The sequence below is a fragment of the Rhodobacter ferrooxidans genome (assembly GCF_000176015.1).
GTDB lineage: Bacteria > Pseudomonadota > Alphaproteobacteria > Rhodobacterales > Rhodobacteraceae > Pseudorhodobacter_B > Pseudorhodobacter_B ferrooxidans.
Genome location: NZ_ACYY01000017.1, coordinates 1 through 57,144 on the forward strand (window position 1 = coordinate 1; position 57,144 = coordinate 57,144).

50 protein-coding genes (1 of these 50 only partly in view) are annotated in these 57,144 nt (G+C 63.6%); 31 read left to right on the plus strand and 19 right to left on the minus strand.

The window, feature by feature from the left end:
- The 5 genes from RSW2DRAFT_RS12370 to RSW2DRAFT_RS18320 all read left to right on the plus strand — a co-directional run.
- Positions 1–2,669: molybdopterin-dependent oxidoreductase (locus RSW2DRAFT_RS12370; RefSeq protein ID WP_008031467.1), on the plus strand; the 2,669-nt coding region annotated here is incomplete at its 5' end.
- A 73-nt stretch (positions 2,670–2,742) separates the two neighbouring features.
- Positions 2,743–3,480: a 4Fe-4S dicluster domain-containing protein gene (locus RSW2DRAFT_RS12375; RefSeq protein WP_008031469.1), complete on the plus strand. Its 738-nt coding sequence runs from the start codon at positions 2,743–2,745 to the stop codon at positions 3,478–3,480.
- 1 nt (position 3,481) lies between these two features.
- Positions 3,482–4,357, plus strand: coding sequence for a dimethyl sulfoxide reductase anchor subunit family protein (locus RSW2DRAFT_RS12380; protein WP_008031471.1), 876 nt, complete (start codon positions 3,482–3,484; stop codon positions 4,355–4,357).
- Positions 4,358–4,629: 272 nt separating this feature from the next.
- Positions 4,630–5,901, plus strand: a complete 1,272-nt coding sequence (locus RSW2DRAFT_RS12385) for an OmpP1/FadL family transporter (RefSeq protein WP_008031472.1) — start codon at positions 4,630–4,632, stop codon at positions 5,899–5,901.
- A gap of 124 nt (positions 5,902–6,025) precedes the next feature.
- Entirely contained in the window at positions 6,026–6,190 is a 165-nt protein-coding gene (locus RSW2DRAFT_RS18320) for a hypothetical protein (protein WP_198008103.1), read from the plus strand.
- A 4-nt stretch (positions 6,191–6,194) separates the two neighbouring features.
- On the opposite strand, the gene RSW2DRAFT_RS12390 is transcribed toward RSW2DRAFT_RS18320, so the two are convergent.
- A complete protein-coding gene (locus tag RSW2DRAFT_RS12390) occupies positions 6,195–6,434 on the minus strand; it encodes a hypothetical protein (RefSeq protein ID WP_008031473.1) in 240 nt (79 codons plus the stop codon).
- Between the two features lie 135 nt (positions 6,435–6,569).
- Between RSW2DRAFT_RS12390 and RSW2DRAFT_RS12395 the strand changes: the two genes are divergently transcribed.
- Together RSW2DRAFT_RS12395 and RSW2DRAFT_RS12400 are read left to right on the plus strand one after the other, a co-directional pair.
- Positions 6,570–6,827 carry a DUF6455 family protein gene (locus RSW2DRAFT_RS12395; RefSeq protein ID WP_008031475.1) on the plus strand — a complete coding sequence of 86 codons (258 nt, stop codon included), beginning with the start codon at positions 6,570–6,572 and terminating at the stop codon, positions 6,825–6,827.
- A gap of 98 nt (positions 6,828–6,925) precedes the next feature.
- The gene (locus RSW2DRAFT_RS12400; RefSeq protein WP_008031476.1) at positions 6,926–7,288 is read left to right on the plus strand and encodes a diacylglycerol kinase; all 363 of its coding nucleotides are present in this window, start codon (positions 6,926–6,928) and stop codon (positions 7,286–7,288) included.
- Between the two features lie 33 nt (positions 7,289–7,321).
- Here the strand turns inward: RSW2DRAFT_RS12400 and RSW2DRAFT_RS12405 are convergent, their stop codons facing one another.
- The 4 genes from RSW2DRAFT_RS12405 to RSW2DRAFT_RS12420 all read right to left on the minus strand — a co-directional run bounded on the left by RSW2DRAFT_RS12405 (position 7,322) and on the right by RSW2DRAFT_RS12420 (position 11,129).
- Positions 7,322–8,233, minus strand: a complete 912-nt coding sequence (locus tag RSW2DRAFT_RS12405; protein WP_008031478.1) for a pirin family protein — start codon at positions 8,231–8,233, stop codon at positions 7,322–7,324.
- 201 nt (positions 8,234–8,434) lie between these two features.
- Positions 8,435–8,986 (minus strand): TadE/TadG family type IV pilus assembly protein, encoded by a 552-nt coding sequence (locus tag RSW2DRAFT_RS12410; protein ID WP_008031479.1) that lies wholly within the window; start codon positions 8,984–8,986, stop codon positions 8,435–8,437.
- 14 nt (positions 8,987–9,000) lie between these two features.
- Positions 9,001–9,543, minus strand: a complete 543-nt coding sequence (locus RSW2DRAFT_RS12415) for a TadE/TadG family type IV pilus assembly protein (RefSeq protein ID WP_008031480.1) — start codon at positions 9,541–9,543, stop codon at positions 9,001–9,003.
- A complete protein-coding gene (locus RSW2DRAFT_RS12420; RefSeq protein ID WP_008031482.1) occupies positions 9,540–11,129 on the minus strand; it encodes a pilus assembly protein TadG-related protein in 1,590 nt (529 codons plus the stop codon). Before RSW2DRAFT_RS12420 ends, RSW2DRAFT_RS12415 begins: the two co-directional genes overlap by 4 nt.
- 382 nt (positions 11,130–11,511) lie before the next feature.
- Here RSW2DRAFT_RS12420 and RSW2DRAFT_RS12425 point away from each other — a divergent pair, with 382 nt between their 5' ends.
- Complete coding sequence (locus RSW2DRAFT_RS12425) at positions 11,512–12,942, plus strand: Glu/Leu/Phe/Val family dehydrogenase (RefSeq protein WP_008031484.1); 1,431 nt, start codon at positions 11,512–11,514, stop codon at positions 12,940–12,942.
- Positions 12,943–12,966: 24 nt separating this feature from the next.
- Here the strand turns inward: RSW2DRAFT_RS12425 and RSW2DRAFT_RS12430 are convergent, their stop codons facing one another.
- Positions 12,967–14,094 (minus strand): NAD(P)/FAD-dependent oxidoreductase, encoded by a 1,128-nt coding sequence (locus tag RSW2DRAFT_RS12430; protein ID WP_040672163.1) that lies wholly within the window; start codon positions 14,092–14,094, stop codon positions 12,967–12,969.
- A gap of 218 nt (positions 14,095–14,312) precedes the next feature.
- On the opposite strand from RSW2DRAFT_RS12430, the gene RSW2DRAFT_RS12435 reads away from it, so the two are divergent.
- The 6 genes from RSW2DRAFT_RS12435 to rpoD all read left to right on the plus strand — a co-directional run bounded on the left by RSW2DRAFT_RS12435 (position 14,313) and on the right by rpoD (position 23,503).
- Positions 14,313–15,563, plus strand: a complete 1,251-nt coding sequence (locus tag RSW2DRAFT_RS12435) for a sarcosine oxidase subunit beta family protein (RefSeq protein ID WP_008031489.1) — start codon at positions 14,313–14,315, stop codon at positions 15,561–15,563.
- 9 nt (positions 15,564–15,572) lie between these two features.
- Positions 15,573–15,836: a sarcosine oxidase subunit delta gene (locus RSW2DRAFT_RS12440; protein WP_008031491.1), complete on the plus strand. Its 264-nt coding sequence runs from the start codon at positions 15,573–15,575 to the stop codon at positions 15,834–15,836.
- The gene (locus tag RSW2DRAFT_RS12445; protein ID WP_008031493.1) at positions 15,833–18,760 is read left to right on the plus strand and encodes a sarcosine oxidase subunit alpha family protein; all 2,928 of its coding nucleotides are present in this window, start codon (positions 15,833–15,835) and stop codon (positions 18,758–18,760) included. Before RSW2DRAFT_RS12440 ends, RSW2DRAFT_RS12445 begins: the two co-directional genes overlap by 4 nt.
- Positions 18,753–19,289: a sarcosine oxidase subunit gamma gene (locus RSW2DRAFT_RS12450; RefSeq protein ID WP_008031495.1), complete on the plus strand. Its 537-nt coding sequence runs from the start codon at positions 18,753–18,755 to the stop codon at positions 19,287–19,289. The genes RSW2DRAFT_RS12445 and RSW2DRAFT_RS12450 overlap by 8 nt, the downstream gene beginning before the upstream one ends.
- A 93-nt stretch (positions 19,290–19,382) precedes the next feature.
- Entirely contained in the window at positions 19,383–21,335 is a 1,953-nt protein-coding gene (gene dnaG, locus RSW2DRAFT_RS12455; RefSeq protein WP_008031497.1) for a DNA primase, read from the plus strand.
- Positions 21,336–21,496: 161 nt separating this feature from the next.
- Positions 21,497–23,503, plus strand: coding sequence for an RNA polymerase sigma factor RpoD (gene rpoD, locus RSW2DRAFT_RS12460; RefSeq protein WP_008031499.1), 2,007 nt, complete (start codon positions 21,497–21,499; stop codon positions 23,501–23,503).
- Here rpoD and RSW2DRAFT_RS17980 read toward each other — a convergent pair.
- On the minus strand, positions 23,471–24,205 hold the full coding sequence (locus RSW2DRAFT_RS17980) for a hypothetical protein (protein WP_008031500.1): 735 nt from the start codon (positions 24,203–24,205) through the stop codon (positions 23,471–23,473). The genes rpoD and RSW2DRAFT_RS17980 overlap by 33 nt on opposite strands.
- 355 nt (positions 24,206–24,560) lie before the next feature.
- Between RSW2DRAFT_RS17980 and RSW2DRAFT_RS12465 the strand changes: the two genes are divergently transcribed.
- The 3 genes from RSW2DRAFT_RS12465 (at position 24,561) to RSW2DRAFT_RS12475 (ending at position 27,311) form a co-directional block, all read left to right on the plus strand.
- Positions 24,561–24,953 (plus strand): GFA family protein, encoded by a 393-nt coding sequence (locus RSW2DRAFT_RS12465; RefSeq protein WP_008031502.1) that lies wholly within the window; start codon positions 24,561–24,563, stop codon positions 24,951–24,953.
- A gap of 168 nt (positions 24,954–25,121) precedes the next feature.
- Complete coding sequence (locus tag RSW2DRAFT_RS12470) at positions 25,122–26,786, plus strand: putative transporter (RefSeq protein ID WP_008031504.1); 1,665 nt, start codon at positions 25,122–25,124, stop codon at positions 26,784–26,786.
- Positions 26,787–26,990: 204 nt separating this feature from the next.
- Positions 26,991–27,311 carry a lipid-A-disaccharide synthase N-terminal domain-containing protein gene (locus RSW2DRAFT_RS12475; RefSeq protein ID WP_008031506.1) on the plus strand — a complete coding sequence of 107 codons (321 nt, stop codon included), beginning with the start codon at positions 26,991–26,993 and terminating at the stop codon, positions 27,309–27,311.
- On the opposite strand, the gene RSW2DRAFT_RS12480 is transcribed toward RSW2DRAFT_RS12475, so the two are convergent.
- Positions 27,289–28,911, minus strand: coding sequence for an ArnT family glycosyltransferase (locus RSW2DRAFT_RS12480; RefSeq protein WP_008031508.1), 1,623 nt, complete (start codon positions 28,909–28,911; stop codon positions 27,289–27,291). The genes RSW2DRAFT_RS12475 and RSW2DRAFT_RS12480 overlap by 23 nt on opposite strands.
- On the minus strand, positions 28,908–29,969 hold the full coding sequence (locus RSW2DRAFT_RS12485) for a glycosyltransferase family 2 protein (protein ID WP_198008104.1): 1,062 nt from the start codon (positions 29,967–29,969) through the stop codon (positions 28,908–28,910). Before RSW2DRAFT_RS12485 ends, RSW2DRAFT_RS12480 begins: the two co-directional genes overlap by 4 nt.
- 71 nt (positions 29,970–30,040) lie before the next feature.
- Between RSW2DRAFT_RS12485 and RSW2DRAFT_RS12490 the strand changes: the two genes are divergently transcribed.
- The 12 genes from RSW2DRAFT_RS12490 to rfbA all read left to right on the plus strand — a co-directional run bounded on the left by RSW2DRAFT_RS12490 (position 30,041) and on the right by rfbA (position 41,901).
- The gene (locus RSW2DRAFT_RS12490) at positions 30,041–30,241 is read left to right on the plus strand and encodes a hypothetical protein (RefSeq protein ID WP_040672157.1); all 201 of its coding nucleotides are present in this window, start codon (positions 30,041–30,043) and stop codon (positions 30,239–30,241) included.
- A 168-nt stretch (positions 30,242–30,409) separates the two neighbouring features.
- Positions 30,410–31,711 carry a lipopolysaccharide biosynthesis protein gene (locus RSW2DRAFT_RS12495; protein WP_040672158.1) on the plus strand — a complete coding sequence of 434 codons (1,302 nt, stop codon included), beginning with the start codon at positions 30,410–30,412 and terminating at the stop codon, positions 31,709–31,711.
- 63 nt (positions 31,712–31,774) lie between these two features.
- Positions 31,775–32,842 carry a glycosyltransferase family 4 protein gene (locus RSW2DRAFT_RS17195; protein ID WP_008031512.1) on the plus strand — a complete coding sequence of 356 codons (1,068 nt, stop codon included), beginning with the start codon at positions 31,775–31,777 and terminating at the stop codon, positions 32,840–32,842.
- 8 nt (positions 32,843–32,850) lie between these two features.
- Positions 32,851–34,221, plus strand: a complete 1,371-nt coding sequence (locus RSW2DRAFT_RS12505; protein ID WP_008031513.1) for a hypothetical protein — start codon at positions 32,851–32,853, stop codon at positions 34,219–34,221.
- Between the two features lie 55 nt (positions 34,222–34,276).
- Positions 34,277–35,437, plus strand: a complete 1,161-nt coding sequence (locus tag RSW2DRAFT_RS12510) for a glycosyltransferase (RefSeq protein WP_008031514.1) — start codon at positions 34,277–34,279, stop codon at positions 35,435–35,437.
- The gene (locus RSW2DRAFT_RS12515; RefSeq protein WP_008031515.1) at positions 35,434–36,354 is read left to right on the plus strand and encodes an NAD-dependent epimerase/dehydratase family protein; all 921 of its coding nucleotides are present in this window, start codon (positions 35,434–35,436) and stop codon (positions 36,352–36,354) included. Before RSW2DRAFT_RS12510 ends, RSW2DRAFT_RS12515 begins: the two co-directional genes overlap by 4 nt.
- Positions 36,355–36,396: 42 nt before the next feature.
- On the plus strand, positions 36,397–37,404 hold the full coding sequence (locus RSW2DRAFT_RS12520) for a sulfotransferase family protein (protein ID WP_008031516.1): 1,008 nt from the start codon (positions 36,397–36,399) through the stop codon (positions 37,402–37,404).
- Entirely contained in the window at positions 37,401–38,489 is a 1,089-nt protein-coding gene (locus tag RSW2DRAFT_RS12525; protein ID WP_008031518.1) for a DUF1972 domain-containing protein, read from the plus strand. Before RSW2DRAFT_RS12520 ends, RSW2DRAFT_RS12525 begins: the two co-directional genes overlap by 4 nt.
- Positions 38,490–38,575: 86 nt before the next feature.
- A complete protein-coding gene (rfbC, locus tag RSW2DRAFT_RS12530; RefSeq protein WP_008031520.1) occupies positions 38,576–39,133 on the plus strand; it encodes a dTDP-4-dehydrorhamnose 3,5-epimerase in 558 nt (185 codons plus the stop codon).
- Positions 39,134–39,137: 4 nt separating this feature from the next.
- Entirely contained in the window at positions 39,138–40,178 is a 1,041-nt protein-coding gene (gene rfbB, locus RSW2DRAFT_RS12535; RefSeq protein WP_008031522.1) for a dTDP-glucose 4,6-dehydratase, read from the plus strand.
- A complete protein-coding gene (gene rfbD, locus RSW2DRAFT_RS12540; RefSeq protein WP_008031525.1) occupies positions 40,175–41,029 on the plus strand; it encodes a dTDP-4-dehydrorhamnose reductase in 855 nt (284 codons plus the stop codon). Before rfbB ends, rfbD begins: the two co-directional genes overlap by 4 nt.
- Positions 41,026–41,901 (plus strand): glucose-1-phosphate thymidylyltransferase RfbA, encoded by an 876-nt coding sequence (gene rfbA, locus RSW2DRAFT_RS12545; RefSeq protein WP_008031527.1) that lies wholly within the window; start codon positions 41,026–41,028, stop codon positions 41,899–41,901. Before rfbD ends, rfbA begins: the two co-directional genes overlap by 4 nt.
- A 36-nt stretch (positions 41,902–41,937) precedes the next feature.
- On the opposite strand, the gene RSW2DRAFT_RS12550 is transcribed toward rfbA, so the two are convergent.
- From RSW2DRAFT_RS12550 to RSW2DRAFT_RS12565, 4 genes are all read right to left on the minus strand, one after another.
- Positions 41,938–44,130, minus strand: a complete 2,193-nt coding sequence (locus RSW2DRAFT_RS12550; protein ID WP_008031529.1) for a Wzz/FepE/Etk N-terminal domain-containing protein — start codon at positions 44,128–44,130, stop codon at positions 41,938–41,940.
- A gap of 126 nt (positions 44,131–44,256) precedes the next feature.
- Positions 44,257–45,072: a metallophosphoesterase gene (locus RSW2DRAFT_RS12555; RefSeq protein WP_008031532.1), complete on the minus strand. Its 816-nt coding sequence runs from the start codon at positions 45,070–45,072 to the stop codon at positions 44,257–44,259.
- Positions 45,069–46,568: an O-antigen ligase family protein gene (locus RSW2DRAFT_RS12560; RefSeq protein WP_008031533.1), complete on the minus strand. Its 1,500-nt coding sequence runs from the start codon at positions 46,566–46,568 to the stop codon at positions 45,069–45,071. The genes RSW2DRAFT_RS12555 and RSW2DRAFT_RS12560 overlap by 4 nt, the downstream gene beginning before the upstream one ends.
- 1 nt (position 46,569) lies before the next feature.
- Complete coding sequence (locus RSW2DRAFT_RS12565; protein ID WP_156790710.1) at positions 46,570–47,307, minus strand: hypothetical protein; 738 nt, start codon at positions 47,305–47,307, stop codon at positions 46,570–46,572.
- A 252-nt stretch (positions 47,308–47,559) separates the two neighbouring features.
- Between RSW2DRAFT_RS12565 and RSW2DRAFT_RS12570 the strand changes: the two genes are divergently transcribed.
- Complete coding sequence (locus RSW2DRAFT_RS12570; RefSeq protein WP_008031537.1) at positions 47,560–47,979, plus strand: hypothetical protein; 420 nt, start codon at positions 47,560–47,562, stop codon at positions 47,977–47,979.
- A gap of 90 nt (positions 47,980–48,069) precedes the next feature.
- Here RSW2DRAFT_RS12570 and RSW2DRAFT_RS12575 read toward each other — a convergent pair whose 3' ends face one another.
- Both RSW2DRAFT_RS12575 and RSW2DRAFT_RS12580 read right to left on the minus strand, forming a co-directional pair.
- Positions 48,070–48,630: a hypothetical protein gene (locus RSW2DRAFT_RS12575; RefSeq protein WP_008031540.1), complete on the minus strand. Its 561-nt coding sequence runs from the start codon at positions 48,628–48,630 to the stop codon at positions 48,070–48,072.
- A 219-nt stretch (positions 48,631–48,849) separates the two neighbouring features.
- Complete coding sequence (locus tag RSW2DRAFT_RS12580) at positions 48,850–49,959, minus strand: MraY family glycosyltransferase (protein ID WP_008031542.1); 1,110 nt, start codon at positions 49,957–49,959, stop codon at positions 48,850–48,852.
- Between the two features lie 518 nt (positions 49,960–50,477).
- On the opposite strand from RSW2DRAFT_RS12580, the gene RSW2DRAFT_RS12585 reads away from it, so the two are divergent.
- Positions 50,478–51,731, plus strand: a complete 1,254-nt coding sequence (locus tag RSW2DRAFT_RS12585; RefSeq protein ID WP_008031543.1) for a PAS domain-containing protein — start codon at positions 50,478–50,480, stop codon at positions 51,729–51,731.
- A 165-nt stretch (positions 51,732–51,896) separates the two neighbouring features.
- Here the strand turns inward: RSW2DRAFT_RS12585 and carB are convergent, their stop codons facing one another.
- The 4 genes from carB to RSW2DRAFT_RS12605 all read right to left on the minus strand — a co-directional run.
- A complete protein-coding gene (carB, locus tag RSW2DRAFT_RS12590; RefSeq protein WP_008031544.1) occupies positions 51,897–55,226 on the minus strand; it encodes a carbamoyl-phosphate synthase large subunit in 3,330 nt (1,109 codons plus the stop codon).
- Between the two features lie 166 nt (positions 55,227–55,392).
- On the minus strand, positions 55,393–55,866 hold the full coding sequence (locus RSW2DRAFT_RS12595; protein WP_008031545.1) for a diheme cytochrome c: 474 nt from the start codon (positions 55,864–55,866) through the stop codon (positions 55,393–55,395).
- Between the two features lie 25 nt (positions 55,867–55,891).
- Positions 55,892–56,242, minus strand: coding sequence for a DUF1924 domain-containing protein (locus RSW2DRAFT_RS12600; protein ID WP_008031546.1), 351 nt, complete (start codon positions 56,240–56,242; stop codon positions 55,892–55,894).
- Between the two features lie 24 nt (positions 56,243–56,266).
- Positions 56,267–57,144 carry the 3' portion of a cytochrome b/b6 domain-containing protein gene (locus RSW2DRAFT_RS12605; RefSeq protein ID WP_008031547.1) on the minus strand. The gene runs 271 nt beyond the window's last position, so only the last 878 of its 1,149 coding nucleotides appear in the window; its start codon lies beyond the right edge, outside the window; it ends in the stop codon at positions 56,267–56,269.

The window sequence follows — 57,144 nt, forward strand, 5'->3', positions numbered from 1 at the left end:
TGCGCTCGGGCAAGGTCAGCTACATCGAGGGCAACCGCGACCATCCGGTGAACAAGGGGGTTCTCTGCGCCAAGGGCGCCAGCGGCATCATGCAGGTCACCGCGCCCTCGCGGCTGCGCAGCCCGCTGAAACGGGTGGGGCCGCGCGGCTCGGGGGCGTTCGAGGCGATCAGTTGGGACGAGGCGCTGGCGCTGGCGGTCAGTTGGCTGAAGCCGCTGCGCGAAACCGCGCCGGAAAAGCTGGCCTTCTTCACCGGCCGCGACCAAAGCCAAAGCCTGACCGGATGGTGGGCGCAGGCCTATGGAACGCCGAACTATGCCGCGCATGGCGGGTTCTGCTCGGTGAACATGGCGGCGGCAGGCATCTACACCATGGGCGGCGCCTTCTGGGAGTTCGGCCAGCCGGACTGGGCGCACACCAAGCTGTTCGTGCTGTTCGGCGTGGCCGAAGACCATGACAGCAACCCGATCAAGATCGGCATCGGCAAGCTGAAGGGCCGCGGGGGCCGGGTGGTGGCGGTGAACCCGATCCGCACCGGCTATAACGCCGTGGCTGACGACTGGCTGGGCATCACGCCGGGCACCGATGGCCTGCTGATCCTGAGCCTGATCCATTGCCTGCTGGCGGCGGGCAAGATTGATCTGGACTATCTGGCACAGTTCACCAATGCGCCGCTGCTGGTGGTGGAAACCGGCCCCGACAAGGGCATGATCGCGCGCAATGCCGAAAGCCAGCCCTTCGTGATCGACCGCCGCACCGGCAAGCCTGCCCCCTGGGATGGCAAGGGCGTGCAGCCCGATCTGGGCGCCAGCTTCCAGGGCAACCGCACGGTGTTCCAGCACATGGCCGAACGCTATCTGGCCCCGGAATTTGCGCCGGAGGCGGTGGCAGAGCGTTGCGGCATCGCTGCCGACCGCATCCGCGGCCTGGCCGCCGACCTTGCGCGCGTGGCATTTGACGAGGCGATCGACATCGCCCAGCCCTGGACCGATTTCCGCGGCAACCATCATGCGTCAATGCCCGGCCGCCCGGTGTCGTTCCACGCCATGCGCGGCATCTCGGCCCATTCCAACGGTTTCCAGACCGCCCGCGCCTTGCACCTTTTGCAGATCGTGCTGGGCACGGTCGAGGTGCCCGGCGGTTACCGCTTCAAACCGCCTTACCCCAAGCCGGTCGAGGCGCATCCCACCCCGCATTTCGGCGTCACCCCCGGCAAGCCGCTGAACGGCCCGCATCTGGGCTATGTGCGCGGGCCGGATCAGTTGGGCCTGCACCCCGATGGCAGCGCCGTGCGCATCGACAAGGCCTTCACCTGGGAAAACCCGCTGTCGGCGCATGGCTTGATGCACATGCTGATCCCCAACGCCCATGCCGGCGACCCCTACAGGATCGACACGCTGTTTCTGTATATGGCCAACATGGCCTGGAACTCGTCGATGAACACCGCCGAGGTGATGGCGATGCTGACCGACCGCGGGCCGGACGGCGAATACATCATCCCGCACATCATCTATTCCGACGCCTATGCCTCGGAAACCGTGGCCTATGCCGACCTGATCCTGCCCGATACCACCTATCTGGAACGGCACGATTGCATCAGCCTGCTGGACCGCCCGATCTCCGAACCCGATGCCGCGGGCGACAGCATCCGCTGGCCGGTGATCGAGCCGGATCGTGACGTGCGCGGTTTCCAGTCGGTGCTGCTGGACCTGGGCGCCCGGCTGGGCCTGCCCGGCATGGTGGCCGAGGATGGCAGCCCGAAGTTCCGCGACTATGCCGATTACATCACCCACCACATCCGCCGCCCCGGCGTCGGGCCGCTGATCGGCTGGCGTGGCGAGGACGGCGACAAGGAAGGGCGCGGCGAGGCCAATCCCGCGCAACTGGACCGCTATATCGAGAACGGCGGCTTCTATCAGGCGCATATCCCGGACGAGGCGCTGTTCTACAAGCCGTGGAACGCCGCCTATCAGGACTGGGCGGTGAAGACCTCGCTTTACGAGACGCCACAGCCCTATCTGTTCTCGATCTGGTCGGAACCGATGCGGCGGTTCCAGGCGGCGGCGGAAGGCCTTGGCCCGATCCAGCCACCCGAGGCGCTGCGGGCGCGGCTGAAGCTGGCGATGGACCCGCTGCCGGTCTGGTATCCGCCGCATGGCGAGGATCAGGCGGCAGAATACCCGCTGCACGCGCTGACCCAGCGGCCGATGGACATGTATCATAGCTGGGGCAGCCAGAACGCCTGGCTGCGCCAGATCCGCGGCAAGAACGCGCTGTATCTGCCGACGAAGGTGTGGAACGCGCAGGGTTTTGCCGAGGGCGATTACGCCCGCGTCACCTCGCCCACCGGCAGCATCGTGGTGCCGGTGGCGCATATGGCGGCGCTGAACGAACACACGGTCTGGACCTGGAACGCCATCGGCAAACGCAAGGCCGCCTGGGCGCTGGACGAGGACGCGCCCGAGGCCACCGCGGGGTTCCTGTTGAACCACCTGATCCCGGAATGTCTGCCGGGACCGGGGCGGCTGTCGAACTCCGATCCGGTCACCGGGCAAGCCGCCTGGTTCGACCTGCGGGTGAAGATCGAAAAGGTCGGTCCGCGTGACCATTCGGAACCCGCCTTCCCGCCGCTCCCGCGGGTGGTGCCGCAGGGGAGGGGCCGGGCATGAGAAACCAAATTCCTTCGAAGGAATTTGCAAATCCTTTCCAAAGGATTTGCCGCCCCGCGCCGGAGGGTCGCGCATGACCATGCTTCCCGCCAGCACCGAACGCCAGCTTGGGCTGGCGATTGATCTGGATACCTGCGTCGGCTGCCAGGCTTGCGTTACCGCCTGCAAGGGCTGGAACGATCAGGGGCAGGGCGGGCCGCTGTCGGATCAGGACCCCTATGGCGCCGACCCTTCCGGCACCTTCCTGAACCGCGTGCACAGCTATCAGGTGCAACCCGCCGAGGGCACGGCGAAGATCATCAACTTCCCCCGCTCGTGCCTGCATTGCCAGGACGCCCCCTGCGTTCCGGTTTGCCCCACCGGTGCCAGCTACAAGCGGGCCGAGGATGGCATCGTGCTGGTCAATGCCGCCGCCTGCATCGGTTGTGGATTATGCGCCTGGGCCTGCCCTTACGGCGCGCGCGAGCTGGATGCCGCCGCCGGGGTGATGAAGAAATGCACACTCTGCGTTGACCGCATCTACAACGAAAACCTGCCCGAGATCGACCGCGAACCCGCCTGCGTGCGCACCTGCCCCACCGGCGCGCGGCATTTCGGTGACTTTTCCGACCCCGACAGCAAGGTCAGCCGCCTGTCGGCCGACCGCGGCGGCTATGCGCTGATGCCGGAAATGGCCACCCGGCCCACCAACCGCTATCTGCCGCCGCGCGCGAAAGATGCAGCGTCCACCGCCAGCCCGCTGGCGCCGCTGCTGGATATTCAGGCCAGCGGCTTTGCCGGTTGGCTCGACAAGGTTCTGGGGAAAATCTGACATGCATCCGGCACCTTCCGTCATTCTGTTCACCGTGCTGTCGGGCCTTGGCTTCGGCTTTCTGGCGTTTCTGGGCGCGGGGCTTGTGCTGCCGCAGCCGGGGCTGAACGCGCTGCTGCTTTGGGGGCTGGGCTATGGCCTGGCGGTGGGCGGCCTGATGGCCTCGACCTTCCATCTTGGCAATCCGCGGCGGGCCTGGCGGGCGTTCAGCCAATGGCAGTCCAGTTGGCTGTCGCGTGAAGCCTGGGCGTCGCTGGCGGCGCTGCTGGCGCTGGCCCCGGTAGCGCTGTCGGACCTGCTGGGTCTGGGCTGGCCGCGCGGGTTCGGGCTGGTTGGCACGGGTCTGGCGCTGATCACGGTGGCCACCACCTCGATGATCTATACGCAACTGAAAACCATCCCGCGCTGGAACCATTGGACCACGCCCCTGATGTTTGTGACCTTCGCGCTGGCGGGTGGGGCAATTCTGGCGGGGCAGACCGGAATTGCCTTGCCGTTGCTTGTGGTCTTGGCGCTGGCGCTGCTGGCGCATTGGCAGTTTGGCGACCGCCGCTTTGCCGAAGTGGGTGCCAGTCTTGCCACAGCCACCGGCCTGGGCCATATCGGCGCGCTGTCGGTGTTCGAGCCCGCCCATACCGCCGACAACTATCTGCTGCGCGAGATGATTTATGTGGTGGGTCGCAAACATGTACAAAAGCTGCGGGTAATTGCGCTGATCTGCACCGTGATGCTGCCCGCCGTTTTACTGAGCCTTGGCCAAGGCTTGCCGTTCGTCGCCCTGGCACTGCTGTGCCACCTTGCCGGCGCTTTCGCCGCACGCTGGCTGTTCTTTGCCCAGGCCGAACATGTCGTCGGGTTGTATTACGGCAAGCGCTGAGGCGCATTTGGCGACGGGCTGAGATTCTTGACCGGATGGATCGGAATGATCGCGCCTTAAAAGCCGCATGCTGTCGGGGCGCGCTGGTATTTCGGCCGACGCATCCGGAATCTTCGACATTTTTAGGCACACGCTAATAATAAAGCTTTACAGGCTAATTTATTGATATTTGATGGTGCGAGGGCAACGGCAGGGCCATGAAAATGCGCCTGCGCAAAGACGGGGAACAGGAGCCTCGTCTGCTTTGAGTTTTCACGATCAGGGAGGATCAGATGCGCAGGAAATGGTCGGCTCGCAGATTGGCGGGCGTTGCTGCTGTGATGGCGGCGGGGCTGGGTGCGCCTGCCCATGCCACCGAAGGTTATGTGGCGCTGGGCTTTGGCCCGATTCAGCGCGGGCAGGGTGGCGCGGGCGTGGCGACGACTGGCTTTGATGCCATGTCCGGCACCATCAACCCGGCAGCAACCGCGACGGTCGGCAGAAGCCTCAGCTTGGGCATGGAGGTGTTTTCACCCAGTCGCGGCTATACTGCCGACGGCACATTCTTCGTGGCGCCGGGCAGCCATCGCAGCAATGCCAACTATTTCCCGATTCCGAACTTTGCCTACAATACCCCGCTGGCGAGTGGTGGCGTGCTGACGTTTTCGGCCTATGGCAACGGCGGCATGAACACGACCTATGGCAACTTTGCAAACGCCAATTGCGGCGGTGGGTCGGGGGTCTATTGCGGCGGCGCGGCCGGGGTCGATCTGACGCAATTGTTCCTGTCGGTGGCCTATGCGCGCAAGGACGGCGCGCTGTCCTGGGGGATTGCCCCGGTGGTGGCGGTGCAGGCGTTCAAGGCCAAGGGACTTGCCGCCTTTGGGGCGATTTCCTCGGATCCGACATCGCTGTCCAACAATGGTCTTGACTGGTCTTATGGCATCGGTTTGCGCGCCGGCTTGATTTATGAGTTGTCGTCGGCGGTCAGCTTCGGGCTGAGCGCGCAAAGCAAGTTCAACATGTCGAAGTTCTCGAAATACGCCGGCCTGTTCGAGAATGGCGGCGATTTCGACATTCCGGCGCAGGTGACGGCAGGGGTGGCGGTGAAGGCCAGCCCGGACGTGACGCTGATGCTGGATTATCAGCGGATATTCTACAGCGGCGTCAAATCGGTCTCGAACGGCTTTGTGACGACTGCGCCGCTGGGTGCGCCGGGGGCGACCGGCTTTGGCTGGGACGATGTGGATGTGATCAAGCTGGGCGTGGCCTGGCAGCAGAACGATCAGATGACCTGGCGTGCCGGTTATGCCCATTCGAGCAACCCGCTTGGGTCCGAGGATGTGACGCTGGGCTTGCTGGCACCGGGGGTGGTGACCAACCACTTCACCCTGGGCGGCAGCTATGCGGCGTCCGAGCGTGACAGCTTTGATTTCGCGGTGGAATACGCGCCGAATGTCAAGGTGAGCGGGGGCGAAGTGACCCCGGGCGGGCCGACACCTGGGCGGATCACGGTCGATATGGATCAGGTCGGCGTCAGCTTTGGCTGGCGGCGGACGTTCTGACGCGGGCAGCGGCTGGTCCGACCGGGGCGCGGCCAGCCGTTTTTGCGCGCCAAACGCGGCGGGTCGGGGTATCCTCTGGCAGGGTGGCATCCCCGATATCCGCCGCGTCTGTCTGCGGGGGGCGTTGAAAAAGGGCACGATCTGTCGCCCGTCACCGCGGCCGCATCAACAAACCAACGGCATGGTCGATCGCTTCAATGGCTGCATCGAGGAGGTGCCGCAATCCCTGATCGGCTTCGATCAGCCGCAGAAACGGAAGCTGCAAGGCGTCAACGGGCTATTCAATTGAACACCTAGCCTTTGTTGGCTTCCAGCCGATAGCTGCCCTCGGGCAGGTTCAGCGCCGCTGCCAGATCGCGCACCTGGGTCATTGACAGGGTCAGGCGCAGCGGCTCGTTCCTGCGGGGGTCGAACTGTTCCAGGGTGACGCAATCTTCGAAGGCGCAGATGATCACGTCTTCCTGAAGGCTGGGCGCGCCTTCATCAATCAGCGTAATCACGGTGGCGTCGAAATCGTGCTCGATGGTGAACATGGCTTCAGGATATGCGGTGGCAGCGCCTGCGGCAATGGGCTTTGCGCGGTGGCGATTTGGCGTTTGATCTGCGTCAAGGCGCCGCAGAAGGGGCTTGGGCAGATTATGCCTGCACCGTCGATGGAGGGTTTGCCGATGTATGGACTGGTGGAAGCGCCGCGGGCCTGGTGGTTGACGCACGGCATGGCAAGGGCCGTGGGGGTCAGCCTGCCGCACGCGGTGACAGAGGGTTGGCTGACCCGCACCGAGTTGGCGCGGCTGGTCGGGCGCTGCCAAAGCTGCGACAAATCCGAGGTCTGCACCGGCTGGCTGGCCCGGTCCGCCTCGGCCGAGGCCTTGCCGGGGTTCTGCACCAACAAGGCCGAGATCGAGGCGCTGGCACCGTTGGCCTGAGCGGCGCCGCATTGCCCGCAAACCGGCTGCGGCCAAAGCGTGCACTCTGGATCGACCTGGCGAGGGCGGTTAGTCTGGCGGCAGAACCGGAGGGCACGATGCGTGGATTTCTTTGGGCGGAACTGCGACGTTTCGGGAACACGGCCAGGTGGTCCTGGCAGGGCTGGCGTGCCGCCTGGGCCAGCGAGAAATCCTTGCGGCAGTGGACTTTGGTGAATCTGCTGTCGGTCGGGCTGATGTTCTTTGTCGAGATGACGCCGGGCGAGCGGGCGCTGATCCTGGCGCTGGGCCTGCTGATCCTGGTGGCCGAGTTGTTCAACACCGCGATCGAGACGGCGGTGGACTATATCTCGACCGCGCAAGACCCGCGGGCGGGCAAGGTCAAGGATTGCGGTTCCGCCGCGGTGGCGGTGACGGCGATCGCCGGCGGGCTGGCCTGGGCGGTTATTCTGCTGGCGTAAGGGTTGGGCGGCCCGGTGCAGCCGCCCGCCGTTTCAATGCGCCGGTTTGATGAAGGTGCCGTTGCGCAGATCGGCCATCGCCTGCTGCAACTCGGCCTGGGTGTTCATCACGATCGGGCCGTGCCAGGCCACCGGCTCGCGGATCGGCGCGCCCGAGACCAAGAGGAAGCGCACGCCCTCCGGCCCTGCCGTGACCACCACCTCGTCGCCGGCGCCGAACTGGATCAGCGTGCGATTGCCCGACAGGTCGCGGATGTTGACCTCTTGCCCCGCCACTTCCTTTTCCAGCAACACGCCGCGCGGCTTGCTGGCGTCACGGAAATCGCCCGCACCTTCAAAGACATAGGCAAAGGTCGAGCGGCGGGTATCGACGCCGAAGCTCTTGCGCCGCCCGGCGGGCACGAAGATGTCCAGATACTGCGGGTCGGCGGCGATGCCATCGACCGGGCCGGTGTAGCCGCGATATCTGCCGGTGATCACCTTGACTTGCGTGCCGTCATCATCGGTCAGCACCGGAATCTCGGCGCTTTTCACATCCTGATAGCGCGGCTGGGTCATTTTCAGCGCGGCAGGCAAGTTGGCCCAAAGCTGAAAGCCGTGCATCTGCCCGGCGGCGTTGCCCTGCGGCATTTCCTGATGCAGGATACCCGAACCGGCGGTCATCCATTGCACATCCCCCGCGCCAAGGCGGCCCTGATTGCCCAGGCTGTCGCCATGTTCGACGGTGCCTGCCAGAACATAGGTAATCGTCTCGATGCCGCGATGCGGGTGCCAGGGAAAGCCGCGCATGTAGTCGGCGGGGCTGTCGTTGCGGAAATCGTCGAACATCAGGAACGGGTCCATCTGTTCGGGGTTGTGAAAGCCAAAGGCGCGGTGCAGGTGCACGCCGGCACCCTCCATCGTGGGGTGGGCAAGCGATTGCTGGACGACGGGGCGGATCGACATCGGTTGGTCCTTTCAAGCAAAGGCCAGATGGCCTGTTGCAATCAAGGTAGGGGCAGCGCTGGCCCGGGGCAACGGCAGGGCGGCGCAGAGTGACTGTGCGGCACGGCACAGCCTGCGCCGGCGGGTTGCGGCAATATCCGCGCGAAACGACATCAAGCGCCCAAGTCGGGGCGCTTGACGGGAACCCGGCCGATCCGGTGGTCAGCAGGTGATATAGCAGATCCGTGTTGCCAGACGCGGCCGGGTCACGATGAACTCTTCCACGTCGGTGTTGCCCAGCCCGACGTCGAAGTTGGGCGTGACGGCGACCTTGGTTTCCACCAGAACCACGGTATCGCCATCCGCCATGTCCGGAATATGCGATGCCAGCGGTTGCAGCGTGGCGGTGGTCAGTTCGGGGAAAGCAGCCCCTGGTGATTTCGACCACAGCACCTCGAACCGTTTGTTCGTCTGGCTGTAGGTGATCGAGGTCACCCGCAGCTGGGTGTTCTGGTCGCTGTCGAGCATGAAGTCCATCACGTCGCGCAGACCGGTCAGATAGGTCATGTCCACCGGTTCCATCCGCCGCGAGATGGTATCAGAGATCGTATAGCTGGATTTCTGGATCGTGTTGATCGAGCGGTAGATATCCCAATAGGAATACAGCGCAAATGCCGCCCAGCACAAAGCCGGCAGAATGATCACCGCTTCGACGATCACCGTGCCATCCTCGCGTCCGGTGAACCGGCGCAGATAGGACCGCAGCGTTTTCATGGCGGGGAACCTCATCATGATGGCTCGTTCACAAAGGCGGATTCCGCAATCAGCGCATAGCCGCCGCCAGAATCCTTGGGCAATTCAAGGCCGATGCCGGTCGTGGGGAACAGCGCATCCACCGTGGCACAGACCCGCACCAGCATGATTTCCTCGTCCATGCCGGGCGTGCCGGGGTTGAATTCGGTGATCGGCTGAATGACCGCGTCACGGTCGGCACAAACCGCCTGATCATCCGGAATATTCCAGGCAACGGTGCTGACCGGGCGCAGGGTGATCTTCAGCACATTGGCGCAATCGGGAATGACCACGGTGCGCGAACAGATCTCGGTTCGCAGCATGTCGTGGTTGGGGTTGACGTAATGGCCCAGCCGCAATTCGCGGATGGTCATGTCAACCGCCCGTTCCAGCATGGTGTGCCGCACCATCAGCAATCCGGATTCGAACGAGGCCATGAACAGCGCCAGCACCAGCGGCACCACCAGAACGAATTCCAGCGATGCCGTGCCGTCCTCGCGCCGGAAAGCCCGGCCCAGATATCGCGCCAGACGTTTCATTGCGTCAGCCTCAGATGGCTGAGTTGCGTGGCAATGGCGCGGAAGGCGGTGGTGATCTGCACGCCGGTGGCGTTGAAATAGTTGCTGGGCTGCGAGGCACAGTCGCGCAATTGGTTGCGACCATTTTCGGGCGCCTCGAAGCCGATGCTGAAGATCACGATGCCCGAGTCCTTGGCGGCATCGCAGATCTGCTGCAGGCGCACGTCTTTCTGGCCATAGGAAATCTCGTCGGTGAAGGTTTCGAACCAGCTGTTCTCGCTGCCTCCCAAGGCCTTTGTGTAGATGTCCTTGGCGACATACCTGACGCTCCACTTGGCCCAGACTTCCGGCCAGGTCATCTGGACGCTGCCGGTGGTGCCGCCGTCGATCGTGGTGTGCCATTTCGAATCGCTGAACCAGTAGTAGTCGCTGGTGGTGCTGGCGCGATCAGAATACAGCGTCAGTTTGCTGTTCGAGGTTTTCTTGTAGATCGCCGAAGGGCCGGACCGGTAAGGCGCGGTCAGCTTGTATTCTTCGGTGTTTTCGCCGTCGCTCATTACCACCAGAACCTTGAGCACGTTGGCCTCGTCGGGATCAAGCGGCCGGTCGGTGAAATCCTCGTCCACCTGGCCAAGACCGACCAGGCCGTTGATCAGCGGCTGCGCGCTGGGATCAAGCAGCAGGGTGCCCCATTTCACGCCGACGTCGATCGAGGTGTAGCCCATCGAGGCCAGCAGATCGACGCGGCCTTTCAGATAGGCAGCATCGCCGCTCATCGGTGTCACCGCCACGTTGGCGGTCGGCGGGCAGTTGTAGTTCGACGAGTTCCCGGTGCCCCAGGGGTCGAAGTGGCCGTTGTGGACGAACGACGTCGCCTGCGACAACCCGGTCGAGCCGAAAACGCTGTTGGGCAGTTCGACGCAGTAAGAAGTGGAGTGCAACGCGTTGACGTTGAACTGCGACATCATCCCGGCACCCAGGTTGACCTGCGCGTTGTAGGGCACGACCGAGATGCTGACGCGGCCCGGATCAGAGCCATTGATCACGGTATCAATGAATTCCTTGGCCGCGGGCCGCAGCCGGGTCAGCCGCGAGTTGCTGGCCATCGAGCCGGAAATATCCAGAACCATCGACACTTCGACGTTGGAAATGCGCTGCTCGGCGGTGCTGGCGGCCTTGGCGTCAAAGCTGTCGATGCCGACCATCTGCATGAAGAACGGATTGGTGTCGGCGGCGGCCAGGGCGTTGACCTCGCGGTAGTTCATGCCTTCGTCCACCGTGACCCCCGACAGGTATTGGGTCATGTTGGCCTTGGCGAAATAGTCGCGCACCACCGACTCGGGGTCGAGGCTTTGCTGCAGGCTGGCCGCGGCCAGGGTCGAGCGGTCCAGCGTCTGTTGCAGCGTCGTGCGTTTCTGTTCGTGGCGCATCAGGTCCAGCGCCATGCCGCCCATCATCAGCATCAACGTCAGCAGGGTCAGCCCGAAGGGATAAAGCGCGCCTTCCTCGACCCGGCGGAATTTCTGCAAGGCGGCGGCAAGGCCGGTATCCAGCACGGGGATCGCGGCAGGTTCAGTGCGGCGGCTGTCAATCGGTTGCGGTTTCATCGCGCGTTTCCTCAAAGGCCCCGGGGGCGGGCCTGTACCCGATAATCCCGACGGCCACGGATTTCGGGCCTTCGGGTAAACATGGTTCTGTCTCAGGCATTTAGACCAAGCTATGGGGCGAAAATGTGGCGCCACGGCGGGAGAATCACGAAGAATCCGACATGCCCGGAAACACCGCTGTGGGCTCGGGCGGCATTATACGTGGCCAGGAAACAGATCTTGGTTAAATCGGGCAGCGCCGCGGCTGTGCTGCCATGTTGGCGGGTTTTCCAGGCGCTGTTAACGAATCAATGCCGGACTGCGGAGCCGAGAGGAATCCCTGATGCTTTCCGTGTCAGTGCGTTCTAGGCTGCGGCCAATTGTCCTATCGGGAGGAACCGGGATGCAAGCGACGGGCGAGCCGAGTTTTCGGGAATCGGTCGATCTGATGTTCAACCGCGCGGTGGCGCTGATGGACCTGTCACCCGGTCTGGAACAGAAGATAAGGGTGTGCAATTCCACCTATACCGTGCGCTTTGGCGTGCGGCTGCGCGGCAAGATCGAGACCTTCACCGGCTACCGTTCCGTTCACTCCGAGCACATGGAGCCGGTCAAGGGCGGCATCCGCTATGCGCTGTCGGTGAACCAGGACGAGGTCGAGGCGCTGGCGGCGCTGATGACCTACAAATGCGCGCTGGTGGAGACGCCGTTTGGTGGATCAAAAGGCGGTTTGTGCATCGACCCCCGTGCCTGGGACGAGCATGAGCTGGAGCAGATCACCCGGCGTTTCGCCTATGAATTGATCAAGCGCGACCTGATCCACCCGGCGCAGAACGTCCCCGCCCCCGACATGGGCACCGGCGAGCGCGAGATGGCCTGGATCGCCGATCAATATGCAAGGATGAACACCACCGACATCAACGCCCGCGCCTGCGTCACCGGCAAGCCCTTGTCGGGCGGTGGCATCCAGGGCCGGGTCGAGGCCACCGGGCGCGGCGTGCAATACGCGCTGCGCGAGTTCTTCCGCCATCCCGAAGACGCCGCCAAGGCTGGGCTGTCGGGCGATCTGGACGGCAAGCGGGTGATCGTGCAGGGCTTGGGGAATGTTGGATATCATGCAGCCAAGTTCCTTTCCGAAGAAGATGGGGCCAAGGTAATTGCCATTATCGAACATGATGGCGCTTTGCTGGACCCTGCGGGGCTGCGGGTCGAGGACGTGCGGCAATGGATCGTCAAGCACGGCAGCATCAAGGGTTACCCGGCGGCCAGCTATGTTGCCGATGGTGCCGCGGTGCTGGAGGAAGCCTGCGACATCCTGATCCCGGCGGCGCTGGAAGGGGTGATCCACAAGGGCAATGCGGCGCGGATCAAGGCGCCGCTGATCGTCGAGGCGGCGAATGGCCCGCTGACCTTTGGCGCCGACGAGATCCTGCGCGGCAAGGGCTGCGTGATCATCCCCGACATGTATGCCAATGCCGGGGGGGTGACGGTTTCGTATTTCGAATGGGTCAAGAACCTCAGCCACATCCGCTTTGGCCGGATGCAGCGCCGCGCCGAAGAGGGCCGCTCGCGTATTCTGGTGCAGGAACTGGAGCGGTTGTCGGCGGATCAGGGTCTTGGCTGGCAGTTGACCGCCGATTTCAAGGACAAGTTCCTGCAAGGCTCGGACGAGCTGGCGCTGGTGCGGTCGGGGTTGGATGACACCATGCGCACCGCCTATCAGGCAATGCGCGAGGTCTGGCATGGCCGCTCGGATGTCGAGGACCTGCGGGTGGCGGCCTATCTGGTCTCGATCGACCGGGTGGCCAGAACCTACCGCTCGAAAGGGCTTTGATCGGCGCGGGCGGTCATCTGCGCCTTAGCGGTAGGCGCGCAGATAGTGCCGCTCGAAGGCGCGTTTCAGCCAGTGCAACGGCTTCAGCCGCGGCAGCACTAGGTTCAGCTTGCCGCGGCGGAACACCAGCATGCCGCTGTCGAGCGTGTCCATGATGCAGACAAGCTCGGGGGTGAAGGCCTTGCCGGGCACCCGGCCTTGCAGTTCGGCCGCGATGTTGGCGGCGGCGGCGGCGGCCTGAAGGTCGGCCTGATGCGCCTGTTTCGGCATCCAGTCCGGGCCGGGAAAGCTGCCGGCGTCGCCTGCGACCCAGACCCCGGGGTGGCCTTCGACCCGGCACAGCGCATCGGCCTGCACCATGCCACCGGGCGACAGCGGCAGGTCGCTTTGCGCCAGCCAGGCAGGCCCGGTCATGCCTGGTTGGAACAGGATCAGGTCGGCCGCGATCTCGCCGCCTTCGGTCACCACGCGGTCGGGGTCGATCCTAACCATCTTGTGGCCCAGATGCGTCTCGATCCCGCGCCGGGCAAATTCGGCCAGAATACCGTCCACCGCCTTTTCGCCCAGTCGCGCGCCGGGGCGCTCTGCCGGGCTGAAGAACACCAGCCGCACCGCATCGCGCCGCCCTTGCCTGCGCAGCAGCGTATCCAGGATGAAGGCGTATTCGAACATCGGCCCGCCGCGGATGGCCCCCGGTTCGGCGGGGTTGGTGGCCATGCCGATGGCGATGGTGCCCGAGGTCAGCGCGGCAAAGCGGGCGGCGATGGCTTCGGCCGGGGCCAGGCCTTCGCAGGGGATGATGGCATTGTCGATCCCCGGCAGTTTGCGCAGGAACCGCCCGCCGGTGGCGATCAGGATGTGGTCGGCGGTGATCGGCCCGGCATCGGTCTGCACCGTGCGGCGGGCGGCATCCATGCCGGTGACCGAGGCCGTGAGATGCGTCACGCCATGGCGCGCAAAGAACCGCGCCAACGGAAGCCGCAGGCCCGCGCCGCTGCGCAAGCCCGCCGGGATCCAGATCGAGGATGGCAGGTAGTGCAGATCGTCGCGCGGCGCGATCACGGTGATATCAGCCTGCACCTTGCGGCGGCGCAATTCGCGCACCGCTGTCAGGGCCGCGAAGCCCGCGCCGAGGATGGCAATATGTGTCATGGCGGTTTCGCTTCCCTTTATATTCAAGAAAATGAATATAACAGCATTGCAGCGCTTGGGCAAGCGCCGTGGCTGCGGCGGCGCGACACGGGCCACCGAAAGTGCCTGGGCAGCCGAAAGCGACAGCATCTGTCGTCCGCAGGCTGGCTTGCGCCGGGATGGGCTTGCAAACCTGTGGCAAAACGGTTCACTGAGGCCGGTGTGACAGGAGCGGCAGCATGCGCTATTCGGGCCTGAAGGTGATCACGCAGGGGCTGTTCGGCAACGCGGGCTGGAAACCCGCCTGGCGCGATCCGGCGCCGAAAGCCCAGTATGACGCGATCATCATCGGTGGCGGCGGTCACGGGCTTGCCACCGCCTATTATCTGGCGAAAAACCACGGGCTGAGCAATATCGCGGTGCTGGAGAAGGGCTATCTGGGCTCTGGCAACATCGGCCGCAACACCACCATCGTGCGCGCCAACTACTTCCTGCAAGGCAACAGCGAGTTCTACAGCCACTCGCTGAAGCTGTGGGAGGGCCTTGAATCCGATCTGAATTACAACGTGATGCACAGCCAGCGCGGGCTGATCAACCTGTTTCACTCCGACGGCCAGCGCGACGCCTTTGCCCGGCGTGGCAACATGATGATCAGCCAGGGCGACGATGCCGAACTGCTGGACCGCGAGGGCGTGCGCGCCCATCTGCCCTATCTGGATTTCGAGCAGACCCGGTTTCCGATCTACGGTGGCCTGTTGCACCGGCGCGGCGGCACGGCGCGGCATGATGCGGTGGCCTGGGGTTACGCGCGCGGGGCGGACCGTCGCGGCGTCGATCTGATCCAGAACTGTGAAGTCACTGGAATTGATATCGAAAACGGCCGGGTGACCGGGGTGCAGACCACCCGTGGCGCGATCAAGGCCAAGAAGGTCGGCATCGTGGTGGCGGGGCGATCCGGTCAGGTGGCGGCGATGGCGGGGCTGCGGTTGCCGATCGAAAGCCACATCCTGCAGGCCTTTGTCACCGAGGGGCTGAAGCCGGTGATCGACCATGTGATCAGCTTCGGCATGGGGCATTTCTACATCAGCCAGTCCGACAAGGGGGGCCTGGTGTTCGGCGGCGATCTGGATTTCTACGCCAGTTACGCCAGCCGCGGCAACCTGCCGATGGTGGAGCATGTGATGGAGGCGGGGATGACGCTGATGCCGATGATCGGGCGGGCCAAGGTGCTGCGCTCTTGGGGCGGCATCATGGACATGACGCCGGATGGCTCGCCCATCATCGACCGCACGCCGGTGGAGGGGCTGTATCTGGACGCGGGCTGGAACTACGGCGGCTTCAAGGCAGTGCCGGCGAGCGGCTGGTGCATGGCGCATCTGATGGCCACCGACCAGAGCCATGAGGTTGCGCGGCGCTTCCGGCTTGACCGTTATCTGACCGGGCATCTTCTGGATGAAGAAGGCACCGGCAGCCAGCACAACCTGCATTAGGGGAAGACCATGCGCATCACCTGCCCCCTGTGTGGCCCCCGCGACCGGCGCGAGTTTTATTATTACGGTGCAGAGGCTTATCTGCACCGCCCCGCAGGCGACGATGCGGTGGCATGGGACGCTTACCTGCATCTGCGCAACAACCCGGCGGGGGAAACCCGTGACCTCTGGTATCACGAGGCGGGGTGCGCGCAGTGGTTGGTGGTGACCCGAAACACCGTCAGCCATTCGGTCTCAACGGTGGAATTGGTGGCCGAAAGAGGTGCGCCATGAGGATCGACGGCAAGGGCCTGATCGACCGCGGCTCGCCTGTGCGTTTCCGCTTTGACGGGGTGGAGTATGACGGCTTTCGGGGGGATACTCTCGCCTCGGCGCTGCTGGCCAATGGGGTGAAGCTGGTCGGGCGCAGTTTCAAGTATCACCGGCCGCGCGGGGTGCTGACCGCCGGGTCCGAGGAGCCGAACGCGCTGGTCGAGGTGATCGAGCGTGGCCAGCAAACGCCGAACGTCCGCGCCACGGTGCAGGAGGTTTACGACGGCCTGCAGGCGCGCAGCCAGAACCGCTGGCCCAGCCTGAAATATGACCTGCTGGCGGTGAACGACCTTGCGGCGCCGTTCCTGTCGGCGGGGTTCTATTACAAGACCTTCATGTGGCCGCGCAGCTTCTGGGAAAAGCTGTATGAGCCGATGATCCGCCGCGCCGCGGGCCTTGGGCGGCTGTCGGGGCGGCATGACCAGGCAGTTTACGAGAAGGCCTTCGCGTTCTGCGACCTGCTGGTGATCGGTGCCGGGCCGACCGGGCTGCAAGCGGCCTTGACCGCGGCGCGGGCCGGGGCGGATGTGATCCTGGCCGACGAGGATGCCCGGATGGGCGGGCGGCTTTTGTCCGAGCTCGAGGCGATCGACGGCTCTCCGGCGCTGGAATGGGTTGCCGCTGTGCTGGCCGAACTGGCGGCCCTGCCCAACGTGCGGTTGATGCCGCGCACCACCGTGACAGGCGCTTATGATGGCGGCACTTACGGCGCGCTGGAGCGGGTAGGGCTGCATCTGCCCGAGGCCGCCGACCGCCCGCGCGAATGTTTCTGGCGCATCGTGGCCGGGCAGGCGGTGCTCGCCGCCGGAGCCTTGGAACGGCCGATTGCGTTTGAAGACAACGACCGGCCCGGCATCCTGCTGGCCTCGGCGGTGCGGAGTTACGTCAACCGCTATGGCGTGGCGCCGGGCAGTCGCGTCGCGGTGTTCGGCAACAATGACGACGCCCGCCGCACCGCCCGCGATCTGATGGCGGCAGGCATAAGGGTGGCGGCGCTGATCGACAGCCGCGCCGGGGTTTCCACCGACGAGGATTTCCCGGTCTATGCCGGGGCGGTGGTGTCAGGCACCCGCGGGCGGCTGGCGCTGGACGAGATCACCGTGCAGCACGCCAACGGCACGGTGCAGATTGCCGCCGATTGTCTGGCGATCAGCGGCGGCTGGAACCCGACGCTGCATCTGACCTGCCACATGAATGGCCGACCCATCTGGAACGACGATCTGGCGAGTTTCGTGCCCAGCAGGGGTGCTGTGCCGGGGCTGACTGCGGCGGGGGCGGCCAATGGCGCCTTCGGCACCGCCGCCTGTCTGGCCGAGGGGCAGGCGGCGGCACTGGCCGCCTTGCAGGCACTGGGGAGGGTGGCGAAACCCGCGCCGCTGCCGGTGGCCGAGGATTTCGGCTATGGCCTGCAACCCTTGTGGGCGGTTCCCGGCTCGGGCAAGGCGCATGGCCGGGCCTGGCTCGATTTTGCCAATGACGTGACGGTGAAGGATGTGAAGCTGGCGGCGGTCGAGAATTACGCCTCGGTCGAGCATATGAAACGTTACACCACCCAAGGCATGGCGCCGGATCAGGGCAAGAACTCCAACATCGGCGCGCTGGCGGTGCTGGCCGATGCCACCGGGCGGGGGATACCGGAAACCGGCACCACCACGTACCGGCCGCCCTTCGTGCCGGTGCCGATTGCGGCGATGGGCGCCGGGGGCCGTGGCAAGGGCTTTGCGCCGCAGCGGCTGATGACCTCGCATTCGGCGTCGGTCGCACTGGGCGCGCCGATGATCGAGGCCGGGCTGTGGTATCGCCCCAGTTATTTCCCGCGCCCCGGCGAGGCCACCTGGCGCGAGGCCTGCGACCGCGAGGTGCGGATGGTGCGGCAGGTGGTGGGGGTCTGCGATGTCTCGACCCTGGGCAAGATCGACATTCAGGGGGCGGATGCGGCGCGGTTTCTGGACCTGGTCTATACCAACACCTTTTCCAGCCTGCCGGTGGGGCGGGTGCGCTATGGGCTGATGCTGCGCGAGGATGGTCATGTGCTGGACGATGGCACCACGGCGCGGCTTGGCGACAGCCATTTCCTGATGACCACCACCACGGCGGCTGCCGGTCTGGTGATGCGGCATCTCGATTTCATCCAGCAGGCGTTCTGCGCCGATTGGGATTTGCGCACGATTTCCGTGACCGAATCCTGGGCGCAGTTCGCGATCGCCGGGCCAAAGGCGCGCGATCTGCTGGCGGCAGTGATGGACGGGCCGGTGGTTTTGCCGTTCATGGGCTGCATGGACGTGCAGGAGCAGGGTGTGGCCGCGCGGCTGTTCCGCATCTCGTTCTCCGGCGAGGAGGGCTATGAGATTGCCGTTCCCGCCCGCTATGGCGAGGCGCTGTTCCGCGATCTGCTGGCGCGTGCCGAGGTGATGGGTGGCGGGCCTTACGGCATGGAGGCGCTGAACGTCTTGCGGATCGAGAAGGGTTTCATCACCCATGCCGAGATCCATGGCCGCACCACCGCCTTCGATATCGGCATGGAAAAGATGGTCGCGGCCAAGGACTGCATCGGCAAAGCCGCCGCCCGCCGCCCCGGCCTTGTCGGCCCTGCACGCGAGCAATTGGTGGGGTTGAAGCCGCTGGCCGATGCGCCGCTGACCGCAGGTGCGCATCTTTACGCGCCGGGGGCGGCGGCCAGCCGCGACAACGATCAGGGCTATGTGACCTCGGTTTGCTATTCGCCCACTTTGGAAAGCTGGCTGGCGCTGGCCTTCCTGAAGGACGGCCGGGCAAGGCTGGGCGAGAGCATCCGGCTGGTCGACCCGCTGCGGCAGATCGATGTGATCTGCACGGTCTGCGACCCGGTGTTCCACGACAAGGAAGGAAAGAAGCTGCGTGCCTAGCCTCATCGCCAAAGCCCCGCTGACCGCCACGCCGTTGCAGATCGGCGGGGCAAAGCTGTCCGCCATCGACCCCGGCCCGATCACATCGGTGGCACCGTTCCGCGGCAAGGAGGCGGCGGTGGCGGTGGCGTTGGAAAGGCTGGGCCTCAGCTTCCCGGCGCCCGGGCAGTATGTGGAAAGCAACGGCCTGCGACTGGTCTGGACCGGCCGCGATCAGGCGTTCCTGATCGGGGCGGCGCCCGAGGGGCTGGAGGGACTGGCCGCGCTGACCGACCAATCCGACGGCTGGGCGGCGCTGCTGCTGGAAGGCCCGGCTGCCGAGGCGGTGCTGGCGCGGCTCTACCCGCTCGACCTGCGGGCAAGTGTTTTCCCGCCCGGCCACGCCTCCCGCTCCGCCCTCAACCACATGCTGTCGATCCTGCTGCGCACCGGTGCCGACAGTTTCCAGATCATGGTGTTCCGCTCGATGGCGCAAACCGCCTGGCATGAACTTCACGCCGCCATGACCGGCCTCGCCGCCCGCCCCTGACCCTGCGGTTTCTTCTTGGCCTAAATACCCATCTGTCGCCCGCCCCAAGTGCAGGCGCTTGCCACGCTGGCGCCAAGGCCCGATAAAGGCGGCATGAGCCTGCCCACCGGATTCCTTGATGAATTGCGCACACGGATCTCGCTCTCCCAGGTGGTGGGGCGCAAGGTCACATGGGACATGCGCAAATCCAACCAGGGCAAGGGCGACATGTGGGCGCCGTGCCCCTTCCATCAGGAAAAATCCGCCAGCTTCCATGTCGATGATCGCAAAGGCTTTTATTACTGCTTCGGCTGCCACGCCAAGGGCGACGCGGTGACCTTCGTCAAGGAAACCGAGAACCTTGGGTTCATGGAGGCGGTGGAGCTGCTGGCACGCGAGGCCGGCATGCCGATGCCCGCCCGCGACCCGCAGGCGGCGCAAAAGGCCGACCGGCGCAGCCAGCTTGTGCAGGTGATGGAGGAGGCGGTGAAATACTACCGCCTGCAACTGCAAACCGGGGCAGGGGCCGCGGCGCGCGACTACATCACCCGCAGGCGGCTTTCGCCCGAGGCGCAGGCGCGGTTCGAGATCGGCTATGCGCCGAATGTGCGCAACGGCCTGTTGCAGGCGCTGACGCAAAAGGGCATCGCTGCCGATCTGCTTGTGGAGGCCGGTCTTTGCGCCCGTCCAGATGGCGGCGGCACGCCTTACGACCGCTTCCGCGACCGCATCATCTTTCCCATCCGCGATGGCCGGGGCCGCGCCATATCCTTGGGGGGGCGCGCCATGGACCCCAACGCGCAGGCCAAATACCTCAACGGCCCGGAAACCGAATTGTTCAGCAAGGGCCACAACCTTTACAACCATGCGCCTGCGCGCGAGGCGGCGGGCAAGGGCAAGCCGCTGGTGGTGGCCGAAGGCTACATGGATGTGATTGCGCTGGTCGAGGCCGGGTTTACCGCTGCCGTGGCCCCGCTGGGCACCGCGGTCACCGAAGACCAGTTGCGGCTGATGTGGCGCATCCACCCCGAGCCGATCATTGCGCTGGATGGCGATGCCGCAGGCATCCGCGCCGGGCTGCGGGTGGTCGACCTGGCCTTGCCGCTGCTGGAGGCGGGGCAGGGCCTGCGCTTTGCCCTGCTGCCGGGTGGCCAGGACCCCGACGATCTGATCAAGGCGCAGGGCGCAGCGGCGATGCAGCGGGTGCTGGATGATGCCCGGCCGATGGTGCAACTGCTGTGGCAGCGCGAAACCGAAGGTCGGGTGTTCGACAGCCCCGAACGCAAGGCGGCGCTGGACAAGACCCTGCGCGCGGCGCTGAAACGCATCGTCGACCCCTCGATCCGCGGCCATTATGGCGAGGATATCAAGCGGTTGCGCTGGGAGCTGTTCGGCCAGAACGGCACCCAGACAGCCCGCAAACCCGACTTCACCCCGCGCAAACCCGGCGAGAAGTTCACCCGCTTTGCTGCACCCGAACCGCCCTTGGCCAGCACCCGCGCCTCGGCCCTTGGGGCAGGCGCAGGCGGTGCCGAGCAACTGCTGGAATCGCTGCTGCTGGCCACGCTGGTGGTGCATCCCGGCCTGATCGCCCGCTTTGAATCGGCGCTGGAACGGCTGGAACTGGCCCATCCCGGCCATGACGCGCTGCGCGGGGCGCTGCTGCGGCACGGCCACCGCCCGGACCTCACGAATTTTCGCGAGATTATCGCCACCGAACAGCGCGCGGTGCTTGAAAGCCTGTTTGGCCAAAGCCATGTGCAAACCGCACCCCCCGTGCGCAACGCCGAGGATACCGACCTTGCCAACATGTGTGTGGCCGAGGCCCTGGCGAAACTGCATGCGCGGCGGGGGGCAAGACGTGAAATCGAGGACGCTGTCGAAGACCTTTCCGGCCTGGCCGATGAAGGGGTGACATGGCGTCTGAGCCAGGCAACCGAGGCGCGCAACCGTGCAGACCGCAGCAATCTTGAAACCGCCGCCGACATGGGCGAGGACCGCACCGCCCTGTCGCGGCACCTGCAAGACCTGATCGACGGACAGGTCTGGGTGAAGAAGAAAAATTAACCCGTCCCGGGCCAGAAACGATTTCCCGATTTTGCCCCGTAGCCCCGCGAAAACCGCCCCCCCCCCTTTCACCCGCCGTGATTCGCGCTATTGATTCGATCCGACACCCGCTGATTCGAACCACCGCCCCTCTGATTCGGCCCGCCCCCCAAGGAGCACCCATGGCAGTCAAAGATACCGACGACGGCAAACCCGACGAGCAAGAGGCCGACACCTCGCTCGACATGAGCCAGGCCGCCGTCAAACGGATGATCGCCGACGCTCGCGAGCGTGGCTACATCACCTATGACCAGCTGAACGCCGTGCTGCCGCCCGAGCAGGCCTCGTCGGAACAGATCGAAGACGTGATGTCGATGCTGTCGGAAATGGGCATCAACGTCATCGAGAACGACGAGATCGACGAGGGCGAACCGGCGGGCGAGCTGGTGGAAACCTCGACCTCGCGCGAGATCGCGGTCTCGGGTGCCAGTGCCGAGGCGCTGGACCGCACCGATGATCCGGTGCGGATGTATCTGCGTGAAATGGGCTCGGTGGAACTGCTCAGCCGCGAGGGCGAGATTGCCATCGCCAAGCGGATCGAGGCCGGCCGCAACACCATGATCGCGGGCCTGTGCGAAAGCCCGCTGACCTTTCAGGCCATCACCATCTGGCGCGACGAACTGTTGTCGGAAGACATCCTGCTGCGCGACGTGATTGATCTGGAGGCCACCTTCGGGCGGTCTCTGGACGGCGACGACGACATGGTTGGCCCCGGTCTGGAAACCGGCATCGAGGCCGGTCTGGACGAGGTCGGCGTTGCCGCCCCGCGCCGCAACGGCGCCGACGAGCCGGAACTGGATGCCGACGGCAACCCGATCTCGCGCGCCGATGACGATGACGAGGATGACGAAGCCAGTGCCATGTCGCTGGCGGCGATGGAGGCGGCGCTGAAGCCGCGGGTGCTGGAAACCCTGGAGGTCATCGCCCGCGACTATGCCACCCTGGCCGAAATGCAGGATCGCCGCATGCATGCGACGATGAACGACGCCAGCCGGTTTTCCGCCAATGACGAGGCGATCTATCAGAAGCTGCGTTCGGAAATCGTCTTGCTGGTCAACGAGTTGCACCTGCACAACAACCGGATCGAGGCGCTGATCGACCAGCTTTACGGCATCAACCGCAAGATCATGGCGATCAACTCCGGCATGGTGAAACTGGCCGACGCCGCCCGCATCAATCGCCGCGAATTCATCGACGAATATCAGGGCTACGAGCTTGACCCGACCTGGGGCGACCGCATGGCCGCCAAGGCGGGGCGCGGCTGGCAATCGCTGATGGAGAAAAGCCGCGACAAGGTGGAAGAACTGCGCGCCGACATGGCGCAGGTCGGCCAGTATATCGGCGTCGATATTTCCGAATTCCGCCGCATCGTCAATCAGGTGCAGAAGGGCGAGAAAGAGGCCCGCCAGGCCAAAAAGGAAATGGTCGAGGCCAACCTGCGGCTGGTGATCTCGATTGCCAAGAAATACACCAACCGCGGGCTGCAATTCCTGGATCTTATTCAGGAAGGCAATATCGGGTTGATGAAGGCGGTTGATAAATTCGAATACCGTCGGGGGTATAAGTTCTCGACCTATGCGACCTGGTGGATCCGGCAGGCGATTACCCGTTCGATCGCCGATCAGGCCCGCACCATCCGTATTCCGGTGCACATGATCGAGACGATCAACAAGCTGGTCCGCACCGGTCGGCAGATGCTGCATGAGATCGGCCGCGAGCCGACGCCCGAGGAACTGGCCGAAAAGCTGCAGATGCCGCTGGAAAAGGTCCGCAAGGTGATGAAGATCGCCAAGGAACCGATTTCGCTGGAAACCCCGATTGGCGACGAGGAAGACAGCCAACTTGGTGATTTCATTGAAGACAAGAACGCCATCCTGCCGCTGGACAGTGCCATTCAGGAAAACCTGAAGGAAACCACGACCCGGGTGCTGGCGTCCTTGACCCCGCGGGAGGAACGGGTGCTCCGGATGCGCTTCGGCATCGGCATGAACACCGACCACACGCTTGAGGAGGTGGGCCAGCAGTTCTCGGTGACCCGCGAGCGCATCCGGCAGATCGAAGCCAAGGCGCTAAGGAAGCTGAAGCATCCGAGCCGATCAAGGAAGCTGCGGAGTTTCCTGGATCAGTGATGCCACTTTTTTCTTCGGGCCTCTGCCTTTTAAGCATAACCAGACGAACACAAATCCAGCATCAACTTTTTCCTGATGGGAGATGCTGGCTTTTGCCAACAGGCGAACTGAAATCTTGTCTTCATCTGAAAGAGATAAATGATTTGGCAACTTATTGCCTGCACATTTAAAGGACTGGCGGATTTCTGATATCGAAACTGTTCCTTCGCTGTCTATTTCGGTTTGAAGCAGTTTTGCAAAAGTTTCGATACCTTCTTCAGTTTTCTTAAATTTCCGCTTATCGATTCCAAACAGTTTATCAAACTTTTCAGCCTGCCCCGCAACGACAAGTAGATTCGCCTTTAGGTTTCCAGATGCAACCACTGACAAACGCAGGGCATCTTCCAATATTAGAGAGCGAGTGTAACTTGATGCCGGATTACTTGATCCGAGCCATTTAATTTCGATTGCGCCATAGAAAGATCCCTTCTTGCCTTTCGATTTCAAAACAATATCGAGACGTGCTAAGGAATTTTCATGGCCTGCAAACGGGTGGCTTGCTTGAATGTCAAAATTTCTTTGAGAATTAATAATCTGAAGTATTGTTAACTGTGCGGAGTCTTCCCCAAAGAAGTCACCGAATCCTTGAGCAAGTTGAAGTTGATACCAGCCGGCGAGTCCGGTCGCTATGTCGCACGCAAGTTTCTTACGTTCATTCGCCAACGGTCACCTCAATCTTCTTGCATCTAGCAAACTAATTCTGTCGCTTCAGTGTGGACAACGCAACTCGAAACGAACGAGCCGCACCAAGCCGTAGGCCGGGGTTCACCCCGGCACACCTGCGCTACGGCGGGGTGAAACCCGCCCTACTCACTGTCAGAGGGTCGCGACCGAACTGGGGTGGGCGCCATCGCGCCCGCCTGGGGGCGGGTCGGGCGCGGCCCGGGGACTTGAGGCCCCGGGCGGGAATGATCCTTGACGCAATGTCTGTGGCAGCCGAAGAAACCGTAGGCCGGGGTTCACCCCGGCGTCCCCGTAACATGGCAGAGTGAACCCGCCCACCCGAAGGAGACGTAGCATGGACCACTTCACCGGCGGCTGTCTCTGCGGCAAGTTGCGGATCGTGGCATCCGGCCAGCCCTACCGGGTCGGCATCTGCCATTGCCTTGACTGCCGCAAGCATCACGGCGCGCTGTTTCATGCCTCGGCGATCTTCCCGGCCGATGCGGTGACGGTCACGGGCGAGTCCCGCGACTATCAGGGGCGGTATTTCTGCCCCGATTGCGGCTCGACGGTGTTCGGGCGCAGTGGCGACGAGGTCGAGGTGAACCTTGGTTCGCTGGATGCCCCCGACCAGTTGCGCCCGACCTACGAGCTTTGGACCCTGCGCCGCGAGGGCTGGTTGCCGGCGTTTCCGGGCACGAAATGCTTCGACCGCAATCGCGATGCCACCAGCCGCTTTGAGCCGTAACAAAGGGTTGCTTCCGCCCGTCTGCACCCTGGCCGCCGCCGCGCCGAAAGCCCGAGCATGGCCCGAAGGCCGCAGGCGCGGAAAATGCACCGCTGCGGCGGCACGAAGGTTTGCATTTGCCGCCGGGCAGTCTAACAGGGGCGCAGGGAGGGCTGAACGAGGCGGCCCATGAGCGAGATCGGTTTTTCCATACTCCTGCTGTCCGTGGTGGCCATTCTTGGCCTGCTGATCGGGGCTGTCCGGGTCCGGGGCGTCGGCCTCGGCATTGGCGGCGTGCTGTTCGGCGGCATCATCGTCGGGCATTTCGTGCATCAGGGCGGCTGGGAGATCGACGCCGACGCCCTGCATTTCATCAAGGAATTCGGCCTGATCCTGTTTGTCTATACCATCGGCAATCAGGTCGGCCCGGGCTTTTTCGCGTCCTTGCGACGAGCCGGGCTGCGGCTGAACGCGCTGGCCGCGGCCATCGTGCTGCTGGGGGCGCTGACCACACTGGCGCTGCACTACGGCTTTGGCGTGGCCCCCGAGGTGCTGCTGGGGGTCTATTCGGGCGCTGTCACCAACACGCCGTCGCTGGCCGCCGGGCAGCAGATCCTGTCGGAACTGGGCCAGACGCCGGAGACCGTCAGCCAGTTGGGGCTGGGCTATGCCATGGCCTATCCCTTTGGCATCCTTGGGATTCTGCTGACCATGTGGCTGATCCGCATCGGTTTCGGCATCCTGATCCCGGCGGAAGCCGCGGCCAGCGAGGCGGAAAGTGGCGTCGGGCGGGCCAAGCTGTTGTCGGCCAACGTGGCGGTGCGCAACACCAACATGGACGGCATCACCTGCGCCGAACTGGCCATCCTGATCGGAGACGGGGTGATCTGTTCGCGGCTGAAATCGGCAGGTGTGCTGAAGGTGCCGCAGCCCAATGTGACGCTTGCTGCGGGTGACGTGCTGCATCTGGTCAGCTCTGACCCGGCGGCGCTGCACCGGGCCACGCTGATTGTCGGCGAAGAGGTCGAGGAGTCGCTTTCGACCAAGGGCACCAACTTCCGGTCGGAGCGCGTGGTGGTGACCTCGGAGGCGGTGCTGGGCAAGCGCATCAACGACCTGATCCAGAAATCGCACGGGCATGTGGTGGTGTCGCGGCTGCACCGGGCCGGGGTGGAGCTGGTGGCGCAGCCGGATTCGGTGCTGCAATTCGGTGACATCCTGAACATCGTCGGCCCGATCGAAGAGATCGACCGGCTGGCACCGCTGCTGGGCAATGCCTCGGCCAAGCTGAACCATGTGCAGATGTTGCCGATCTTCATCGGCATCGGTCTGGGCGTGCTGCTGGGATCGCTGCCGATCCCGTTTCCCAACCTGCCCGCGCCGCTGCGGCTGGGGCTGGCGGGTGGGCCGCTGATTGCCGCCATCCTGCTGGCACGCTTGGGCAATTTCGGTCGGCTTTACTGGTTCATGCCGCCCAGTGCCAACCTCGCGCTGCGCGAGATCGGTATTGTGCTGTTTCTGGCGGTGGTGGGCTTGGATTCCGGCAAGGGTTTTGTTGCGACGCTGACCGAAGGCGGCGGGCTGGCCTGGATCGGTTACGGGATCGTGATCACGCTGGTGCCGCTGTTGGGGGTGGGCTATTTCGCCCGCCGGGTGCTGCGGATGAACTACCTTAGCCTGTGCGGGTTGCTGGCGGGCTCGATGACCGATCCGCCGGCGCTGGCCTTTGCCAATGCCGTGCATCCCGGCTCGGGCACCCCGGCGCTGGCCTATGCCACGGTCTATCCGCTGGTGATGTTCCTGCGCATCCTGTCGCCGCAGATCATGGCGATCATCCTGCTGTTCAGTGGCTAGGCCCGGCACGCCGCCGCAACACCCCCGTGCGGTCGTTGCTGGCATCAGCCGCGCCGTGGCTGCTGCAAACCGCGCCTTGCCAATCCTGCCCGGATCGCCTTAACAGAAGAACGGGCTTCGGGCAGCAGGTGTTGCCAAAGCCATCTGGCAGCATGAGTCCCGGGTGCCAAAGGGTGCCCCACCGTTCGAAAGGTGAAGCCCGCGATGGATATTCTGGCCTTTTTCGGCGTGCAGGACCGGGCTGAACTGCTGTGGGTGTTGCTGGGGCTTTGCGCCCAGATCGTGTTCGGCCTGCGGTTCATCGTGCAATGGTGGGTTTCGGAAAAGGCCGGCCGGTCCACCGTGCCGTTGGCGTTCTGGTATCTGTCGCTGGTGGGCGGTGTGCTGATGCTGGCCTATGCGATCTATCGCTGGGATCCGGTCTTCATGCTGGGGCAGGCGCTGGGGCTGGCGGTCTATGTGCGCAACCTGGTCCTGATCCACCGCCAGCCGAAGGAAGATGCTATGGCGCCGTCGGAGCCTTGAGGCGATAGATCAGAAAGACGCTGGTATCCGCGACCTTTGTGGCGGTGGCGTCAAGATGGGCAATCAGCGCCGGATGATGCTCGGTGAACAGCCGACCCTGGCTGTCCTTGGCATTCTTCGCCACTCCGAACCACACCGCCCCTTGGGCATGCAGGTCTTCCAGCACCGCGATGGCCTCTGGCCCGTCATTGCCGAAGGTGGACCAATCGGCATTGCCGCCACCCGGGGGAAAGACCCAACCGCGACCGCGGCTGTAATAGACGGCAATCGGGTCGCCGACTTCGGGGGCCACTGTGATGATCAGATCTGCGGGTGACATCAGGCGTTGCAATTCCTGCCCCAGCAGTCTGGCCTCTTCGGCCTGCGGATCCTTCATCCGCGCCACCAGCGGCAGCGTGGCAAATCCGGTCATCGCCACCAGCATCAGCACCATCCGCAGCGCCCCCCGGATCGACCGCAGGCTGTCGCCGCCCTGGCCGATCAGCCGTACCACCGCGCGCCCGCAGAACATCGCCACCGGAACGTGCATCATGTGCAAATTCCATGGGTTCGACGAAATCTCCTTTGCCGCCAGAAGGTAGATCAGCACACCGGCAACCAGCCAGATCAGCGGCACCAGCGTCAGCGCCGGCTCTTTGCCGAACTCGTCATGGGTCGGAATTTTCCAAAGACCGATGACCAGCAAGGCAAGGAACGGGTAGCCATAGAACCACCAGACCGAAAGGTTCCACAACGATGGAAAAAAGAAAGCATTGGCCATAAATTCGGCCAGCCCCAGGTCCCAGACATAGCCGCTTCCCGCAACATGGAACGGCGGGTAATGGGTGCCCAGATAGATCGCCCAGGCATACCAGGCGACAATGGCCGTCAGGCTGGCCGCAACCGCGATCACGGTATGCAAGGCAAGCCGCAGGTGCCCCGCCTTCGCCAAGGCAACGGCAAGCATGGCGATCACCAGTCCGGCCCCCAGGCCCGGCAGCTTTGACAACACCCCAAGCGTGAAGCTGACCGTCGCAATCACCAGAACCGCACGCGCGCCGAACAACCAGTAGCGCAGATACATCCACACCCCCAGCGTGACCAGCGCCAGCATGGCCGGGTCTGGCAGGTAAGAGGTGTCGATCATCACCGCCGCCGGCAGCAGGGCATAGCACAACGCGGCGGCATGGGCGTGGCGTTCGTCCCAGATCAGCGCCGTCATCCGGTGCAGCGAAAACACCGTGACCATGCCGAACAGCATCGCCAGACCGCGACCGAACCAGTCATGCCAGCCGAACAGCGCCTGCAGGATGGCGACGGCATAGCTGAACAACTGGAACTCGCGGCCCTGATAGCTGGGGCCGGGGCCGGTCCAGCTGACTTCGGGGAACAGGATGTTCCAGCCGCCGGTGCGGAAGTTGTCCGACATCATGGCGGTGCTGGCCTCGCGCCAACTGAACACGTCCACCAGCGGCTGCGTCACATGCCAAAGCCGCAAGACCGCCGCCAGCGCCATCACGGCAGTCAGGATGACAAGATCGGCAAGCGGCACAGACGTCAGCCCAAAGGCCGCACGCAGATTGGAACCAGGAGTCGCGCGTTCGGGAAAAAGCTCTGTCACGCCTGAACCCCTGCCGAAACGGCATCCTCGAAATTGACTGTCCGTCGCACAGCGTAATGGGTCTTTTTCTCGGTGGTAAAGTAGATCCTGGCCAGGATTTCACCAATCAGCCCCAGGCTGAGCAATTGCAGACCGGCCAGCCAGGACACGACCGACAGCATCAGGAACGGGTTTCCCGTCATGTCAACGCCGCCAATCACCTTCATCAGCACCAGCACCACCAAAGTCAGCACCGCCACACCGAAACTCGCCAGCCCCAGCCCGCCGAACAGCCGCATCGGATGTGCCGAATACTCCAGCAGGTATTTGACCGTCAACAAATCCAGCAGCACCACCAGCGTGCGGCCGATGCCGTATTTGGTGACGCCCGCAATCCGCTGGCGGTGATGGGTCTCGATTTCGAAACACCGCGCCCCGCGCTGATGCAGCAGGATCGGAATGAACCGGTGCATATCGCCGTAAAGCTCGACCTCCGACAGAATGTTGCGCCGGATGGCTTTCAGCGTGCAGCCCAGATCATGAATGGGAAACCGGGTGGTCCGAGAGATGATCCAGTTGGCAATCCGCGACGGCAATTTGCGGCTGATCATCGCGTCCTGCCGATGCACCCGCCAGCCGTGAACCAGATCGTAACCTTGTTCCAGTTTGGCGATCATCGGTCCGATATCGGCCGGATCATTCTGCAGGTCGCCATCAATGGTGATCACCACATCCATGGATGCCGCGTCAATTCCTGCCTTCATCGCCGCCGTCTGGCCGTAGTTGCGGCGAAAGAAGATCAGTTTCACCCGTTGATCGGTGGCAGCGATCGCCTCAAGCGCCGCGGCGCTGCCGTCTTTGGAACCATCATCAACCAGAATGATCTCGAAGGGCTTTCCAATGGGCGTCAACGCCGCCGTCAACTCGGCGTAAAGGCGGTCGATATTGCCGATCTCGTTGTAGATCGGAACCACGACCGACAGACCACCAACCTGATCGGGATTTTCATCGCCGGCTGCGCCGACATGAACCGGGTGCACAGCTTGCAGTGGCGCGTAATCCCTTGATTTCTCTTTCAAGTAGAGACTCCCCGCCTTTTTCGACATGCCTGCGCAATCATAGCCGGATTGGCCTCTCAAATCGATTCGAAATGCAAACATCAGCCGCCGCGAGCGTCGATTTCCGCCGCAGCATCGGGGTGCCGCCTGCGCACCCGCCCACCAGCGGTGCCGGGCCGCGGCTGGAGGCGAAAGCCGCCGCCCCGAACCTGCCGCTGCACGGCAAGGCCATCGGTTGTGGCCGGGGCATGGTCCGGGGGGAAATCGGCGCGAAAAGCATTGGCTGCGGGTAAAGAAAAGCCAAACCCGCTCTGCCACAAGTTGCGAAAACCATTTAAGTTTCGCGCAAAACCTGTTCAAACAGGCCAGCCACCGACCGCAACCATCACGCCTGCGAACCTGCCACCTCAAGGATGCTCATGTCTTGGATTGATCGCAGACTCGATTGCATGGATAGCCAAATGCGCGACGTGCTGACCGGGGCTGCCTTGGCCTTTGTGCTGCGTGGGCTCGGGGCTGGGCTGGCCTTTGCCCTGAATGTGGTGATCGCCCGGATGCTGGGCGCCGAAGGCTCGGGGCTGTATTTCCTTGCGCTTTCGCTGACGATGATCCTTTCCGTGATTGCACGCCTGGGGCTGGACAACACGCTGCTGCGCTTTGTGGCCGCCGCGGCGTCGCGGCAGGATTGGGGGCGCGTCAAGGGCGTGCAGCGGCTTGGCATGCGAGTGGCCATGGCGGCCGGTCTGGGTCTGTCGCTTCTGTGCTATGCGCTGGCGCGACCGGTATCCGAAGGGCTGCTTGACCTGCCGGGACTGGCGACGCCGCTGCGCTGGATGAGTTTTTCGGTGCTGACCTATTCGGCCATGTCCTTGCTGGCGGAAAGCCTCAAGGGGTTGAAGCATGTCCGCGATTCGATGCTGGTGTCGGGTGTGCTGTATCCGCTGTTCGCGCTGGTGCTGGTCTGGCCATCCATCCGGCTTTTCGGCACCGAAGGCGCCAGCCTTGCCTACGCGCTGGCCACCGGGCTTTCCGCCCTGACGGGATGGCTGATGTGGAAAGCGGCCTTGGCACCACAGGTCGAAGCCGCCAAGCCGTTCCCGATAAGCGAAATGTGGGCAAGTTGTCGGCCGCTGTGGGTGGTCACCGTCGTCAATGGCGCGGTGGTGCCCTGGTTGCCGTTGCTGCTGCTGGGATATTGGGGAAGCGCCGAAGATGTCGGGATTCTGGGGGCCGCCACCCGATTGGTCACGGTGCTGACCTTTTTCCTGGTTGCGGTGAACACCGTGCTTTCCCCGAAGATCAGTGCTTTGGCCCAGGATGGCGAGTTCCAAACCCTTGGCCGCATCGTGCGACAGTCGGCGTTTATGGTGATGCTGGCCGCAAGCCCGGTTTTCGCGGTTTTTCTGCTGTTTGGCGCGGCAACCATGTCGGTTTTCGGGCCGGATTTCGCGCAAGGAGGCGGGGTTCTGATGATCCTGACGGCCGGTCAATTGGTCGCGTCATTCCTTGGTCCGGGCGGGTTTGTTCTGGCGCTGAGCGGATGGGAATCAAAGGTGCGCACTGCGGCGTTGATTTCGGCAGTTTCCATGATCTTCCTGAGTCTGGTTCTGATTCCGCAATTTGGAATGACCGGTGCGGCGCTGGCATCATCGGCCGGGCTTGTGATTGACCGGATCGGTGGCGCCTATTTGACACGCAAGCACCTTGGATTTCATTCTCTGGCGATCCCCGAGATATTGGTAAAAAGGTTGCATGCAGAATGATCATGGAAATCCTGTCGTACATTTTGATTGTCGAACCGGAACGCTGGTGAGGTCGGAAACAATATGAAAATTCTGATGATCCTGTACGGGAAGTCCATTGGCGGCGCCGAGCTGCAATTTCTGGAATTAGCGCGCGAATTGGCCAAGCGGCATCAAGTGAAGCTTATAAGTCTTGGTGGAAGCGGCGCTCTGCAAGATCCGCTTCCCGGGGTGGAGGTCAAGGTTTACCACTACAAGCGCAAGGTGTCTGCGCTTTGGGGGTTGTTTCGGGCCTGGGCGGGAAATCTGAATCATGACGCCAAGGCGATTGTAACAACCTCTGTTTTTGGCAACGCACTTGGACTGTCGTTGAATTTCAGTAGAAACGCGCGCCTGGTTTCCATGCAAACCGTATCGAAGGCGATAAGATTCCCGGAGCTGGATCGGTTTGTGCTGCGGCGCTTTGACGTGCTGGTCGCAGGAAGCCGGGATATTCGCGATTTTTTGCTTGGCCACGGCCAAGACCCTGCCCGAATTGAGGTTGTCAATAACTGGGTCGATTTTTCGAGCCGGAAAATCACGCTGAGCTCTGCCGAGGCAAGGCAAAAATTTAATTTCGGGGCGGATGACGTGATCCTTGGATGCATCGGCCGGATGCACCCCCAGAAGGCGCAAGAATACTTGATCCGAGCATTCCGGATACTGAAACCTCTGAATCCCGAATTACGACTCGTGCTGGTCGGAGAGGGGCAAACTCTCGAACGGATGCAGGCAGAGGCCGCCGATCTTGGAGACGCGGTTGTTTTCGCGGGAACCATTGTTGGTGATGACTACAACAACATTCTGAATATGTTTGATATCTATGTCCAACCCTCGCGGTTCGAAGGTCTGCCGCGGACCTTGCTGGATGCGATGCATATGCGAAAGCCGATTGTCGCGACTGCGGTAAATGGCAATCTCGATGCTATTCGGGATGGCGACAATGGCTTTCTGGTTCCGGCTGAAGATCCACAGGCATTGGCTGCCGCCATTCAGAAGCTGCTGAACGATCCCGCTTTGGCGTCAGGACTGGCTGACCAGGCGTATGAAGATACGATTGCGAATTTTGAAATGGTCAAGCAGTTGCGACGCATTGAACAGCTTTTGAGCTAGAGGGGCAGATGGTTGTTTTTTGCGCACTGAGTGCGGTACTGTTCCAGTTGTTTGCCTTGGCGCGGCTTCGCAAGAGTTTCTATTTTTATATTTTCATTCTGCCGTTTCTTCCGGCTTATATCGCCATTCCATTTTCCGATGGAGGAGCTGGAATTTCATTGTCGCGCATGTTCACGTATTCTGTTTTCCTTTCAATTTGTGTGACCGTTGTTTCGAGCCCCAAATTCTGGGCTGAAACTTTCGGCCGGATGCTTCGTTGGCGCTTCTTTCTTCCGCTTTTGGCTGTCGTCTTCACAGCTAAACTTGTCTCCAGTATTCTGAGCGAGCAGCCTGTTGCCTTGCTATATTGGCTGGATGAGGTTGTGGCTGCGTTCATAGTCATTTTACTGGCAGCCAAATACTTGAACTCTGTTGTCGCACTTGAAAAGATGTTCAAGTTGCTTTTGGTCGCGTTCTTGATCCAACAGGTTCTGGCGGTTGCGGATTTTTCAATGGGACGCCCGCTCTTGCTTGGTTTGATAGATGTCAGGGTCAGCACTGTCGGAACTGACATTCTTCAGGGTTTTGAACGGGATGGAGTCTATCGGTCAATTGGGATGTTTGATAATCCGCTTTCTCTTGCAGAATACTCCATTCTTGGATTTGTCTTTATGATCGGTTTTTCAGCGGTTTCCAAGTCTGGGCGCAGCATGATCCTGCCGTTGAGCGTCGCAACTTTGGTCCTTTCCTACATTGTCACGCAGGCGCGTTTTGTGCCGATTTCCATTGGCTTTTCATTACTCATGAGTCTCATCGTTTTTCACGGGTTTCGCTTCAATATTGCAACGCGCCCTTTTTTCTACGGCTTGCTGGCGCTTGTGGTCAGTATCTTGAGCACGCTTGTCTATTTCGCAATAAATGACGTTCACAGGCTTCTTGAGATCACGTCGATTTTTAACTTCAATGGTGAATCCGGCACGGCGAGCATCATATCGCGGGCCAGTCAGTATCAGCTTATTCCTGCCGAGATTCTTGGCAATTCGACAGGTGGCTTGCTGGGTGAGGGAATGAAAAGTGATATCGTGGAACGTCTTGACGTGCGATTGGACAACTACTTTCTCAGGACATTGATCGAAGGTGGCTTGATCGCCATGGTTGGCTTTGGCTTGTTGCTGGCCTTGGTGATCCGGCAAGCGGCGTCTCGCGAAACCTACAAATACATCTCCGATCCAAGGATCAAGCAGATCCGGTTCTTCTTCGTCTTGTTCTTCATCACATTTACCTGCAACAAGTTCTTTCTCTCGATGCCGTTCAACAACTACTTTTTCTATCTGTTTTCGGGCGCGCTCATCTCCCTTGCGTCCCCCAATCCGCAGCCCAACGTGATGAAGGGAATATAGCCCATTGCGCATACTTCTTGCTCATAACAACTATACAGTCCAAGGCGGAGCAGAGGTGTTCTTCCATGAAGTAGCCCGGATGCTGCGGGCCAATGGCCACGAGGTGGCGATGATGTCCTGCGCCGAACCAGGGCTGGATGCGGCGGGCGTTGAGTTTTTCCCCGAAGCAGTCGATTACCGGAATGGCGGCATCATCAAGCGGGTGTTGAATTTTCCAGGCATGATTTACAACCGCGGAGCCAAGGCAGCAATGGCCCGGCGGATTTCCGAGTTCTGCCCCGATATCGTTCACGCCTTTGCAATCTATGTCCGACTGACCCCCGCAATTCTGGAAGCGGCGAAAGAGGCAGGTGTGCCCGTTGTTTTAAGTTGCAATGACTACAAGCATATCTGCCCGAATTACAAGCTTTTCCATCACGGCAAGATTTGCGACGATTGCAAGGGTGGTCATTTTTATCAGGCCTTGCGCAACCGCTGTTGCCACGATTCCGTTGCTTTCAGTGCCGCCAGCATGGTCGAAGCCTATGTGCAGGACGGCCTTGATATCTGGCGCCGAAATGTCCACACGTTTCTGTTTGCCAGCAAGTTCATGGCGGAGAAGACCGAAGAATTCTGGGGCAAGGGGCGGGTTCGGATTGATTTTCTGCGCAATCCGTTTGATGTGGCCAGGCACGAGATTACCCCGAATGTGGGCGACTATGTCCTGTATTTTGGCCGATTGATCGAGGAAAAGGGCGTCGATGTGCTGCTGGAGGCGGCGGCGCTGGCCCCCGATGTGCCAATTGTAATTGTGGGCGATGGGCCCGATCAGGCCCGGTTGAACGCGCGGGCTTTGGGGCTGGCCAATGTGCGGATGGTCGGTCCGGCCTGGGGTGACGATCTGGCGCAATACCTGCACGGCGCGCGGGCCGTGGTGGTGCCGTCGCTGTGGCACGAGAATTTTCCCTATGTCATCTTGCAGGCCTTTGCGGCGTCGAAACCGGTGATCGGGTCATCTCGGGGCGGGATTCCGGAAATGATCGGGGATGCGCGCGGCTGGACCTATCAGGCATCGGATGCCACCGCCCTTGCCACGGTATTGCGGCAGGTTGTTCAATTGCCCAACCAGAAAATTGCAGAAATTGGCGCCGACGCATTGACCTTTTTGCGCGAAGAGCTCAGCGATGACTCTACCTACGAGCGATTGATCGCGATATATCGGAAAGCACTGGCATGATAACCTTGGTGATCGGTGGAAGCGGATTCATCGGATCGCATCTTGTGGACGAATTGTTGGCGGCCGGCCACCGCGTCCGGGTTTTCGACCGCAGTCCCGAGCGGTTTCGCGCCGCATCGGCCGGGGTCGATCTGGTGCAGGGCGATCTGGGCGACACCGCGCTGCTGGCCGAGGCGCTTTCGGATGTCGGTCAGGTTTTTCATCTGGTCAGCACCACGGTGCCCGCGACATCCAATCTTGATCCGGCGGCCGATATCCGGGGCAACCTGATCAATACCGTGAGATTGCTGGAGCTTATGCGGGCCGCCAAGGTGCGGCGGATGGTCTATCTGTCCTCGGGCGGCACGGTTTACGGGATTCCGCAAACCGATCCGGTGGCGGAAACCCACCGCCTGCAACCCATCAGTTCCTATGGGATCGTCAAGGTCGCGGTTGAAAACTATCTGATGATGGAGGCTTACCTGCACGGCCTGGAGCCGGTGATCCTGCGTGCCTCCAATCCTTACGGGCCGCGGCAAGGGCACGGCGGGGTGCAGGGTGTCATCGGCACCTTCCTGTGGAAAATTGCGCAGGGCGACCCGATCCAGATCTGGGGCGACGGGTCGGTGGTGCGCGATTTCATCCATGTGCGCGATCTGGCCCAGCTTTGCGTTCTGGCGGCGGAAACCGGCATTGTCGGCACCTTCAACGCCGGCAGCGGCGCGGGCCATTCGATCGCCGAGGTGGTGGACACCATTGCCGCCGTCACCGGGCGCAAGATCGTGCCGTTGCGCAAGGAAGGCCGCGGTTTCGATGTGCCGCGCGTTGTGCTGGACATCAGCGCCATCCGCGCCACCACCGGCTGGGCGCCGACCATTCCGCTGCAGGACGGCATTGCCGAGACCTGGGCCTGGGTTTGCCGCCAGGGTGTCATCTGACATGTGCCGCGGGTTTGTCGGCACGGGTGGAAAGGCAGACTGATGGTCGCGCAGATTGACCAGACCTATATCCGCACGCGGCCATCGAAACTCTGGCCGCGCCTGCTGGCCTATGCGCTGTTCGAAGGACGTCCGCTGACCACGCGGGCAAGGTGGATCAACCCGTTTATCCGGGCAGAGTTCGCGCTTTTCCGGCGGTTGCCGACCATGCAGGCCTGTCCGGCGCCGGTGTTCATCATCGGCACCGGGCGCAGCGGCACCACCATTCTGGGCATCGTTCTGTCGATGCACCGCGATGTGGGCTTTCTGAACGAGCCAAAGCTTTTGTGGCATACGGTCATCGGGTCCGAGGATCTGATCGGCAGCTATGGGCGCGGGGCCGCACGCTATCGTCTGGCCGCCGCCGATGCGACGGCTGAAGCAAGGTTGGCCGTCGAACGGATTTACGGGGCTTATCTGCGCCTTGGCCGGTCACGTCGCCTAGTCGATAAATATCCCGAAATGATGTTCCGCGTGCCCTTCCTGCGGGCGCTGTTTCCCGATGCGCGGTTTCTGTTCCTGTCGCGCGATGGCTGGGATACCTGCAGTTCGGTCGGCCAATGGTCCAGCCAGCACGGCACCCGGGTCAAGGGCGAGACCCATGACTGGTGGGGGGCAGACCAGCGCAAATGGCAGCTTCTGGTGGCGCAGATCATTCCCGGCCATCCCGATCTGGCCCCGCATGCCGCGGCGCTGCGCGATCTTTCCGACCATCAGGCGATGGCGGCGGTGGAATGGATCGTGACCATGCGCGAGGGGTTGCAGCAGATGCACGCGCATGCCGATGCGGTGATGCATGTGCCCTACGAGGGGCTGTGCCAGCGGCCTGTCGAAACCGTGCGGCGGATTGAAGCGTTTCTTGGCCTGCCCGCCGATCCGGTGTTTGAAAGCTATGCGGCGGCAACTCTTGCTCCCGCAAGGCCGCGCGCCAGATTTGCCTTGCCCGCCTTCCTGATCGAGCCTTTTGACGCGACGCAGGCGGCCTTGCGGCAAGCGCAGGGCGCGCCATGACCCGCATCGCCATTCTGGGCACCGTGGGCGTTCCGGCCAGCTATGGCGGGTTCGAGACCCTGGCGGAAAATCTGGTGCGCTACGGCGGCCAGCATGCCCCAAGCGACGATCTGCTGGTTTATTGCAGTGCAAGGGCCTACCCGGACCGGCCGCCGCGGTTCCTGAGCGCGCGATTGCGCTACATTCCGTTGCAGGCCAATGGCGCGCAAAGCATCCCCTACGATGTCTGGTCGCTGTTCGATGCGGTCGCACGGCGGGCGGATGTCATCGTGCTGCTGGGGGTATCGGGGGCGCTGGCGTTGCCGTTTGTGCGGCTGGTGTCGCGGGCAAGGATCGTGACCAATATCGACGGCATCGAATGGCAGCGCGCCAAGTGGCAAGGCCTTGCCCGGCTGGTGTTGCGCCTGTCCGAGCGGGCAGCGGTGCGGTGGTCGCATGCGGTGATTGCCGACAATCAGGGCATCGCGGATCATGTCCGCCAGACGTATCAGGCCGACTGCCAGGTCATCGCCTATGGCGGCGATCATGCGCTGGCCACGGTGGCGGACGGGTTTTCCGACGGCGACCCCGGTGGCCGCTACGCGTTGGCGCTGTGCCGGATCGAGCCTGAAAACAACGTCGCAATGATCCTTGAGGCCTTCGCCGCAATGCCCGATCAGCCGCTGGTCTTTGTCGGCAACTGGAACAACAGCGCTTATGGCCGGGCCTTGCGCGACCACTTTGCCCGATGCGCCAACATCCGGCTTTGCGACCCGGTCTATCGCCCCGGAAAACTGCGGGCCTTGCGCGACCGGGCCTGGCTTTACGTGCACGGCCACTCGGCGGGCGGCACCAACCCCTCGCTGGTCGAGATGATGCATTTCGCCATTCCGGTGCTGGCGCATGGCTGCAATTTCAACCGCTTCACCACCGAAGATGCCGCGCAGTATTTCCTGACCGCCAACGAACTGGCCACCGCGGTTCGGGCGCTGGACGCGGAAACGGCGGCGGTCATCGGCCAGCGCATGTCAAGGATTGCCCGGGCGCGATACACATGGGAGAAAGTCGGCGAGGCGTATTTCAGATTGATCCATGGTTTGCTTTGATCCAGACGGCAAACCTGGGCTGGACGGTCGCCCGCCACGAACCTATCAGGCCGCAAGGCGACAGCCCGCAGACAACGAGTATCCCGATGCAGATCGAACCCACTGCCCTTGCCGATGTGATGATCCTGACGCCTGCCCGCTTTGGCGACGCGCGCGGCTGGTTCAGCGAGACCTGGAACGCGGCGCGGATGGCGGCGGCGGGGCTGCGGGCGGATTTCGTGCAGGACAACCACTCGATGTCGGCCGCGGTCGGCACGCTGCGCGGCCTGCATTTTCAGGCGCCGCCGCATGCGCAGGACAAGCTGGTGCGCTGCACCCGTGGGGCGATTTTCGATGTGGCGGTGGATATCCGCCGCGGCTCGAAGGGCTATGGCAAATGGGTCGGGGTAGAGCTGACGCCGGAAAACCGCCGGCAGTTGCTGGTGCCGAAGGGGTTTCTGCATGGTTTCGTGACCCGGCTGCCCGACACCGAGGTGCAATACAAATGCTCGGATTTCTACGCCCCCGATTGCGATGGGGCCGTGCGCTGGGACAGCGCGGCGCTGGCCATCGACTGGGGCCTGGATTGCCCGCCGATCCTGTCGCACAAGGATGCGCAGGCGGTGGATTTCGCCGATTTCTCCAGCCCCTTTGCAGAGGTATGAGGCCATGAAGATCCTCGTCACCGGCGGCGCCGGGTTTATCGGATCGGCCGTGGTGCGGCTGGCGGTGGCGCGTGGCCATGCGGTGATCAATCTGGATGCGCTGACCTATGCCGCCTGTCTGGACAACGTGGCCAGCGTGGCGGGGTCGAACCTCTACAGCTTCGAGCAGGCCGATATCCGCGACCGCGCGGCGCTGGACGCGGTGTTCGCCCGGCACCGCCCGGATGCGGTGATGCATCTGGCCGCCGAAAGCCATGTTGACCGCAGCATCGACGGGCCGGGGGATTTCATCTCGACCAACATCACCGGCACCTACACGCTGCTGGAGGCGGCGCGGGCGTTCTGGACCGCTGCCGGGCGGCCCGCCGGGTTTCGCTTTCACCACATCTCGACCGACGAGGTGTTCGGCACGCTGGGGCCGACCGGCCAGTTCACCGAAGACACGCCCTATGCGCCCAACAGCCCCTATGCGGCCAGCAAGGCCGCTTCCGACCATCTGGTGCGCGCCTGGTCCGAGACCTACGGCCTGCCGGTGGTTCTGACCAATTGTTCCAACAATTACGGCCCCTTCCACTTTCCCGAGAAGCTGATTCCGGTGGTGATCCTGAACGCGCTGGCGGGCAAGCCGATCCCGGTTTACGGGCGCGGCGAGAACGTGCGCGACTGGCTGTTTGTCGAAGATCACGCCGATGCACTGCTGTGCGTGCTGGAACGCGGCGCGCTGGGGCGCAGCTACAACATCGGCGGCGAGAACGAGGCCCGCAACATTGATCTGGTGCGGATGATCTGCTCCCTGCTGGACGAGATGCACCCCGCAGGCGCGCCGCACGACCGGCTGATCCGCTTTGTGACCGACCGTCCGGGGCATGATGCGCGCTATGCCATCGACCCAAGCCGCATCCGCAACGAACTGGGCTGGCGGCCCTCGGTGACGCTGGAACAGGGGCTGCGGCGCACCGTGCGTTGGTATCTGGACAACCCGGGCTGGTGGCAGGCCTTGCAGGCGCGGTCAGGCGTCGGTCAGCGGCTGGGGGTCGGCGCATGAGGCTGCTGGTGTTCGGCCAGACCGGTCAGGTGGCGCGGGAATTGCAGCGGCTGGCACCGCAGGCGCGGTATCTGGGCCGCGACGCGGCTGATCTTGCGCACCCCGAAACCCTGGGCGCCATCCTGCGCGCGGCAGCGCCCGAGGCCGTGATCAACGCCGCCGCCTATACCGCGGTGGACCGGGCCGAGACCGAGCGTAGCGAGGCCCTGTTGATCAACGGGCAATCTCCCGCAGCCATGGCCGAGGCCTGCGCCGCCCTTGGCGTGCCCTTCGTGCATATCTCCACCGACTATGTGTTCGACGGCTCTGGCGTGCAGCCCTTCCGGCCCACCGACCCCACCGGGCCGGTAAACCACTATGGCCATAGCAAGCTGGTGGGCGAGGCCGGGGTGCGGGCAAGTGGTGCCGTGCATGCGGTATTGCGCACCTCGTGGGTGTTTTCCGCCCATGGCACGAATTTCGTGAAGACCATGCTGCGGCTGGCGCAAACCCGCGACCGGCTGACCGTGGTGGCCGACCAGCACGGCGGCCCGACCCCCGCCGCCGCCATCGCCCGGGCCTGCCTGACCCTTGCGCAGACATTGCGGGATGATCCGGCCAAGACCGGGGTCTACCATTTCGCGGGCGCCCCCGACACCACCTGGGCCGGTTTCGCCCGCGAGGTGTTTGCGCAGGCAAGGCTTGCGGTCGCGGTCGAGGATATCTCGACCTCGGCCTTTCCCACCCCCGCCGCACGGCCGCTGAACTCGCGGCTGGATTGCACATCGACCGAAACCACCTTTGGCCTGCCGCGCCCCGACTGGCGCGAAGGCCTGCGCGACGTATTGAAAGAGTTGGAGGTTCTGGCATGACCGCACGCAAGGGCATCATTCTGGCAGGGGGGTCGGGCACCCGGCTTTACCCGATCACGCTGGGTGTTTCGAAGCAGCTTTTGCCGGTCTATGACAAGCCGATGGTGTATTATTCCCTTAGCGTGCTGATGCTGGCGGGCATCCGCGACATCGCGGTGATCACCACGCCCGAGGATCAGACGCAGTTCCAGCGGCTGCTGGGCGACGGTGGCCAATGGGGGCTGCGGCTGACCTATATCGTGCAACCCTCGCCCGATGGTCTGGCGCAAGCCTATATTCTGGCAGAGGATTTCCTGGACGGATCGCCCTCGGCCATGGTGCTGGGCGACAACATCTTTTTCGGCCATGGCCTGCCGGAACTGCTGGCCGAAGCCGATGCCAAGCCCGCTGGCGGCACGGTGTTCGGCTACCGGGTATCCGACCCCGAACGCTATGGCGTGGTGGATTTCGACGCCACGGGCCGGGTGCGCGCCATCATCGAAAAGCCCGCAGTGCCGCCGTCGCATTACGCGGTGACCGGGCTTTATTTTCTGGATGGCGAGGCCCCGGCGCGGGCGCGCAAGGTCGAACCCTCGGCGCGCGGGGAACTGGAGATCGTCAGCCTGCTGGAAAGCTATCTTGACGAGGGTCGGCTGGAGGTCAAGCAACTGGGCCGCGGCTTTGCCTGGCTGGACACCGGCACCCATGGCAGCCTGCTGGACGCCGGCAATTTCGTGCGCACGCTGGTGCAGCGGCAGGGGCTGGAAATCGGCAGCCCCGACGAGATCGCCTTCCGCAACGGCTGGATCACCGCCGCCGAACTGGCCGAACGCGCCCGGATTTTCGCCAAGAACGCCTATGGCCAGTATCTGGACGGCATTGCGAACGACTAGGCAGCCTTCGAAGGCAACCCGTGCGCGCCAAGGTCGTCAGGCATCCGACCCGTAGTAAGAACCGTATTTGCCGCTGTAATAGCCGCGCTTGCCCTTGACCACCTTTTCATGGCTGAGAACCCCGATCAGTTCCACATCCGGCGCCATGGTTTCGCGGATCTGCTGGGCGGCCTCGCGCACTTCGCTCTGGGTGGTGGTGCCGTGGCGCACCACCTGCACCACCACATCGGCAAACCGGGCCAGATAGCGGGTATCGACAATCGGCAGAAGTGGCGGCGAATCCAGAATGATGATGTCGAACCCGTTGCGGGCGGCCGTCAACACCTGCTTGAACGGCCGACTGTTGAACAACTGATCGGTCGGCTCTGTGCTGCGCCCCCCGGCGGTGACAACCAGCAGCGGGCTGAACGGGTCATAGACCGGAACGATCGGCGCGGCGGGATTGGTCTCGGTGGCGCGCAACAGATCCACCAGGCCGACGTCGGTGGCCACGCCCAGATAGGTCTGGATCGCCGGTTTGCGCAGGTCGGCATCAATCAGCAGCGTTTCGCAACCGGCCACGGCATAGGTGCGCGCCAGCGACAGCGCCGTGGTCGATTTGCCTTCCGCCGGCAGCGCCGAGCACACCAGGATGATCTTGCCGCCCGGTTCGGCATTTGGGCCACGCGTCGCGTCCAGATCGCACAAGGCAAGGTCGAGGGTCGAGCGCAGCTTGCGGAAGGTTTCGGAATAGGGCGACAATGGCGCCCCAACGATCAGATCGGAAAACACTGCCTTTTCAGCCGATTGCGGCAGGCTTGGTACCGACACCGGCACCTTGGCTTGCAACACGTTGCGCAACTGGCCCGCCGAGGTGATGCCACCGATGAAATACTCGTTCAGAAAGGCCAGCGCGGTTCCCAGGCAGATGCCACCAGCCAAAGCCAGCACCAGCAGCAGCTTTTTCTTGGGCCAGGTGGCATCAAAGGGGGGCAGGGCTTCCGAAACCACCCGTGCATCGGCGATCTGGATATTGGCCAGCGCGCCGAAATCCTGCACCCGCGCCAGGAATTGCTGGTACTGGTTGCGCGCCACGCTGGCGCTTTGCTGCAGATCGAACAACTCGGCCAGCACGGTCGATGACAGATCCGAGGTCATCAGGGTTTCGCGCAACGCATCGCGGGCGGTTGTCGCCTGGTCGCCATACTTGCCAACCTCGCTGCGCAGACCGGCCAGCGCGACATTGGATTGGCTGGCCAGATCGGAATCAATCTTCGACAAGGCCGCGCGCAAATCCACCTCGGTGGCCGAACCTGCCGCCGCCTCTTGCAACTGCAAGGCCAGATCGGCGCGCTGTTTGGCCAGCTCCGCCAGGGCGGCATCGCCCAGACTGCTGGACACGGCGTTCCAGTCGCCCTGGCTGATCGCGCCCTGCAAAGTTTCCAGCGTGCCAAGAGCCGACCTTTGCGCCGCCTGTGCCGTTTCAAGGTTGTGGCGCATCGCCGCCACATCGGCGTTGCCGCTTTCGGCCTCCAGCCGCGCCAGATTGCTTTCGATGAAGCCGTTCAGCCGCTCTTCCGAGGCCGCAAGTTCGGTCTGTGCCGTGGCAAGCTGACGGCTGAGAACGTCGCGCGCCGCAACCGAGCTGTTGATCTTGGCCGCCACCTGGCGCTGGATATAGACCTGCGCCGTCGCGTTGGCCAGGCTGGCGGCGCGCTTGGGGTCTTCGGAGGTGACCGACACCGCCACCAGATTGGTCAGCGCCCGGCGGCGCGCATCCAGCGCGGTCTGGAAGGCACGCAGGGTGGCACTGGCCAGCGCCTCGCCCTCGTCCTGGGTGCTGGGGGCAAGCCCGACGATCTGCCGCAGCCGGGCCGACGACAGGTCCAGCCCCAGTGCCAGACCGATCTTTTCGCGCAACCCCAGTTGCGGGCCGAATTCCGGGTCGCTGACCAGCCCCACCCGTTCGATCACCGCCAGCGCCGTGGCTGACGAGTTCAGGATTTCAACCTCGCTGTCCACCTTGGTGTTGATCGCGGCACTTTGCATGCCGTCGGAATTGCTGGTGTCCAGCAGGTTGGAATTGCCGGTGTCGATCTGGATCAGCACCGTGGCCTGATACTTGGGCGTTGCCGTCAGCAGATAGGCCAATGTGGCCAACACCACCACCAGAACGGTGATGCCGATCAACCGCCTTTGACGCCGCAGAATTGCAATGTTCTCGCGCAGGTCAATTTCATCCGGCTGCAACGGCAACTCCTCGACGCCTTGAAAAACCGGGCGAAACCCAATGCGTTGCACCCTCTGGGGTCTTAGCAGCATATCGGGACAGCGCAAAGAATCTTATCGCCAAAGCTGAACGCAACGCCCCTGCGTTCAATCCCAAAGTGTGGACTGGATCACCACCGGGTCGGTGCCTTCCAGCAACCGCACGGCGCTGAGCACGCCGGTCAGGTAAGCCCCGGTATCGACAGCGATCCTGTCGGTGCCGACCTGCGGTGCCGCAACGATGACATGGCCATGCACCACCGTTCGGCCATCGGCGTTGCCTGCTGCGTGGTCGTCCATGCGCCCCCAAAGCAGGGTTTCCAGCGGCTGCCGCTCTGGCCCGGCGGTGCGGTCAAGCGCCGCATGCACCAGAGCATAGCGGCCAAAGGTCAGCCCGGGTTGCAGGTTCGCCAGGAAATCAAGATGGGCTTGCGGGATATGCGCCGCCAGCGCCTGCACAAGCCGCCGCTCTGACAGGCTTGCCATCTCGGCCGGCCCCAGAGACAGCCCGTAGGACAGCAGCGTTTCAAAGCCGCCGAACTCCAGCCAGCGTTGATACCTTTTCGGTTTGTCCAGAAAGGCCAGCATCATGTCTTCGTGGTTGCCCTTCAGGCAGATCCGGGTCAGGCCCGCGGGCGGCGGCATGGTCAGATGGTCCAGCAGCGCGGCAGCATTGTCGCCTCGATCAATGACATCGCCCAGAAGCACGATCACCGCCGGGCCGCCAAAGCCCTGGGCATCCTGCAACAGCCGCTGTTCAAGGCGGCGGTAAAGCCCGGCGCATCCATGCACGTCACCCACCGCATAAACCGGCCGACCCCCGGCATCCAGCGCCGCCAGCGCCACGGTATCGCCACGGGCATGTGCCTGCCCGCCACGGCCAAGCACCGCGTTCAGCCAGGACCGCAGGGCTGCGGCTGTCATCGGGTATCCTCTGCTGCGCCGGTCTCGCCCCGGTGACGCGCCATGCCAAGCGCCAGAATCGCCAGAAACAGGAACAGGTTGGCCGAAATCTCCAGACTGAAATCACCCAGCGAATGAAGCCCCGCGGTGATCAGCACGCCAAGTGCTGCCACCGGCTGCGCGATCAGGCTGGTGCGGCGGCGAAAGTTGCTCAGGCAGGCCCGCCCGGCGACCAGCAGCGCCAGCAAGGGCAGGCTGCCGACCAGCACCCCCATCTCGGCCCACAGCGTCAGGTAGGTGTTGTGGCCCAGATTGATCTCGGACAGGTTGACCAGCGGCGGGGCGCGGAACATCTCGAAGGCCGGGGCAAAGGCGTCCCAGCCAAAGCCGGTCAGCGGCCTTGTGGCGATCATCCCCAGCATCTGGCGGTAGATATCCAGCCGGGTGCCACTGGCGCCTTCCAGATACACCATCCGCTGCAACACGCCGGTGCCTGCCAGGCCAAAGGCCGCCACGGCCGCTGCCCCGCACAGCACGGCCGTCTGCACGATCAGCCGCCTGCGGCGCAAGGTGCGGCGTGCCTGCATGACGCCGAAGGTGAAGATCGCCCCGGTCAGGCTGGCCAGCAGGCCCAGCCGCGATTGCGTGGCCACCAGCGCCAGCAGGATGATCCCGACCAGCAGCCAAAGTGCCGCGCTTTCCAGGCTTTCGGCGTTCAGCAGCGGCTGTCTTCGGCTGTGGCGCAGACGCGGGCGGCCGCGCCGCTCCATCAGCAGGGCAGTGCCCAGGCACAGGCCGAACCCCAGGAATATGGCAAAGGAATTGCGGTTCACAAAACCGCCGGTGGCCGCGCCGGGGCTGAACAGCTTCTTGCCCCAAAGGCTGGTGTCGCCCATGAAGTTCAGCAGCACCAGCCCCAGCACCGCATGCGCAGCGACCCCCAGAAACAGCGCAAAGCTGATGCGGCGGATGCGATCGGGTTGACTGGCAACCTCCAGCATCAGCACGAAGAACAGCCCCGAAATCACCGCCCGCACAGCGCCGATCAGGCTGGAGCCGGGGGCCAGCGACAGCGTTTGCAGCGGGCTTGCCAGCAGCGTGGCCGCCCCATCGGGCAGGGCGCGCCATGCCTGGGGCAACAGGCCCGCGATCGGCAGGGCCTGCAACACGGCAAAAACCGGCACGGGCAGCAACAGCGCCAGGATCAAGCGGTGATTTCTGGCCCGCAAGGGTCGGTCGGCGGCAATGCGGTGGCCTGCCCAGAAATACCAGGCCGCCACCGGGCCGATCACCAGCCCCCAGATCATCCACCACACCGGGCGGTTGGAGGCCAGCGGCAATGGGGCCAGCAACACGATGGCCACCAGAACAACGGCCAGCCGGTCGTTCAGCCGGGAAAACGGCCTGACAACCCCAGAGGACTGCCGAACCCGCAGCCGGCCTTCGCCCTGTTGCGCCAGCGCCGCGCCGGTTTCCGCCTTGTGGCCCGCCGCGAGGTCCGGGTTCGCTGTCGCCATGTCAGGGCTCTCCTGTCATGGCCGAAGGTGCCGGTTTCGCCAATCGCCGCAAATGGTCCAGAAACGCCGCTTGCGCCGAACCGGGCAGGTCGCGCAGCGCCGCCTCGATCAGCGGCGGGCGGCGGACTGATGCCGCGTAGAGTCTGGCGACCGGCAGGCTGCCCCAGTCGGTTGCCAGCACAAAGCGCAGATCGCGCGCCAGTGCGGCCTGCGCGGTTGGATCAAGGTCTGGCGGGCCAAGGTCAGGTGCGCCAAGGTCTGAACGGCCAAGGTCTGAACGGCCAGAAAGCCCAAGCTCGATCCGCCGCAGTGCCTGCCAGCCTTCGGTCGGGGCGAAGGCCTGTCCCTGCACCAGTGCCGCATCCCGCGCCACGGCGTCCCCGCGCGCGGATGCTGCCTGCGCCGCCACAAGGTGGGCCATGCCGAAGGTCGGTGACATCTGTAAGCTGTCCTGCGCCAGCGCGTCACAGGCGCGATGCACCCCGCTGCGCGCCGGGCCCGCCTGCAACGCCAGCAACAGCGACACCTGCATTTCGACGCAGGTCGCCAGCAGCGCCTTCTGCCCGCTCCAGGTCAGCGGCAGCGGCACCGGCAACCGTTCGGCCGCCGTCTGGGCCAGAGCGGTCACGTTGGGGGCGGCGCCGGCTATGGCAAAGATCGCGCCACCATACTCGCGCCTCACCCCAAAGGCCGATGCGGCCGTGACAACAAGCGACAGGATCAGAAGCATTGCACGCAAGAGAACTGCCCTTCGAATGGAAGGTGCCGGACCGTCCGTTTTCATGCGGCACCGGATTTCAGCACTGCCCGTCTTTGCGCCCTATTTCAAGTCAATCATTGATTGGCATTGATTGGCGCGCTGCCTTGTGCAGAAATGGCGCAGGCTTCCGGCCTTTGGCGGGGTTTTCATCAATCGCCCCAAGGTTGCGGCTTTCTTTGTCTGTCAACCAAGTGTATAGTTTGCAGGCTTGTTTGAAGCGAGAGGTCGGTCATGAAAAAATTCCTTCTGGGCACCGCATTGTGCCTTTCAACTGTTGCTGGTCCCGCAGCTTATGCCCAGACGGCGCTATTCGATGCGGGTGCCATTGCTGCGGCCTGTTCGGGGCAGGGTGCCAGTTGCCTTTCGGTGATCGCGCAAATCGTCGCGGCGTTGCAGGCGGCCGGCCTGCCTGCCGATCAGTTGAACTCGCAGTTGGCCGCCGTGGCCAATGCGGCGCTCGATGCCGCGCGGGCGGCCCCGACACCCGAGATATTGGCCGCCGTGGCCGCAGGGCTTGAGACGGTCGCCGCAGCCTCCAGCGATCCGGCGCAGGCAGCCGCGCTGCAGGCGCTGGCCAGCAATGTGGCCGCAGGCGACATTCCCAACCCGACGGCTGTCGCCCAGCAGCTGGAACCGGTCAGCGGCGCCTGACCTCGGGGCGCTGCGCAATGGCAGAAGCCGGGCCTTTCCAAGGTCCGGCTTTGCTGTTTCTGGTGGCCTGTCAGATCACGACCACCGCGGTCAGCTACATTCGCGCGCACCAAGCCGGATCGCCTCGGACCCCGAGATCTGGTAGATGCCGACCGTCACGTTGCGGGCTTCGGCCATGAACCACCGGCGCAGCATCGGCGGGTAGTGGCTGGCCATCACGTTGGACCAGTGTTCGAATTCGGCAGGCGGCAAAGCAAGCCCGTAAATGTCCGACTGCGGCCCGTGGAACCCCAAAGTGGCCGAGCGTTGCACGCAGGTTTGCGGCAGCCCCAGATAAAGGGTGCAGGACGACGAACATTGTCCCCGGATTTCAACCGGTTGACCAGAGCGTTGCAGCGCCGCCAGCTCTGCCATCCGCGCCTCCAGCACGCCACCCAGGTCATGGGTAATCACCAGCCGGGGCTTTTGTGCCGCCTGCACCGGCTGCGGGGCCAGGGCGATGCCGCCAACCCCCGCTGCGATCACAGCACCCATCAATTGCGCCGCAATCCGCCGCCCAAGGCGGACCGGCAAGCCTGCGGGCTGCCTTGTTTTCAGAACAACAGAAGACGCAAGCGCCCCAAGCGCCTGTTTCAGAACCAGCAATGTCATTGGACCCACCCTTGGCATGAACGACGGCGCGTTCTGCGCGGCTCGATGCGACACCCCTTGTCGTCGATGGCTCAGGGTAGGTCGGGCAGGGCTAATGGCAGGTTAGTGCACCGTGGCGGAATTGCGGCGCTTGACTAAAATGAATCCGGGCTGCTCCGGCCCCCGGCCAGATCGCCGCCGATTGCGGACATCAGACACCTGCTGGCGTGGGTGCGCCGCCTAGACGTTCTGCGGCTTCAGGCCGCGCAGAAAGCGGTCGGTCAGCGTCGGCTCCAGCAACGCCACGCGGCGATAGAAGGTCAGATAGGCCAGCACGGCCATGGCAATGCCGGCCAGGATCAACAGCGGGTCGCGATAAGACAGCAGCGCAAAGAACCCCGACAAAAGCGGCATGGAAAAAACCAGCACCGCCGCCATGGCATTGCGCAACCCCGGCAACCCCAGCCTGCGCGCAGCCACGCGCGCCTGCGAGCGAAACACCAGAGAGTGCAGGTGCAGTCGGTCCGGTCGGCCCGGATGGCTGCCCACGCGCACCATGCGGCGCCAGACCGATACCAGGGTTTCCGTGACCGGATAGATCAGCACGATCAGCCCGATGAGCGGCGAAACCTCGGGATTGCGCTGCGGCAGCGCCACGGCAAAGACCGCCAGCAGAAAGCCCAGCGAATAGGCCCCGGCATCGCCGAGGAACAGCCTTCCAAACGGAAAATTCACCAGGAAGAAACCGGCCACTGCGGCAATGCACAGCACGATGCAGGCCACCAACGCCATGTCGCCTTGCGCGAAAGCAATATACCCCAACACGCCCAGACAGATCATCACTGTCCCGGAGGATAGGCCATTAACGCCATCTATGATGTTGATCGCATTGGCAATTCCGCCGATTGCCACCGCCGTGAACACCGTGGCGACAAGGCCGAATTGCAGTACCGAATCTATCCAGGGCAGATCGACGCCCGAGATGCTGTAACCCGTCCACAACACGAACAGCAGCCCGGAAAGCACCGTGGCAATCAGCCGTTCGCGGGCCGAGACGCGTTTTGTGACGTCTTCGATCAGGCCGGCAGCAAAGGCCGGGATCACCGTCAGGCAGATCGGCCACCACAGCGCTTGCGCCTCGGGTGCCAGCAAAAGCCCGCCAGTTCCAGCCGCCAGCGCGATGCCGACGCCACCTACCCTTGGGGTCGGACGGGAATGTAGCTTTTGCACCCCACCCTGCCCGTCGGTGGTCAGATGGCCGTGGTGGCGTTGCGTCAGGACAATTGCGATACAGGCGAGAAGCGAGACCAGGAACGGCACAAGGCCGGTCAAAAACAACTGCGAGGCCATATTCTACCCGCTTCTTCAGAATGTCGATGGCACTGAAAAGCGCCCTCGATAAGGTCTAATCAACCCTAATAGTTTGTCAACGCCACAAACTCATCCTTAGGGATATATTGTCTGCATGGCGCGTTTTCGATATAAATCTACCTCTGGATGTGGTCATTTGTTAACGCGTGGCGCGCGGAAATTAATATAAGTTAACGAAACGTTAAAAATCCGGCAAGCCCAGAAGCTTTGACTTTGGGCCACAAGGGCCATTGCCACCGGTGCGCGGGACCAAATCAACCGCGTCCGCTTTCCCTTCAAGCCCGAAGGCGGTGTCGCGCTCTCTGCGGAGTTTTCAGAACTGCACCCCTGCAACGGGCCAGACAGGCAACCCGCTTGCCTGCCTCCCCGGGGGGAACAGGCAGGGCCTGTGGCGCGGCCTGCGACAATTCTTCTGTTTGCAGCAGGGAACAGGGAAAGATTTCGGAAACCAGTGGCTGCTAGCCTGACCCGCGACAACTGTGGAGTGACCCGGGATCGTGACGACCATCAAGACGACGAATTCTGCCGCCCGCGTCAGTATCACGGAACCGGGCGAAAGCCCCTTTGCGCTGCACGAGATTTTCTATTCCCGCACCGATGGTCGTGGGGTGATCCGGGCGGGGAACGCGTTGTTCCGCCGGGTTTCGGGGCATGACTGGCCGGGTCTGATCGGGGCGCCGCACAAGATCATCCGCCATCCCGACATGCCCCGCGCCGTGTTCTGGCTGCTGTGGCAGACCATCAAATCCGGGCAGCCGGTGGGGGCCTATGTCAAGAACCTGGCGCGCGATGGCCGCCATTACTGGGTATTCGCGGTGGTTCTGCCATTGCAGGACGGCTATCTTTCGGTGCGCATCAAGCCCTCGGGGCCGCTGTTCGCGCTGATCAAGGCCGAATATGCCGCGTTGCGCAGCCGCGAACAGGCCGAGAGCCTCAGCCCCGAGGCCAGCGCCAATGGGCTGTTGGCCCGACTGACCGAACTGGGATTTTCCGGCTATGGCGATTTCATGGCGCGGGCGCTGGCGCAGGAACTGGCCGCCCGCGACGCGGCCAGCGGTGGTGCGTGCGGCGATCAGTTGCAGCTTCTGCATGGCGTCAGCCAAAGTCTGGTCGCCGCAGCAGGCGAGCAGACCGCCCTGACCGGCGTATTCGAAAGCCTGCAATCGGTGCAGACCAACATCCGCATCGTCGCCGGTCGGCTGGAGCCTGCCGGTGGCCCGATCAGCGCCATTGCCGATAACTACAAGGTCGCATCGGGTGAAATTCTCACGCAATTGCGGGCCTTTGCGGGCGAAAAAGGCAACCTGTGCGACCGCATGGCCCAGGTCGTGACCGACAGCGTGTTCCTGACCGGTTGTGCGTTGGTGCAATCCGAACTGGTGCAGCAGTATCAACGCGAAACCGAACCGCAGGGGCCGAATGATGTCGCGGCCGAAATGGCTGCGTTGCAGAGAATGGAGGTCGAATGTGCCGTCCATGCCCGCGCCGGCCTGACCGAGGCGGTGCGGGTGGCCGACGATCTGGCGCGCAGCAGCGTCAGCCTGAAACGCGTCATCATGGGCCTGGATGCCATTCGCGTGATGGGCAAGGTGGAATGTGGGCGGTTGATGGCGGGCGGAACCAGTCTGGCCACCACCATAGATCAGCTTGACCGCTTTCACGCCGATATCCGCGGGCGGCTGGACGCCATCGCCGCACTGTCCGGTCAAATCCGCATCGGTGCTGCGCGCTTTGCTGGCCGCGCGGCCTGATCGGCGGTAACCCGTGCCGAAAGCGTCAGGATAAGGCGGCGCATTTCACAGCCTGTGGCCCCGGCAAGTGCCCGGCCCGCCCGGCCCGCGAAAGCGTTCGCGGGCGTTCGGGACTGAAAACGCGCCACTGGCGCGTTTTCGCGGCGCCAGGTGCGCCGCCGTCTCTCACCCCTGCAGCGTCCGCACCCCATACCCCTCGCCCCGGGCCTTCATCGCGGCCACCGCGGCAATGCTCGCCGCGGCCGTGGTGAAATAGGGGATCTTGTCCATCAGCGCCACGCGGCGGATGTCGCGGCTGTCGGACACGGCTTGCGTGCCCTCGGTGGTGTTCATCACCAGGGCGATGTCGTTGTTCTTCAGCCGGTCCACGATGTTCGGCCGCCCCTCATAGACCTTGGCGACCGAGGTGGCTGCGATGCCGACCGAGGTCAGCCAGGCGGCGGTGCCGCGGGTGGCGACGATCTCGAACCCCATTGCCACCAGATCGCGGGCGGCGGCTTCCAGGGGCAAGGTCTTGTCCATGTCCTTGACCGACAGGAACACCCGTCCGGTTTCCGGCAGAATGGTCCCGGCCCCCATCTGCGCCTTCAGGAAGGCCAGCGCGAAGGTGCGGTCCCAGCCCATCACCTCGCCGGTGGAGCGCATTTCCGGCCCCAGCACCGGATCGACGCCGGGGAAGCGGGCAAACGGCAGCACCGCCTCCTTGACCGAGAACCACGGTGTGATCGGGTCCGCGAGGGTGTTGGGGTCGGCCAGCGGCAGCGGGCTGTCGGGGCCGACGCCCTGCGCATAGGCGGCACGTTCGGGGAAATTCGACAACGGCTCGCCCGCCATCAGCCGCGCGGCGATCGAGGCGATGGCAGAATCGGTGGCCTTGGCGACAAACGGCACGGTGCGCGAGGCGCGGGGGTTGACCTCCAGCACATAGATCACCCCGTCCTTGATGGCGAATTGCACGTTCATCAGGCCCACCACATGCAGCGCACGGGCCATCTGCACGGTCTGGCGTTTCAGATCGGCGATGGTTTCGGGGCTGAGGGAATGCGGCGGCAGGCAGCAGGCGGAATCGCCCGAATGCACCCCGGCCTCTTCGATATGTTCCATGATTCCCGCCACATGCACGGCATGGCCATCGCACAGCGCATCGACATCCACCTCGATGGCGCCGGAAAGATAGCTGTCCAGCAGCACCGGGCTGTCGCCCGACACCTGCACCGCGGTGCGGATATACCGCTCCAACTGGGCATCGTCGCGCACGATCTCCATCGCCCGGCCGCCCAGCACAAAGCTGGGGCGGATCACCAGCGGGTAGCCCACGTCGGCGGCCACGGCAAAGGCCTCGTCGCGCGAGCGGGCGGTGCCGTTGTGCGGCTGTTTCAGCCCCAGCGATTGCAGAAGGCCCTGAAACCGCTCGCGGTCCTCGGCCAGATCAATCGCATCGGGGGTGGTGCCGAGGATCGGGATGCCCTCGTTGGCCAGCGCCTGCGCCAGCTTCAGCGGCGTCTGGCCGCCGAACTGCACGATCACCCCGTGCAGCGTGCCGTTTTCCTGTTCGACCCGCAGGATCTCCAGCACATGCTCCAGCGTCAGCGGCTCGAAATAGAGGCGGTCCGAGGTGTCATAGTCGGTGGAAACCGTCTCGGGGTTGCAGTTGACCATGATGGTTTCATAGCCCGCCGCGGTCAGCGCATAGCAGGCGTGGCAGCAGCAATAGTCGAATTCGATGCCCTGACCGATGCGGTTGGGGCCGCCGCCAAGGATCACCACCTTTTTGGCCTTCGAAGGCCGGGCTTCACATTCCACCTCGCCCATCACCGGGCTTTCGTAGGTGGAATACATGTAGGGGGTCTGGGCCTCGAACTCGGCGGCACAGGTGTCGATGCGCTTGAATACCGCCTTGACGCCCAGGTTGCGGCGGGCACGGCGGACTTGCGCTTCGTCACGCCCGGTCAGTTTCGCCAGCCTTGCGTCGGTAAAGCCATACATCTTCAGCCGCCGGATGCCATCGGCGGTCAGCGGCAGGCCGCGCTCGCGCACCTCGGCCTCGATGTCGATGATCTCGCGGATGCGGGCCAGAAACCACGGATCAAAGGCGGTGATGGCGTTGATCTCGTCGTTCGACAGACCATGGCGCATGGCCTGGGCAATCACCCGCAGCCGGTCGGGCGTGGCTTTCGACAGCGCATGGGTGATGGCGGCACGGTCGGGGGCACCGTCGATGGCAATCTCGTCAAATCCGGTCAGGCCGGTTTCAAGGCTGGCAAGCGCCTTCTGCATCGATTCGTGGATGGTGCGGCCGATGGCCATCACCTCGCCCACCGATTTCATCGCCGTGGTCAGGTTGTTCTCCGACCCGGGGAATTTCTCGAAGGCGAAACGCGGGATCTTGGTCACCACATAGTCGATCGACGGCTCGAAACTGGCCGGGGTGACCTTGGTGATGTCGTTGTCCAGCTCGTCCAGCGTATAGCCGACTGCCAGCTTGGCCGCGACCTTGGCGATGGGAAAGCCGGTGGCTTTCGACGCCAGCGCCGAGGACCGGCTGACCCGCGGGTTCATCTCGATCACCACCATGCGGCCATCCGCCGGGTTGATCGCCCATTGCACGTTGGAGCCGCCGGTTTCCACGCCGATCTCGCGCAGCACGGCGATACTGCCGTTGCGCATGATCTGGTATTCCTTGTCGGTCAGGGTCAGCGCCGGGGCGACGGTGATGCTGTCGCCGGTATGCACGCCCATCGGATCGACGTTTTCGATGGCGCAGATGATGATTGCGTTGTCGGCGGTGTCACGCACCACCTCCATCTCGAATTCTTTCCAGCCCAGCAGCGATTCGTCGATCAGAACCTGCGCCATCGGCGAGGCTTCCAGACCCGAGCGCACGATGGCCTCGTAATCGTCGCGGTTGTAGGCCACACCGCCGCCGGTGCCGCCAAGCGTGAAGGCCGGGCGGATGATCGCGGGCAGGCCGACGTATTCGATGGCCTCCATCGCCGCGGCGATCCCGGCGTTGATGTCGTATTTGCCCGACGGCAGTTTCGGGCAGGCGATGATGGTGGCCTTGGGGTTTTCAAGGCCGATACGGTCCATCGCCTCGCGGAACAGCTTGCGATCCTCGGCCATTTCGATGGCGGCGCGCTTGGCACCGATCAGCTCCACGCCGAACTTGTCCAGCACGCCCATGTCGGCCAGCGCCAGCGCGGTGTTCAACCCGGTCTGGCCGCCCATGGTGGGCAGCAGCGCGTCGGGGCGTTCCTTCTCGATGATCTTGGCGACAACTTCGGGGGTGATCGGCTCGATATAGGTAGCGTCGGCCAGCCCCGGATCGGTCATGATGGTGGCGGGGTTGGAGTTGACCAGGATCACCCGGTAGCCTTCTTCGCGCAGCGCCTTGCAGGCCTGGGCGCCGGAATAGTCAAACTCGCAGGCCTGACCGATGATGATGGGGCCGGCACCGATGATCATGATGGATTTGATGTCGGTTCTTTTTGGCATATCGGCCCCCAATGCGCAAATTCCGCTGGGTTATAGACACCTGCCGGGGCGGCGCAAGTCTTAAGCGGCTTATCCCCAGCCGAGGCTTGCGGCAGAAAAAAACCGCCGGTCGGCACAAGGGCGCGACCGGCGGCAAGGTGGTGCGCAAGGGACGCGCGTCGTGAACTCAGTCGTCGTCAAACATGCCGCTCGCGGCACCGCGGTGGCAGGCCACGCAGTTCGAGAGGCTGCCGATCTTCGGGTTGGCTTCGGCCTTGGCCAGCAGGCGCTTGCCATGTTCATGGGTGAACCAGCGCATTTCGGTGATGCGCAGCGGTGGGTTGGCGGCATCGACGCCGGGCATCTGCATGGCGTTGGCCACCAGATAGCCGCGGATCGATTCGGCGGTGGCAGCCTCAACGGTCGCATCTTCGCCGAAGTGGTTTTTCAGATCGCCCATGATGGCGTTCCAGGATTCCGGCGGCAGCAGTTGCGGCGGAAACACCATGTGGCAGCCCGAACATTCGGCCTGGGTGGCGGCATGTTGCACCGCGCCCCAGCCGCCGCCTTCGCCACCCTCGCCTTCGTCATTGTCAGCGAATACCGCCGGGGCGAACAGCAAGGCACTGGTGGCGGCCAGCGCCAGGATCAGTCGTGACATCAAGAAATACCTCCCGTTTATTGGTTCAGATCGACTTCAGATACTCCAGCACATCGGCCTTTTCGGTGGCGGTGCAGTCGCGGCCCAGCACCGAATTGCAGTTGCGGCCGAACCATTTTTCCACCTTGGCCGGGTCGGTAAAGCGGTCGGGCTGCACCGAAACCGCCATCGGGTCGATGGCCTTGCCGGCGCGGGTCTGCCCGGCCTTGGTGGGGTCGTTGGTGTGGCAGGTGGTGCAGGACGGCGTGTCGGGCTTGCCGCCAGAGTGGTTGGCCATCCAGAACGCCTTGCCCGCGGCGGCATCGGCGGCAGCCAGCGAGGGCGCCAGCAGGCCAAGCGCAACAACAACGGCGGTGGTCAGGGTGATGCGGGACATCGGCAAGCTTCCTTTTGCAGTGGATCAGGGTTGGGCGGCGGCCTCGTGCGGCACGTCGATGGCCGCGGGGTAGAACCAGCCGCTGGCGGCGTCGGTGTGGCAGGCGGCGCAATTGGCGCGGCTTTTCACGGCGGCGGATTTGAACAGCGCCTCGGGCAGATCGTCATGGATGCGCTGCCAGCGGCTGGTGCTGGTGATCTCGGCCGGGCTGTCGGGGTTGACGGCGGCAAACATGTGCGCGGGCTTGGTATCGACGGTCTCGGCGGCATTTGCCACCAGCCAGGCGGTGATTTCGTCCACCGTTGCCGGATCGAGGCTGGCATCCTCGCCAAAGTGATCGTCCAGCGTGGTCATCAGGCCTTGCCAGCTTGCGGCGGGCAGCAGGCTGGGGTGATAGAGCATGTGGCAATCGACGCAGGCCGCGGCATAGGTCGTGCCTGCCATCTGCACCGGCGGATTCGGGATCGGGCGCTGCATGGCACTGGCCCCCAGCCAGCCGATGCCGCCGACAAACAGCGTCACCAGCAGCAGCGTCAGCACCGGGCGCGGCGTGCCGGACCCGTGCAATTCGGCATCGCCCTTTTCCTTGCGGCCAGTGACCATGGCGCGCACCAGATTCTCGCGTGTGCGCAGGCTTTCGAACACCGCCCCCGCCACATGCAGCACCACCAGCGCCAACAGGCCGTAAGCGGCGATCTCGTGCAACTCGCGCATCGGCATTGCGGCATCAAAGCTGATCAGCGCCTTGGCCGGCCCCGCTTTGAACACCCCGCCCAGCAGCAGCCCGCCGCTGACCACAACCGCGGCCATCACCGCCAGCAGCGCCAGAATCATGTAGCCGCCCAAGGGGTTATGCCCCAGATGCCGCCCGGCATGGCCGGCGCGCAACTCGGCCACATGCT

Coding starts and splice junctions, on each gene's coding strand:
- RSW2DRAFT_RS12430 (WP_040672163.1), bottom strand. CDS start 14,094: ATGACACATATTGCCATCCTCGGCGCGGGCTTCGCGGCCCTGACAGCG.
- RSW2DRAFT_RS12555 (WP_008031532.1), bottom strand. CDS start 45,072: ATGACAGCCGCAGCCCTGCGGTCCTGGCTGAACGCGGTGCTTGGCCGT.
- RSW2DRAFT_RS12395 (WP_008031475.1), top strand. CDS start 6,570: ATGTATGGACTGGTGGAAGCGCCGCGGGCCTGGTGGTTGACGCACGGC.
- rfbB (WP_008031522.1), top strand. CDS start 39,138: ATGAAGATCCTCGTCACCGGCGGCGCCGGGTTTATCGGATCGGCCGTG.
- RSW2DRAFT_RS12515 (WP_008031515.1), top strand. CDS start 35,434: ATGATAACCTTGGTGATCGGTGGAAGCGGATTCATCGGATCGCATCTT.
- RSW2DRAFT_RS12415 (WP_008031480.1), bottom strand. CDS start 9,543: ATGAAACGTCTGGCGCGATATCTGGGCCGGGCTTTCCGGCGCGAGGAC.
- RSW2DRAFT_RS12405 (WP_008031478.1), bottom strand. CDS start 8,233: ATGTCGATCCGCCCCGTCGTCCAGCAATCGCTTGCCCACCCCACGATG.
- rpoD (WP_008031499.1), top strand. CDS start 21,497: ATGGCAGTCAAAGATACCGACGACGGCAAACCCGACGAGCAAGAGGCC.
- RSW2DRAFT_RS12445 (WP_008031493.1), top strand. CDS start 15,833: ATGAGGATCGACGGCAAGGGCCTGATCGACCGCGGCTCGCCTGTGCGT.
- carB (WP_008031544.1), bottom strand. CDS start 55,226: ATGCCAAAAAGAACCGACATCAAATCCATCATGATCATCGGTGCCGGC.
- RSW2DRAFT_RS12400 (WP_008031476.1), top strand. CDS start 6,926: ATGCGTGGATTTCTTTGGGCGGAACTGCGACGTTTCGGGAACACGGCC.
- RSW2DRAFT_RS12600 (WP_008031546.1), bottom strand. CDS start 56,242: ATGTCCCGCATCACCCTGACCACCGCCGTTGTTGTTGCGCTTGGCCTG.
- RSW2DRAFT_RS12520 (WP_008031516.1), top strand. CDS start 36,397: ATGGTCGCGCAGATTGACCAGACCTATATCCGCACGCGGCCATCGAAA.
- RSW2DRAFT_RS12465 (WP_008031502.1), top strand. CDS start 24,561: ATGGACCACTTCACCGGCGGCTGTCTCTGCGGCAAGTTGCGGATCGTG.
- RSW2DRAFT_RS12525 (WP_008031518.1), top strand. CDS start 37,401: ATGACCCGCATCGCCATTCTGGGCACCGTGGGCGTTCCGGCCAGCTAT.
- RSW2DRAFT_RS12595 (WP_008031545.1), bottom strand. CDS start 55,866: ATGTCACGACTGATCCTGGCGCTGGCCGCCACCAGTGCCTTGCTGTTC.
- rfbD (WP_008031525.1), top strand. CDS start 40,175: ATGAGGCTGCTGGTGTTCGGCCAGACCGGTCAGGTGGCGCGGGAATTG.
- RSW2DRAFT_RS12575 (WP_008031540.1), bottom strand. CDS start 48,630: ATGACATTGCTGGTTCTGAAACAGGCGCTTGGGGCGCTTGCGTCTTCT.
- RSW2DRAFT_RS12505 (WP_008031513.1), top strand. CDS start 32,851: ATGGTTGTTTTTTGCGCACTGAGTGCGGTACTGTTCCAGTTGTTTGCC.
- RSW2DRAFT_RS12375 (WP_008031469.1), top strand. CDS start 2,743: ATGACCATGCTTCCCGCCAGCACCGAACGCCAGCTTGGGCTGGCGATT.
- RSW2DRAFT_RS12390 (WP_008031473.1), bottom strand. CDS start 6,434: ATGTTCACCATCGAGCACGATTTCGACGCCACCGTGATTACGCTGATT.
- RSW2DRAFT_RS12475 (WP_008031506.1), top strand. CDS start 26,991: ATGGATATTCTGGCCTTTTTCGGCGTGCAGGACCGGGCTGAACTGCTG.
- RSW2DRAFT_RS12440 (WP_008031491.1), top strand. CDS start 15,573: ATGCGCATCACCTGCCCCCTGTGTGGCCCCCGCGACCGGCGCGAGTTT.
- RSW2DRAFT_RS12560 (WP_008031533.1), bottom strand. CDS start 46,568: ATGGCGACAGCGAACCCGGACCTCGCGGCGGGCCACAAGGCGGAAACC.
- RSW2DRAFT_RS17195 (WP_008031512.1), top strand. CDS start 31,775: ATGAAAATTCTGATGATCCTGTACGGGAAGTCCATTGGCGGCGCCGAG.
- RSW2DRAFT_RS12385 (WP_008031472.1), top strand. CDS start 4,630: ATGCGCAGGAAATGGTCGGCTCGCAGATTGGCGGGCGTTGCTGCTGTG.
- dnaG (WP_008031497.1), top strand. CDS start 19,383: ATGAGCCTGCCCACCGGATTCCTTGATGAATTGCGCACACGGATCTCG.
- RSW2DRAFT_RS12420 (WP_008031482.1), bottom strand. CDS start 11,129: ATGAAACCGCAACCGATTGACAGCCGCCGCACTGAACCTGCCGCGATC.
- rfbC (WP_008031520.1), top strand. CDS start 38,576: ATGCAGATCGAACCCACTGCCCTTGCCGATGTGATGATCCTGACGCCT.
- RSW2DRAFT_RS12410 (WP_008031479.1), bottom strand. CDS start 8,986: ATGAAAACGCTGCGGTCCTATCTGCGCCGGTTCACCGGACGCGAGGAT.
- RSW2DRAFT_RS12435 (WP_008031489.1), top strand. CDS start 14,313: ATGCGCTATTCGGGCCTGAAGGTGATCACGCAGGGGCTGTTCGGCAAC.
- rfbA (WP_008031527.1), top strand. CDS start 41,026: ATGACCGCACGCAAGGGCATCATTCTGGCAGGGGGGTCGGGCACCCGG.
- RSW2DRAFT_RS12425 (WP_008031484.1), top strand. CDS start 11,512: ATGCAAGCGACGGGCGAGCCGAGTTTTCGGGAATCGGTCGATCTGATG.
- RSW2DRAFT_RS12495 (WP_040672158.1), top strand. CDS start 30,410: ATGCGCGACGTGCTGACCGGGGCTGCCTTGGCCTTTGTGCTGCGTGGG.
- RSW2DRAFT_RS12380 (WP_008031471.1), top strand. CDS start 3,482: ATGCATCCGGCACCTTCCGTCATTCTGTTCACCGTGCTGTCGGGCCTT.
- RSW2DRAFT_RS12470 (WP_008031504.1), top strand. CDS start 25,122: ATGAGCGAGATCGGTTTTTCCATACTCCTGCTGTCCGTGGTGGCCATT.
- RSW2DRAFT_RS12570 (WP_008031537.1), top strand. CDS start 47,560: ATGAAAAAATTCCTTCTGGGCACCGCATTGTGCCTTTCAACTGTTGCT.
- RSW2DRAFT_RS12490 (WP_040672157.1), top strand. CDS start 30,041: ATGCAAACATCAGCCGCCGCGAGCGTCGATTTCCGCCGCAGCATCGGG.
- RSW2DRAFT_RS12580 (WP_008031542.1), bottom strand. CDS start 49,959: ATGGCCTCGCAGTTGTTTTTGACCGGCCTTGTGCCGTTCCTGGTCTCG.